The sequence below is a fragment of the Streptomyces sp. HUAS TT11 genome, assembly GCF_051553595.1.
Lineage (GTDB): Bacteria > Actinomycetota > Actinomycetes > Streptomycetales > Streptomycetaceae > Streptomyces.
On the sequence record NZ_CP196184.1, the window covers coordinates 2853329 to 2909783 of the forward strand.

Consider the following 56455-nt stretch of genomic DNA (forward strand, 5'->3'; position numbering starts at 1 on the left):
GCCTGCAGCGATCAGGAAGATCCAGCCGCCGTCGTACTCCAGCAGGGTCTGCTTCCAGACGCCCTTACCGCCTGCCACGAACCCGGCGACGGCGCGGCTGAGGGACTGCATCGAGCTCATCGCCGCGGCGTTGGTCTCGGCCTCGTCTCGGGGGATCTCGCTGGAGCGCTCCAGGAGCAGGCCGTCCGCGGAGACGAGGATCGCATGACGGGCACCACGGACGCTGATGACGTCGTCCAGCACCCAGGACAGGTCGGGCTTCACTGGTCTTGAGATCCTTCCGTGATGGTCGTGTCCCGCCCGCGGACGGTTCCGCGCGCGAAGGCAGTGAGGCGTGACGCGGTCACCTCACTGTGCTCCGGCACCGGCACCGGGTCCGGCTCGGCTGCCAGCGAGGGGACGGTCGGTACCGCTGCGACCGCGCGGCGGCGCTTGGGCAGACCGCCTGCTGTCGTCCCGACGATCGCCACCGGCGCCGTGACGGGGCCGCTGCGCGGCGACTCATCACTCGCAGTGGTGGGGCTGTTCTCGGCTTCAGGTGCGGGGACATCGTGGGTCAAGAGGCTCTCCGGAAGGAGGATGACCGCGCGGACGCCGCCGTACGGCGAGACGGAATCGACGGAGACTTTGAACCCGTACCGAGCAGCGAGCACACCTGCGACGGCGAAGCCGACGCGCGGCGGGCTGCCGAGGCTGGTGATCGACACAGTGCCTTGCGTGTTCAGCAGGGCGGAAGCGCGGTCCTTCTCCTCTGCGTTGATGCCCAGACCGGCGTCGTCGACGATCAGGCACACACCGGTCGGAACAGCCTGGATGTTGATCTCGACGGGCGTGCCGGGCGCCGAGTAGTTGGTCGCGTTGTCCAGGAGCTCGGCCAGAACGACTGCGACCGGCTCCACGGCGGTGCTTGCGATGGCCACGTTGACCTGGCTGTGGATCCTCACCCGGTCGAAGTGCTTGATGCGGCCCTGAGCGCTGCGTGCCACGTCCAGGACGGGGGCTGCACTCTCGCGCCGGCCGAGCCAGCCGCCGCACAGGGCTGCGATGCCCTGGGCCCGACGGCCGAACTGGCTGTTGGAGTGGTCGATCGTCATGAAGTCGGCGAGGATCTCGCTGTCGTTGCCGTACTTCACTCGGGCCAGATCGCTGATGACGCCCTGCTGCTCATCGGCGAGCACCTGCAGGCTGCGCATCCATGTACGGAGAGCGGCCTTCGTCTCCTCTTCGGCGTCGCTGCGGACCTGCGCCAGGACGCGATCGTGCTCGGTACGAACGGTGACGTTCTCGTTGTGGAGCCGATGGAGCTCCGCGTCGAGTCGGCTCTTGCTTGCGTGCAGTTCGGTGGTCTGCTGCCGCAGCGCCAGATTGGTTCTCCGGGCGAGCATCACTGCGAGAACCGCAGCGATCAGTACTCCTAGCAAGATCCACAGTAGTGGATCCCTCATCAATGAGGTCATCAGACTCTCTTCACGTCGCATCGCGGGGGTAGATGTGGGACCGCGCGGCAGTGGCCGAAGGCGCGGAGCTCACGCCGCGCTGCGGGCTCACTCGCGGACCAACGGCTACTCCTTCGCGGTGGGCAGAAACTATCCCCCGTGACACGTGCATGACGCGGCGTCAGCCTACTGAAAGCCAGATGATCTTAACAGCGCGGCTGGTGCCAATCCCCGCTTCGCTGTGCTGACTTGGCGTAGACGATGCGAGGCTTCGCCGGGGAGGGATGCTAACGGAAGCCCCACTGAGGGCCGAACGCCCCCCGGGACTACCGATGCCGCGCGATGAACAGACGTTGAGCTTGCATTTCAGGAAGACACACATCACCAAGCGGTCTCTCCCCGCGCATCCGACTCAGACGGTTCCCGGCCCACGGCTCCGGAGCCGGTGTGCCGGCCTTCTGCCGCTTGGCTCATGGGCCCGGCGGTCTTACGGAGGCTCCGCGGGCGCTTTGTGCCTCCCCTCCACCAGGGGCGACGGGCTGGTCGCCGGGGACAGGATGCGGGCTGCTCCTCCTGGTCCTCGGTGTGCTCGGTCTTCTGCGGGGCCGTCGCGTTGCGCGAGGCCGCGCGCAGGGCGGTGAACAGGCCGCGCAGGATGCGCCGTACCAGGACGAGGGACCCGGAACGCACGTCGGTCAGGTGCCGTCCGGACTGCCGGACGTCGAGGACCTCGCCGACGGTCGAGTGACCGGCTACCAGGAGCGGTGGAGGGAGGGCGGGGCGGCGTCGGGAGACCGGCGGACCGAACGCTTCGACGACGAGGAGTCGGCCCGAGTCTTCGGGGACGCCGTCGACGAGGCCGGGCAGAACTGGCCGCCGGGCTGGGTCGAAGGCCGGGGTTGCATCGAGCCGGACTCCACCGACGCCGACGGCCGAAGCCCCCGCACAGCGGGCTTCGGCCGTCGGTGGGACCGTGGTCTCAGAGGGCGAGGCCCGTGAGGACCAGGACGCGCTCGTAGGTGTAGTCGTCCATCGCGAACTTCACGCCCTCGCGTCCCACACCGGACTGCTTGACGCCGCCGTACGGCATCTGGTCCGCGCGGTAGGAAGGCACGTCGCCGATGACGACACCGCCCACCTCCAGCGCACGGTGCGCACGGAAGGCGCTCTGCAGGTCGTGGGTGAACACGCCTGCCTGGAGGCCGTACTTGGAGTCGTTGACGGCGGCGAAGGCCTCGGCCTCGCCGTCCACCTTCCGCACGGTGAGAACCGGTCCGAAGACCTCCTCGCAGGAGATGGTCGCCTCGGCCGGCACGTCGGTCAGCACGGTCGGCGCATAGGAGGCGCCGTCACGCTTGCCGCCCGCCAGGAGCGTGGCGCCGGCGGCGACGGCCTCGTCGACCCAGGTCTCCACACGCTTCGCCGCGTCCTCGCTCACCAGCGGGCCGACGTCCGTCGCATCGTCCGAGGGGTCGCCGGTGACCTGCGCCTCGACGGCCGCGACGATGCGCGGCAGCAGCCGCTCGTAGATCGCCGCGTCGGCGATCACACGCTGCACGGAGATGCAGGACTGGCCGCCCTGGTAGTTGGAGAAGGTGGCGATGCGGCTCGCGGCCCAGTCCAGGTCCGCGTCGCTCGCGTAGTCACCGAGGACGACGGCCGCGCCGTTGCCGCCGAGCTCCAGGGTGAGGTGCTTGCGCGGTACCGAGTCCATGATCGCGTAGCCGACCCGGTCGGAGCCCGTGAAGGAGATGACGGGCAGCCGCTCGTCCTGGACCAGGGCGGGCATGCGGTCGTTGCCGACCGGCAGGATCGACCAGGACCCGGCGGGCAGGTCGGTCTCGGCGAGCAGGTCACCGATGATCAGGCCGGACAGCGGGGTGGCGGGCGCCGGCTTGAGGATGATCGGGGCGCCCGCGGCGATGGCGGGGGCGATCTTGTGGGCGCACAGGTTCAGCGGGAAGTTGAACGGCGCGATGCCGAGGACGACACCCTTCGGGAAGCGGCGGGTCAGCGCCAGCCGGCCCTGGCCGCCGGCGTCGGTGTCCAGGCGCTGGGCCTCGCCGCCGTTGAAGCGACGGGCCTCCTCGGCCGCGAACCGGAACACGGAGACGGCACGGCCGACCTCACCGCGGGCCCACTTGACGGGCTTGCCGTTCTCGGCGGAGATCAGCTGCGCGATCTCTTCGGTGCGCTCGGCGAGGCGCTTGGACACATGGTCGAGGGCGGCGGCGCGGACGTGGGCCGGCGTGGCGGCGAACTCGTCCCGTACGGCGTACGCGGCGGCCACCGCCTCCTCGACCTGGGCCTCGGTGGGAGCGCTGACCTTGCCGACGAGCCGGCCGTCCCACGGTGAGGTGACGTCGAAGGTGGTCTCACCGGTGGCCCGGCGGCCGGCGAGCCAGAAGGCGTGGGTGGAGGTCATGATCGGGTCCCGGCCCTTCCGAGGTTGGTGGTGCGTGGAGTTCGTGGTCCACGGTAGGCCCGGGGCGGCGATGGGTCGTTTGTCCGGGGAGTAGCAGTACAGGGCGGGTGTTCTACGCCTTGTACAGGCGCGGACGAGCGGCGATCACTCCCCCGCCGCAGCCGTCGCCTTCAGTGCCAGCCACAGCTCCATGCGTACGTCCGGATCGTCGAGCGAACGCCCGAGGATCTCCTCGACCCGCCGCATCCGGTAGCGCAGCGTGTGGCGGTGGACGCCGAGGTCGGCCGCCGCCGCGTCCCACTGGCCGTGGCGGGACAGCCAGGCCCGCAACGAGGCGACCAGGTCGCCCCGCCCCGTGGCGTCGTGTTCGCGCAGGGCGCGCAGCAGTCCGTCAGCGAAGGCGCGCACCGCGTCGTCCGCGAGCAGCGGCAGTACCGAGCCGGCCGCCAGTTCCTCGTGCTCGACCAGCGACCGACCGCGGCGCCGGGCCACCGACAGCGCCTGTTCGGCCTGCTTGTACGCGGCGGCCGCGGCGATCGGACCCGCGGGCGCGGACAGACCCACCACCAGCTCGTCCTCGTCGGCTGTCGCCTGTTCCAGCGTCGCGGCCCGTGCGGCCTGCACCGCGAGCGCGTACTCCTGGCAGGCGGCGACGGCGGCTCCCCCGTCGGTGGCGAGCACCACCAGCCGCTCCCCCTCGGGAACGACGAGCACCGCCTCGCCGGAGCGCGCCGCGGCGGACTCGACGATCTCGGCAAGACCGTTCAGCGGATCGCCGTTCATGTCGGCGGCGGCGAGCACCGCGGCGGCCGGTGCCGTGGGCGCCGTGCGCGCATGACCGTCGGCGTGCGCACGGGCCGCCGACGCGGACGCCGACTCGGCGAGGATCAGCCGGAAGGGCGCGTCGAGGAGGTCGCCGTACAGGTCTCCGGCCACCGCGCGGGCGTGGTCCGGCTCCCCGGCCAGCAGCATGCGCAGCACGGCGGCCCCGATCCGCTGCTCTGCGGCGTGCAGAGACCGGGACCGCTCGGTGGTGAGGGTCAGCAGGGCGATCGCGGAGTGGACGGCGTACCGCTCGGCGGTGCCCGGCGCGGCGGCCGTGCCCACGGCGAGCGCGGCGCGCGGGCGCCGCCCGGTCCCCAGGGAGTGCAGCTCGACCCGGTCCTCACCGCTCGGCCCTCCCACCACGGAACTGGCCGGCGCGGGCCGCTCCCGCAGCCGCTCCACGTCGGCGGTGAGCCGTGCGGCCCGCCGCCCCGCCCACTCGGGTGCGGCCGCGACGACGGCACCCGAGGCGTCGTAGAGCGCGGCCCAGCCGTCGACCTGCCCGGCGAGCGCTGCGAGCAGCCCCTCGGGACCGTCGGTCAGGGCCTGCTTGGTCAGCTCCCGCTGCGCGGCGAAGCCCGCGGTCACGGCCCGGTACTGGTCGGCCGCTATGGCGGCGGAGACGGCCTTGCTGATGGCGAGGAAGGGGGTGCGCCGCGGCACCTCCAGCAGCGGCAGCCCCTCCTCCCGCGCCGCGTCCACCAGGGCCTTCGGGATGTCGTCGTAGTTCACCCCGACGGCGAATCCGAGCCCGACCACTCCCGCGCCCACCAGCCGCCTCACATAGCGGCCCATGGCCTCGGGATCGTCGGCGTCCAGTTTCAGCGCCGTGATCAGCAGCAGTTCGCCGCCCTCCATGTAGGGCACGGGGTCGGCGAGTTCGCTGACGTGCGCCCAGCGGACGGGGACGTCCAGATGGTCCTCGCCCGCGCGCACGGTCAGCTTCAGCGCGGAGTGGTGGACGAGCGAGGCGAGCGTCGGGGGCATGAGGCCTTCAGGTCGGCGCGGACGGGGTTTCTTCACGGAATCCGCGATCCGTCACGGACTCTGTGATCTTTGTGATCCTTTGGCCGCCGCGTATGAACGGCCTATGCCGATTCTGCCTCACCGTACGGTCACCGTGGGCCCGGAAGCCCGGACATCCGACCGCCGTACTCAGCCCCGCAGGTCCACCAGCAGCGGAGGCGCGTGCTCACCCTTCACATTCGTCAGCGAGAGCACCGCGTGCCCGGGAGGGACCGCATGCGCCAGTTCGGAGGCGGACCACCGTTCGCGTTCGACCTGGCGGACGGTCACCGCGCGGGCGGTCGGCGCACGTCCGGTGATCACCCGGCGCAGCGCGTGCAGCGCCTTGCCCGCCGGGGTCTCGGCGATGATCTGCCGGTCGGTGACGTCCCGCGCCTCGATCCACTCCTTGCCCCACACCTCGGCGAAGTCCTGCCCGTCCCAGGGGGTGAGTCCGGACAGGGCCATCCGGCAGCCGGTGGCACCGAGGAGCGGGCCGCGCAGGGGCCGGGGCACGTCGTCGAGGGTGCGCAGGGTGAGCACGGTTCCGGCGTTCGCGGAGCGCAGCCGCTGGATACCCCGGACGGACTCGGGAGTCACCACGCCCGTCGCGTCGTCGAGCACCAGACATGCGAAGAGGGACCGGTCCTCGCGCGTCGCGACACTGGCCGTGAACTGGGCGAGCACCAGCCGCGCGAGGATGCGGGAGGCATCCGCGTGACCGCGCTCGGGCAGGTCGATCCGGACGCGCACCGGATGGTCCAGGGCCCGCAGCGAGAACGGCCGGGACTGCCCGGAGGTGTCGAAGAAGGGGGCGAAGGCGGGCCGGTCGAGCAGGGCGACCCGGTCGGCGAGGACACTTCCCACATCGCCCGGGTGTGCCGCCTGCCGCTCGCGCGCGTCGAGCTCCCGCAGCAGCGAGTCACGCCCGGTGTCCTGCAGGGCCTTGCGCAGCGCGGCGAGCGGACCGGACGCGCCGTCCAGGAGCTGCCGCAGTTCCGGCACGGACGGGAACCGGCCGTGCACGGCCCGGTACGGACCGAGGAGCTGGGCCAGCACGGTCGTGGAGCGGCGGCTGTCCCCGCCGGGATGGGGGTCGGCGAGATCGCCCACGAGCGCCTCGGCCAGCACCGCCGCCGCCTCGTCCGGGTCGGTGGTCCCGCCGTACAGGTCGAGGTCGTAGACGGATTCGGGATGGCCGATGCGGACGACGACGTCATAGGCGTCCGCGGGCCCCAGGCCCGCACCCGCCGCGCCGACGACGACCACGGCGGCCCGTCCGGCCAGCGCCTGCAGACACAGCGACTCCGCGAGGGGCCGGACCACCGAGCCGGTCTTGCCGGAACCCGCGGGCCCCACCGCGACCAGGGAGGTGCCCAGCAGATCGGGGCCGAGGGCGAGCCCGGACCCGCGGAAGGCGTAGGGGTTGCGGGGATCGTCGACGGTGGAACCGAGCCGTACCTGTCCGGTGATCAGATCGTGCACGGCGAGCCGGGCCGGCAGGTCGCGCTCCCCGGAGGGGTGCAGACAGGCGGCCGCGCCCTCCTTGAGGACCGCGCCGGTGAAGGCGGCGAGACTGTGCCGGCCGCTGTGCACGCCCTGCCAGGCGCGCGCGATACGGGCGTGGTCGACATCGCGCATACGTCCCGCGCGGGCGTCGGCGGCGAGCCGGTCGGCGGCGTCCTGCGCCCCCGCGGCGCGCAGCTGGTTCCACTGCGCGGGGTCCTCCTCGGGCGCCGGGGGCCGCTCGTTCACGGGCGGCTCGGCGGCGCGCCACGCGGGCGGCCCGAACCGCCGCCAGACCTCACCCCAGCGGCCCAGCTTGCCGACGGTGATCATGATCGCGAGGGCGATGAGCGTGTAGTAGCCGTACCAGAGGAAGGCGTTCCCGACGCGGTCGCCGCTGTGGCGCCAGGAGCCGGGGGTGAACAGCTCGAGGGGGACGACCCACCAGCCGCCGAGGTAGCCGTTCCACAGCAGCGACCAGATCAGCCAGCCCACCAGGAAGGCGATGAGTGCTCCGCCGAGCAGCTGCCGGGTCGGCGTCCGCTCGGGCTCCTGTGCGGGCCGCGGCCGGTGGCCGAAGCGCCACACGCCGGGCGCCGCCTGCGGCCGTGGCGCCCGCACCCAGGCCAGGAACGCGGGACCGTCCGGGGGCGGTGGTGTCCCGGGGGCGTGCGCCGGCCGGGGCGGCACCTGGGGCGGTCCCGCCGGACGCGGCACGGAACCGGCCCGCGCGACCCGTGCGTCCTGCGTCCCGTCGCTGTCCATCGTCCTGCCCCCTGACCAGCCGCTCCGTGCACCGTCCGCGAGTCAATCTAGCGCCCCCGCCAAGGGAGTTCGCCGCATATGCGGCCGGGACCGCGGGGGCGCGCCCCCGCACGCTATGTCCACCACGGACAAGCGGAGGCGGCCAAGGCGCCCACATGGAGCATGCCCACCTTCCGTTGCCCGCCTTAGCCTGCGAGAAAAGAAGGTAAGCGTCCGAAAAGCACCCCCGCCCGGAACATCCGGCCCACCGCAGCGCGGGTGCGCCGAGTCCCCGGGCCGGTTCGCACGATCATCAGGGAGCCCCCATGACCGCACTTCCCCAGGAGCGTCGCGTCGTCACCGCCATCCCCGGCCCGAAGTCGCAGGAGCTGCAGGCCCGCCGTACCGCCGCGGTCGCGCAGGGCGTGGGCTCCGTGCTGCCGGTCTTCACCACGCGTGCGGGCGGCGGGATCATCGAGGACGTCGACGGCAACCGTCTGATCGACTTCGGCTCCGGCATCGCGGTGACGTCCGTGGGCGCCTCCGCCGAGGCCGTCGTACGCCGTGCCTCCGCGCAGCTGCAGGACTTCACCCACACCTGTTTCATGGTCACGCCGTACGAGGGCTACGTCGCCGTCGCCGAGGCGCTGGCCGAGCTCACCCCGGGTGACCACGCCAAGAAGTCCGCGCTGTTCAACTCGGGCGCCGAGGCCGTCGAGAACGCGGTCAAGATCGCCCGCGCCTACACCAAGCGTCAGGCGGTCGTCGTCTTCGACCACGGCTACCACGGCCGGACCAACCTGACGATGGCGCTGACGTCCAAGAACATGCCGTACAAGCACGGCTTCGGCCCGTTCGCGCCCGAGGTCTACCGCATGCCGCTGGCGTACGCGTACCGCTGGCCGACCGGTCCGGACAACTGCGGCCCCGAGGCCGCCGCGCAGGCCATCGACCAGATCACCAAGCAGGTCGGCGCGGACAACGTGGCCGCGATCATCATCGAGCCGGTGCTCGGCGAGGGCGGCTTCATCGAGCCCGCGAAGGGCTTCCTGCCCGCGCTGCGCAAGTTCGCCACGGACAACGGCATCGTCTTCGTCGCCGACGAGATCCAGTCCGGCTTCTGCCGCACCGGCCAGTGGTTCGCCTGCGAGGACGAGGGCATCGTCCCGGACCTGATCACCACCGCCAAGGGCATCGCGGGCGGTCTGCCGCTCGCCGCCGTCACCGGCCGCGCCGAGATCATGGACGCCGCGCACTCGGGCGGCCTCGGTGGCACCTACGGCGGCAACCCGGTCGCCTGCGCGGGTGCGCTCGGCGCGATCGAGACGATGAAGGAGTTCGACCTCAACGCCCGGGCGAAGGAGATCGAGGAGACCATGAAGGCCCGCCTCACGGCGATGGCCGAGAAGTTCGACATCATCGGCGACATCCGCGGCCGCGGTGCGATGATCGCGATCGAGCTGGTCAAGGACCGCGCCACCAAGGAGCCGAACCCGGAGGCCACCGGCGCACTGGCCAAGGCCTGCCACCAGGAGGGTCTGCTCGTCCTGACCTGCGGCACCTACGGCAACGTGCTGCGCTTCCTGCCCCCGCTCGTCATCGGCCAGGACCTGCTGAACGAGGGCCTCGACATCATCGAGCAGGCCTTCTCGCGCATCTGAACCCTGACCTCCTCCGCCGCCACCGGGGCGGCGGAGGTCAGAGGGTGTGAAGAACGTGTGCGAGGTGGATGGCAAGACGCCCTTCCGGCTGTCGGAGCCGTTTTCCCTGCCGTAGGTTCTACCCAGATGAGAGAAACACCCCACCCACAGGGGACTGTGGGTGACATCGGGCCGAGGCCTCCCCAGCTTCGACCTGGTCGTGCCCTCGCGCACACACCCGGAGCTTCCGGCTCTGGATCTCCTCACCGATCGGACGGCCGCACGCCCCAAACCCCCCGGGGCGGGCGGCACCCCGATCCGGACGGCCGCCTCGGAACCACCCCCGTCGCACCCGCGCAAGCAGGTCACGGGACGTAGACGGGAGAGCTGTCCACCCGAAGGGCCGGCACACACCCCCCCCTTGTGCCGGCCCTTCGGCGTGTCCGGACCCGGGCGCGGCGCCGGCCGGCCCCACGCGCACGTCGTCGCACGGATCGCCCGCCGAGGACCCCACTCCACCCGGCCGCCCGACGAGCCGGGCGCCGGACGGCGATTCCCCGCACACCCGGGCGGATCCACCGAAGCGTCCACGGTCGCTACATTCGGACATATGGACGAGGCGCCCAGACGCATCGACCCCACGACGGACCGGGTGTCCGCCGCACTCGTGCTGGGCTGCTCCCCGGAACAGATCGGCCCCTGCGCCCGCTGCCAGGGACTGACCTGCCGGTACGGCCGCAATGCCCAACCGGTGTGCCCCCAGTGCCGTGCCGTCGGCGTGAGGACCGGGACCGGGCCGGGGTGACGGCCCGGACGCACCGCCCCGGCGACAACCGGACGCTGTGCCGTCCGGCCCACGGCCGGCCTGTCGCCCGGGCGGGACCGTAGCGCAGAGGTCGCCGCGCCCGGTCTCCGACATCGCGAGGACGCCGGTTCGCATCCGGCCGGTTCCGCTCTCCTGCCGCCTGCCTGGCAGGAGGGCCCCGCGTTGGGCCGCGCGGCGGGTGTCGTCGTACCGCTCAGGGATGCCGCACCCGCCACGCGCGGGCACCCGCGGGTACTGCCGGCCGGACTGCCTGCGAAGCTGTACACCGTGTCGCCCATCCCGGAGCCGGACCTCGAGGAAGCGCCCGCGGTGCACGGTGGAATGCCACCGCTCCCGGGGCGGCCGGCTCGCGTTCTGGTCCCACTGGGCCTTCTCTTCCTCCTGCTCTCCTGGCAGGTCGCCGTCCGCGGGCCGCTGGTGCGGGTGGACGAACGGCTGGGCAGGGCCCTGGTCCGTCCGAGCCGGGTCTCCGAACTCCTCGCCGACCTGGGCAGCGCCACCATCGCCGTTCCGCTGCTGGTCATCGTGCTGACCTGGGTCGCCCAGCGGGGCCGGGACGCGGGTGCGCAGCGATGGTGGCTGCCGCCCGCCGCCGCGGCCGGACTGACGGCGGTCTATCCCGTGCTGATCCTCGCCTTGAAGACGCTGTTCGCCCGGCCGGGCCCACCGCTCATGGGCCCGGTCACGGGCTTCTATCCGTCGGGGCACACGGCCACCGCGATGATCGCCTACGGCGCGGCGGCCCTGGTCCTGTCGCCCTGGCTGCACACGCCCCAGGCCCGCCTCCAGCTCCTGGCCGTCTGGCTCACCCTGAACGCGGGCGTCGCCTTCGGGCTGGTCCGCAGCGGTTACCACTGGCCCCTGGACGTGCTGGGCAGTTGGATCCTGTGCGCGATGCTGCTGTACTCGCTGTGGCTCTGCCTCAGCCGAAGTAGCCGTCGAACGTCCGCTGGAACTCCCAGCTCCCGAACCGGTCCCAGTTGATCGACCACGTCATCAGGCCGCGCAGGCCGGGCCAGGTCCCGTGGGTGGTGTACGAACCGCAGTTCGCCTTCCTGGTCAGGCAGTCCAGGGTCTTCGTCACCTCCGACGGGGCCACATAGCCGTTGCCCGCGTTGGTCGACGCCGGCATGCCGATCGCCACCTGGTCGGGCCGCAGCGCCGGGAAGACGTTGTTCGGGTCGCCCGCCACCGGGAAGCCGGTGAGGAGCATGTCGGTCATCGCGATGTGGAAGTCCGCCCCGCCCATGGAGTGGTACTGGTTGTCGAGGCCCATGATCGGGCCGGAGTTGTAGTCCTGGACGTGCAGCAGCGTGAGATCGTCGCGCAGGGCGTAAATCACCGGGAGGTACGCCCCGCACCGGGGATCCTGACCGCCCCACTTGCCCGTGCCGTAGTACTGGTAGCCCATCTGGACGAAGAACGTCTCCGGGGCCATCGTCAGCACGAACGCGGAGCCGTATCTGGCCTTCAGCGTCTTCAGGGCCGAGATCAGGTTGACGATCACCGGGGTCGTCGGGTTCCTGAAGTCCGTGTCGTTCGCGTTCAGGGACAGCGAGTGGCCCTCGAAGTCGATGTCCAGGCCGTCGAGGCCGTAGGTGTCGATGATCTTCGAGACCGAGGAGACGAACGCGTCCCGGGCCGCCGTGGTCGTCAGCTGCACCTGGCCGTTCTGGCCGCCGATCGATATCAGCACCTTCTTGCCGGCCGCCTGCTTGGCCTTGACGGCCGCCTTGAAGTCGGCGTCGCTCTCCACGCCGGCGCACTCGGTGACCGGGCACCGGGTGAAGCGGATGTCGCCCGAGGTGACGGAGGTGGGTTCGCCGAAGGCGAGGTCGATGACGTCCCAGCTGTCGGGGACGTCCGCGAGGCGCGTGTACCCGGAGCCGTTGGCGAAGCTCGCGTGGAGGTAGCCGACCAGGGCGTGCGCCGGGAGGCCGACGGAGCCCCCCGATCCCGTGGCGGTCGTCGCGGTCACCGCCGCCGACTTCGCGGACTCCCCCGCGTCGTTCACGGCCGCCACCTGGAAGGCGTACGCCGTGGCGGGCGCCAGGCCGGTCACGGTGGCCGATGTGCCGGCGACCGTCTGGACCCTCGCGCCGTCCCGGTAGACGGCATAGCTCGTGGCGCCCGTGACCGCCGACCAGGACAGGGCGACGCTCGACGAGGTGACGGTGCCGGTCCTCAGCCCGGACGGCGCGGCGGGCGGCTGGCCCGCGACCGCGCCCGGTCCGACCAGCGAGATGTCGTCGGCGTAGTAGGCGCCCGTGCCGTACCAGCCGTGCGTGTAGATCGTGACCTTGGTGGTGGTGGGGCCGGTGCGGAAGGTCGTCGTGAGCTGCTGCCAGTCCGTCGCCGACTGGGTCCAGGTGGACACGTCGGTGGTGCCGGTGCCGCTCGCGCCCAGGTAGACGTAGCTGCCGCGGACCTGGCCGGCGAGCGTGTACTGCGCGTTCGGTTGCACCGTCACCGTCTGGCTGCACTGGGCGTTGTCGCTGCCGGCCGGGGTCGCCCGCAGGGCCGCGGTGCCGCTGTGCACCGGGGAGCCGACGGTGGTGCCGGCGGTACAGCTCCAGCCGTCGAGGCCGGACTCGAAGCCGCCGTTGCGCGCGAGGTCCACGTCCGCCGCGCGGGCGGCCGGAGCGAGGGCCGCCAGGCCGGGCAGGGCCAGCGCCGTCGCCGTGCACACGGCCAGCAGCCGTCGCCGGACGAGGGGTCTGATGCGATCCACAAGTGCCTCCGGGCATGGGGGAATTGGAGGGTGGAGCGCGCCCAACTTGGTCCAGACCAATTCGGTTGTCAAGACCTCCGCCGGTAGCGGACCGCGGGCGGGGGGCCTGCCGGGAATTCCCGGCAGGCCCCCCGCCCGCGGTCCGGGTCAGCTGTCGAAGCCCAGGCCCAGCCGGTCCATCGTCTTCAGCCAGAGGTTGCGCCGACCGTCGTGCGCGTCGGCACGGGCCAGGGACCACTTGGTCAGTGCGATGCCGGTCCAGGCGAAGGGCTCCGGCGGGAACGGCAGGGGCTTCTTGCGGACCATCTCCAGCTCGGTCCGCTCCGTGCGCTCCCCCGCCAGCAGGTCGAGCATCACCTCGGCACCGAAGCGGGTGGCCCCGACACCGAGGCCCGTGTAGCCGGCCGCGTACGCCACCCTCTCCCGGTACGCCGTCCCGAAGAACGCCGAGAAGCGCGAGCAGGTGTCGATCGCGCCGCCCCACGCATGCGTGAAACGGACGCCCTCCAACTGCGGGAAGCAGCCGAAGAAGTGCTCGGCGAGCTTCGCGTACGTCTCCGGGCGGTCGTCGTACTCGGCCCGCACCCGGCCGCCGTACGAGTAGATCGCGTCGTAGCCGCCCCACAGGATGCGGTTGTCGGCGGAGAGCCGGAAGTAGTGGAACTGGTTGGCCGAGTCGCCGAGGCCCTGGCGCTTGCTCCAGCCGATGGACGCCAGCCGGTCGGGGCTCAGCGGCTCCGTCATCAGCGCGTAGTCGTAGACCGGCACGGTGTAGGAGCGGACCCGCCTGACCAGGTTCGGGAAGATGTTGGTGCCGAGTGCGACGCGGCGGGCGCGCACCCGGCCGTAGGGGGTGCGCACGGCCATGCCGGCCCCGTACGGCTTCAGGGTGAGCGCGGGCGTGCGCTCGTAGACCCGGACGCCCAGCCGGAGGCAGGCCCGCTTGAGCCCCCAGGCCAGCTTGGCCGGGTGGACCAACGCGACGCCCCGGCGGTCGTACAGACCGGCGACGAAGGTCGGCGAGTCGACCTGCTCCCGCACCGCCTCCCCGTCCAGGAACTCGGTGTCCTCGGCAAGCCCCCGGCGCACCGTCTCCTCGTACCAGTCGCGGAGTTCGAAGGCCTGGTACGTCTCGGTCGCCACATCGATCTCGCCGGTGCGCTCGAAGTCGCAGTCCAGAGAGTGGCGGGCGACCGCCTTCTCGATCTCGTCGAGATTGCGGGCGCCCAGCTCCTGCAGCTTGTGGATCTCGTCGGGCCAGCGGGCGACGCCGTTGGCCAGGCCGTGTGTGAGGGAGGCGGCGCAGAAGCCGCCGTTGCGGCCCGAGGCGGCCCAGCCCGCCTCGCGCCCCTCGAGCAGTACGACGTCCCGCTGCGGATCGCGCTCCTTGGCGATGAGCGCGGTCCACAGCCCGCTGTAGCCGCCGCCGACGACCAGCAGATCGCAGGTCTCGGCGCCGGTCAGGGCGGGTTCGGGGTGGGGCCTGCCCGGGTCCTCCAGCCAGTACGGGACCGGCTGGGCTTCGGAAAGAGATGTGGTCCAACGGGTCATGGCGCTCGGGGCCATGATGTCAACTCCCTACAGATGCGTTACGCCTTCTGGCGGTTCCGGCGGTTGCCCACGGCCATGGAGAGGAGGACGAACAGAACGGCGAGGACGAACATGGTCGTGCCGATGACATTGATCTGGACGGGCGTACCGCGCTGCGCAGAGCCCCAGACGAACATGGGGAAGGTGACGGTCGAGCCCGCGTTGAAGTTGGTGATGATGAAGTCGTCGAAGGAGAGCGCGAAGGCGAGCAGCGCGCCCGCGGCGATGCCGGGTGCCGCGATCGGCAGGGTGACCCGCAGGAAGGTCTGCAGCGGGCCCGCGTACAGGTCCTGCGCGGCCTGTTCCAGCCTCGGGTCCATCGACATGACACGTGCCTTGACCGCGGTCACGACGAAGCTGAGGCAGAACATGATGTGGGCGATGAGGATCGTCCAGAATCCCAGCTGGGCGCCCATGTTGAGGAACAGGGTCAGCAGCGAGGCCGCCATGACCACCTCGGGCATCGCCATCGGCAGGAAGATCAGCGAGTTCACCGCACCGCGGGCCCGGAAGCGGTAGCGGACCAGCGCGAAGGCGATCATCGTGCCGAGGACCGTGGCCCCGATCGTGGCCCAGACGGCGATCTGAAGGCTGACCGACAGCGAGCCGCACATGTCGGCGACACCGCACGGGTCCTTCCACGCGTCCAGCGAGAACTGCTGCCATTCGTAGTTGAAGCGCCCCTTCGGCTTGTTGAAGGAGAACACCGTCACGACGATGTTCGGCAGCAGGAGGTATCCGAGTGTCAGCAGTCCGGCGAGGACGACGAGATGGCGCTTGAACCAGTTGACGAATCCCATTTAGACCAGATCCTCCGTGCCGGACCTGCGGATGTAGACCGTGACCATGGCGAGGATCGCGGCCATGAGGATGAACGAGAGCGCCGCCGCCGTCGGATAGTCGAGGATCCGCAGGAACTGTGTCTGGATGACGTTGCCGACCATGCGGGTGTCGGTGGAACCCAGCAGGTCGGCGTTGACGTAGTCGCCCGCGGCCGGGATGAAGGTCAGCAGCGTGCCGGAGACCACGCCCGGCATCGACAGCGGGAAGGTGACCTTCCGGAAGGTCGTGAACGGGGTGGCGTACAGGTCCCCGGCCGCTTCGTGGAGGCGTCCGTCGATGCGCTCCAGCGAGGTGTACAGCGGCAGGATCATGAACGGCAGGAAGTTGTACGTCAGACCGCAGACCACCGCGAGCGGGGTGGCGAGGACGCGGTCCCCCGCGGTCCAGCCGAGCCAGTTGGTGACGTCCAGCACGTGCAGCGTGTTGAGGGCGCCGACGACCGGGCCGTTGTCCGCGAGGATCGTCTTCCAGGCGAGCGTACGGATCAGGAAGCTCGTGAAGAACGGCGCGATGACCAGGATCATCACCAGGTTCCGCCAGCGGCCGGCGCGGAACGCGATGAGGTACGCGAGCGGGTAGCCGAGGACCAGGCACAGCAGCGTCGCTGCGGCCGCGTAGAGGACCGAGCGCAGGAACTGCGGCCAGTACGTCGACAGCGAGTCCCAGTAGGTCGCGAAGTGCCAGGTGACCTTGTAGCCCTGCTCCAGAGAACCGGTCTGCACGGACGTGGAGCCCTGGTAGAGCATCGGCAGCGCGAAGAAGACCAGCAGCCACAGGATGCCGGGCAGCAGCAGCCAGTACGGCGTGAAGCGGCCCCGCCTGCGCGGGGGCTTCGCCGCGGACGTGGTGGGCGCCGGTGGCGCGGGCGCCTCGGTGACGGCGGCCATCAGGCGGCCACCCCTTCCTCGGGCTGTACCGTCTCGACACCCGCGTCGATGTCCTGGGCGGCGTCCAGTCCGAAGGTGTGCGCGGGATTCCAGTGCAGGACGACCTCGGCGCCGGGCACCAGCCGCGGGTCGCGGTCGATGTTCTGGGCGTAGACCTCGAACTCCGGGCAGACCGGGCTGTCGACGACGTATTGCGTGGACACCCCGATGAAGCTCGAGTCGGCGATGCGTCCGGAGATGCGGTTGCGGCCCTCGGGGACGTCGCCGGCGTCGTCGGCATGGGTGAGGGATATCTTCTCCGGCCGTACGCCGACCAGTACCTTTCCGCCCGCCGTCGCCGGCGCGGAACATCGTGCCTCGGGCAGGGTGAGCTTGTCTCCGCCCGCCTTCAGGATGATCCGGTCGCCGCTCCTGGAGTCCACCTCGGCCTCGATCAGGTTGGAGGTGCCGAGGAAGTTGGCGACAAAGGTGGTCTGCGGGTTCTCGTACAGATCGGTGGGCGAGCCGAGCTGTTCCACGCGGCCCGCGTTCATCACGGCGACGGTGTCGGCCATCGTCATGGCCTCCTCCTGGTCGTGCGTGACATGGATGAAGGTGATGCCCACCTCGGTCTGGATGCGCTTGAGCTCCAGCTGCATCTGGCGCCGCAGCTTCAGGTCGAGGGCACCGAGCGGCTCGTCGAGGAGCAGCACCTTCGGGTGGTTGATCAGTGCGCGGGCCACTGCGACGCGCTGCTGCTGGCCACCGGAGAGCTGGTGCGGCTTCTTGCGCGCCTGCTCGCCCAGCTGCACCAGGTCCAGCATGTCCTCGACCTGCTTCTTCACCGACTTGATGCCGCGGCGACGCAGACCGAAGGCCACGTTCTCGAAGATGTCGAGGTGCGGGAAGAGGGCGTAGGACTGGAAGACGGTGTTCACCGGCCGCTTGTACGGGGGCAGCCGGGTGACGTCCTGGTCGCCCAGGTGGACCGTCCCGGAGGAAGGCTCCTCCAGACCGGCGATCATGCGCAGGGTGGTGGTCTTGCCGCAGCCGGACGCGCCGAGCAGGGCGAAGAAGGACCCCTGCGGCACGGTCAGGTCGAGCGGGTGCACGGCGGTGAAGGAGCCGTAGGTCTTGCCGATCCCGGAGAGGCGGACATCGCCGCTGTTGTCCGTCGTCATCTTCGTCACGCCCCTGTCAGCTTTGCGAACTTCTCTTCGTAGGCCGTCTCTTCCTTCTGCGTCAGCGAGCGGAAGGCGTGGGACTTCGCGGCCATGGCCTTGTCCGGAAGGATCAGCGGATTGTTCGCCGCGTCCTTGTCGATCTTCTCGAGGTAGGGCTTCACACCGTCGACGGGGCTGACGTAGTTGACGTAGCCGGCGAGTGCGGCGGCCTGGTCGGGCTCGTAGTAGAAGTCGATGAGCCGTTCCGCGTTCGCCTTGTGACGGGCCTTGTTCGGGACCAGCATGTTGTCCGTCGAGGTCATGTAGCCGCTGTCCGGAATGATGTAGGCGACGTCCGGGCTGTCCGCCTGGAGCTGGACGATGTCACCGCCCCAGGCCACACAGGCGGCCAGATCGCCCTTGGTGAGGTCGGACGTGTAGTCGTTGCCGGTGAAGCGGCGGATCTGCCCGTTGTCGACGGCCTTCTGAAGGCGGGCGATGACCGCGTCGAAGTCGTCGTCGGTGAACTTCGCCGGGTCCTTGCCCATGTCGAGGAGGGTCATGCCGATGCTGTCGCGCATCTCCGACAGGAAGCCCACCCGGCCCTTGAGCTTGGGGTTGTCGAGAAGGTCGGAGACCGACTTCACCTCGATGCCGTCGAGCGCCTTCTTGTTGTACGCGATGACGGTCGATATGCCCTGCCAGGGGTAGGAGTAGGCACGCCCGGGGTCCCAGTCGGGGCTGCGGAACTGCCCCGAGAGGTTGGCGAAGGCGTGCGGGAGGTTCGCTGCGTCCAGCTTCTGCACCCAGCCCAGCCGGATCACCCGGGCGGCCAGCCAGTCGGTGAGGACGATCAGGTCCCGGCCGGTGTCCTGGCCCGCGGCGAGCTGCGGCTTGATCTTGCCGAAGAACTCGTTGTTGTCGTTGATGTCCTCGGTGTACTTGACCGTGATGCCGGTCCTCTTGCCGAACGCCTCGAGCGTCGGGTGGTGCTTCCCGCTGTCGTCGACGTCGATGTACTCGGGCCAGTTGGAGAAGTTGACCACCTTCTCCTCGGCGGAGTGGTCCTCGGCCGAGGTGCCGCCCTGTGTCTTGCCGGCCGCGGGAATCCCGCAGGCGCTCAGCGCCCCGAGGCCGCCCACCGCGAGCGCGCCGCCGGCGGAGGCGCGCAGCAGCGAACGTCGGGTGAGGGAGGCCCTGCCGTTGCGGAAGCTGCGCCGCATGGCGGCCACTTGGGCCGGGGTCAGGCGGTCGGGCTCGTTCTGCTCCATGCGCGTGGTGCCCTTTCGGGAGGTGTACGGCCGGGGGGTCGGGCGGCCGTTTCTGCTATCGGTCCCCGAAGATCGTGCGGTGCCAGTCCTTCCTGGCGGCCGCGGTGTTGTCGAACATGACATGCTTGATCTGGGTGTACTCCTCGAACGAGTACGAGGACATGTCTTTGCCGAAGCCGGAGGCCTTGTAGCCGCCGTGCGGCATCTCGCTGATGATCGGGATGTGGTCGTTGACCCACACACAACCCGCCTTGATCTCGCGGGTCGCCCGGTTCGCCCGATAGACGTCACGGCTCCAGGCGGAGGCGGCAAGGCCGTACGGAGTGTCGTTCGCGAGCCGGATCCCCTCGTCGTCGCCGTCGAAGGGCAGGACGACGAGCACGGGACCGAAGATCTCGCACTGGACGATCTCGCTGTCCTGCCGGGCGCCGGCGATGAGGGTGGGCCGGTAGTAGGCGCCGCCCTCGAGCTCCCCGCCGGGCGCCGCGCCACCGGTCACCACACGCGCGTACGCACGTGCCCGGTCGACGAAGCCTGCGACACGGTCCCGCTGCGCGTGCGAGATCAGTGGGCCGAGGTCGGTGCCGGGGGCGAAGGGGTCGCCGAGCCTGACGGTCTCCATGAGGGCGGCGGCCTCCCGGACGAACTCCTCGTAGAGAGGACGCTGCACATACGCGCGCGTGGCGGCCGTGCAGTCCTGGCCGGTGTTGATGAGCGCGCCCGCGACCGCGCCGTGGACCGCGGCCTCCAGGTCGGCGTCGTCGAAGACCACGAACGGCGCCTTGCCGCCGAGTTCCAGGTGGAGGCGTTTGACCGTGGAGGTGGCGATCTCGGCGACGCGCCTGCCGACGGCCGTGGAACCGGTGAAGGAGGTCATGGCCACGTCGGGGTGGCCGACGAGGTGCTCGCCCGCCTCCTTGCCGGTACCGGTGACGATGTTGACGACACCGTCCGGGATTCCCGCCTCGGTGGCGGCCTCGGCGAAGAGCAGCGAGGTGAGCGGGGTGAGTTCGGCGGGCTTCAGCACGACGGTGTTGCCCGCGGCGATCGCCGGGAGGATCTTCCAGGCGGCCATCTGGAGGGGATAGTTCCAGGGGGCGATGGAACCGACGACACCGATGGGCTCGCGGCGCACATAGGAGGTGTGGTCGCCGGAGTACTCACCCGCGGACTGCCCCTGGAGATGCCGGGCGGCACCCGCGAAGAAGGACGCGTTGTCGATCGTGCCCGGCACGTCGAACTCCCGCGTCAGCTTCAGGGGTTTGCCGCACTGGAGGGACTCGTAGCGGGCGAACTCCTCGGCGCGCTCGGCGAGGACGGCGGCGAAACGGTGCAGCGCCTCGGAACGCTCACCGGGGGTGGCCGTGGACCAGCCGGGAAAGGCCGCGCGGGCGGCGGCCACCGCACGGTCGACGTCCTCGGCGCCGGCCAGCTCGTACGCGTGGACCGCGGCACCCGTCGACGGGTCGACGACCGCGTGACTGCGCCCCGAGGTGCCCTTGGCCGGCCGGCCCGCGATGTACTGCGCACCGTTCGAGAACCGTTCGCCCACCTCGTCCCGGGAGGGGGTGTCGGTGTGGCCGGCGTTGCCCACGTTGTGCATGTCGCTCTCCTTCGCCCCCACCGGCGTCCACCGCGGGGACCGGCGTAGCTCCGGCTCGATTTGAGTGCCGATCCTGACAGAGGGAGTGGACTCCAACAAGTGATTCCGTTGTTGCCTTTTGGTTACGCGACGGAATCTGTCGACCAGCTGTCTACTCCTCCTGGAAAAGGAAGGACGGATTGTCAGTGGTGCGTGCCACACTCGCGTGCATGGGGAGCATCGATTCCCGGGAATCCCTGGTGGGGGCGGTCCGGGCCGGGGCGAGGGTGAAGTATCTGCACTTCTGGGGGCATCGGCCGCGCCGGGACGGACAGATAGGAGCGAGCTGTCTCAGCCAGTGGTGGCCGTCTCCGTTCACCGTGGACGGCGTCGAGTACGCGACGGCGGAGCACTGGATGATGGCGTCGAAGGCGAGGCTGTTCGGCGACGCGGGGGCCGAGCGCGAGGTGCTTCAGGCGTCGAGCCCGGCGCTGGCCAAGAAGGTGGGGCGGCTGGTGCGCGGCTTCGACGACGTCACATGGGCGCGCGAGCGGTTCGGGATCGTGGTCGAGGGCAGCGTCCACAAGTTCGCCGCGCACGAAGAACTGCGGGCCTACCTGATGGCCACCGGTGACCGGGTGCTCGTCGAGGCGAGCCCGGTGGACCGGGTCTGGGGCATAGGGATCGCGGCGGACGACGAGCGGGCGGCCGACCCGGAGCGCTGGCGGGGACCGAACCTGCTGGGGTTCGCACTGATGGCGGCGCGGGAGCGGCTGGCCGCCGCCTAGCGTTCCCGACGGCACCCCACCGCCCGTCCCCGCCGGCGGCACTTCCGTGCCCGGCCGCTGCGGACAAGCACAGGGACATGGGGTGCCGCCGTGTCACGTACCGGGACCCGCTCGCCGGGCTACGGCAGCCGAGGGACCACGAGCGACGTCGAGTAGCCGTCGTCCGTGCTCGTCCACGGGTCGTCGTCGCTGTCCGGGGCCAGGAAGATGGCGATGGTCAGGACGAGGCCGATGACGAAACCGACCGCGCCGCAGATGATGCCGGCCAGCGCCATGCCGCCGTTCGTGGCCTCGCCTCGGTTCGACTTGCGGCGGCCGACGATTCCGAAGATCACGGCCAGCGCGCCCACGAACATGGCCACCGGCCCGAGACAGAACGCGACGGCGGAGATGATCCCGAGCACCAGCGAGGCGGTGCCCATTCCATTGCTCGGCGCGAGCGGCATCCCGGGCCAGCCGTAGCCGGGGCCATGGCTCTGGTGGCCGTACGGTCCGCCGTAGCTCGGATATGCGGGGTACTGGGGATAGGCGTACGCCGTCGGCTGCCCGGGCCCTTCGGGTCCGATGGGCGGTGGCGGCACGGGCTGACCGGGGACGGGCGGCGCGTAGGGGTTGCCCGCGACAGCCGGGGAGGGCGGCGCGTAGGGGTTGCCCGCGGCAGCCGGGGAGGGCGGCGCGAACGGGTTGCCGGCCGGGGCCGCGGCGGTGGGGCCCGGCGGGGCGAAGGGTTGGCCCCAGGGACCCTGGGCCGGAGCGCCGTGCGTCCCGGGGCCGGGCAGGGCGGCGACCGTGGGCTGGTCGTGCGGGAACGGAGCGCCGCCGGGAATCCGGTCCTTCGGGCCGACGGGAGCTCCCGGGACCGGCGAGCCGGGACCCGTGCGGGGCGCGTCGTCGGCGGGCGGCGCCCAGGGATCGAACGCGGGGAGCGGACCGGCGGCCGGCTTGTCGAGCACTGCTCCGGGCCCGTGGCCCGCGGGCGCACCCGGTATCTCGGGGCCCTCGGCCCCCGGCGCCCGTTCCGTACCGTCGCCCGGCGCGGCCCCCGGGCCCACGGCGCCGTTCTGCGGCGTTCCCGGCGCGTGCGCGTCCTCGGACATGCCTGCGTCCCCCCTCCGTCGTACCTGCCGTCATGCTACGGCCCGGACGGGACCCCCGTGACCCTCGTCCTACGATGATCCCTGAACCACCGATCAGCCGATCACCCGCGTCCCGCCCGAACAGGGCGCCGGGCGCCGCTCCCGGGGAGGACCCCTTGACCGACCACCGTGACGCCCCCGCCGTGCGCGATCTGCACGCCTTCATCGCCGGACTGCCCAAGGCCGAACTGCACGTGCACCACGTGGGCTCCGCCTCCCCGCGCATCGTCTCGGAACTGGCCGCACGTCACCCCGACTCCAAGGTGCCCACCGACCCCGAGGCCCTTGTCGACTACTTCACGTTCACGGACTTCGCCCACTTCATCGAGGTCTATCTGTCCGTGGTCGACCTCATCCGGACCCCCGAGGACGTACGCCTGCTGACCTATGAGGTCGCGCGCGACATGGCCCGGCAGCAGGTGCGCTACGCCGAGCTGACGATCACCCCCTTCTCGTCCACCCGCCGCGGCATCGACGAGCGGGCGTTCATGGACGCGATCGAGGACGCCCGCAAGGCCGCCGAGGCCGAGTTCGGGACCGTACTGCGCTGGTGCTTCGACATCCCCGGCGAGGCCGGCCTCGAATCCGCCGAGGAGACCGCCCGGCTCGCCACCGACGACCGGCTGCGCCCCGAGGGGCTCGTCTCCTTCGGACTCGGCGGCCCCGAAATCGGGGTGCCGCGACCGCAGTTCAAGCCGTACTTCGACCGGGCGACAGCGGCGGGCCTGCGTTCCGTGCCGCACGCGGGCGAGACGACCGGTCCCGAGACGGTCTGGGACGCCCTGAACGAGCTGCGCGCCGAGCGCATCGGTCACGGCACGAGTTCCGCCCGGGACCCGAAGCTGCTCGCGCACCTCGCCGAGCACCGCATCCCGTTGGAGGTCTGCCCGACCTCCAACATCGCGACGCGCGCCGTCCGCACGCTCGACGAGCACCCCATCAAGGAGTTCGTGCGCGCCGGTGTGATCGTCACCGTCAACTCGGACGACCCGCCGATGTTCGGCACCGATCTCAACAACGAGTACGCGGTCGCCGCACGACTGCTGGACCTCGACGAACGGGGTCTGGCCTCTCTCGCCAGGAACGGGGTCGAGGCGTCCTTCCTCGACGACGCGGGCAAGGCGAAACTGGTCGCCGAGATCGACGCCTACACCGCGACGTGGCTCGCTCCCTGACCAGCACAATGGGCCCATGCGCACCGTGACTGCCGTCGCCCATCGCGGCGACCCCTACCTCCACCGCGAGAACACGCTCGCCTCGCTGCGTTCCGCGCTCCGCCGGGGCGCGGACGCCGTCGAGGTCGATGTACGGCTCACCCGGGACGGTGTCCCCGTGCTCCTGCACGACGGGACGCTGAAGCGCCTGTGGGAGCAGGACCGGCCGCTCGCCTCGCTCTCGTCCGACGAGGTGCAGGGGCTGACGGCCGGCGGTGTGCCGACGCTGGCGGACGCGCTGAGGGCGTCCGACGGGGGCCGGGTCATGATCGACCTGCCGGGCGAGCCCTCGGTCCGCGCCGTGCGCCGGGTCGTGGACGTCGTGCGGCAGTGCGGTGCGTCGGAGCGCGTCTACTACTGCGCCGGGGCGCAGACCATGCTGGCCGTCCGGGCCGCCGACCCCTCGGCGGAGATCGCCCTGACCTGGACGAGCCTCGCGCCGCCCCGGCCCGCGCTGCTCGATGCGGTGCGCCCGCGCTGGCTCAACTACCGGTTCAGCCTGGTCGACCGCGACCTCGCGGCACGTGTGCACCGGGGCGGCCATCTGCTGTCGGTGTGGACCCCGGACACGCGCCGCTCCATGCGGCGCCTGCTCGACCTGGGCGTGGACTCGATCACCACCAACCGCCTCGACGCGCTGCACGCGCTGCGCGGGCGCTGAGGCGGGCGGCGGGCCTTCGGCCGCCGGGGTCACACGACCGCGGGGGCCGGCCGTGTGACCCCGGCCGTCAGTTCCTCCAGCCGCTTGATCTTCTTCCGGACGACATACAGCGGGACGATCCCGATCACCCCGAACGACATGTCGATCACCGTCCACCAGAACGGGATCCCGCGGATCGGACCGCAGATCAGGGCGAGCGGGATGATGCCCGCGCAGGCGATCATCCCGAACTCGACGACCCAGATGTTGCGGACGGGGTCGCGGTAGGGCCCGTAGAAGGCCACCGCGATCACCAGGTGCGCGAACGCCAGCCAGTCCGTGCCGTAGAGGACGAAGGGCTGTTCGGCGTCGGTGGCGTCGAGACCGCGGCGCACCCGCTCGATCCGGTCCATGAGGGCGGGCAGATGCTCCGGCGCGGACAGGGACCGCAGCAGGTCCTCGGTCCAGCGCAGTTCGTGGACCAGGGGAAAGGCCGTGGCACCGCTGAGTACCAGGCAGACGACGAAGAAGACCGGCCACGCGCGGATGCCCCTCGACAGGGCCGCTCTGTCGCTCATGTCATGCGCGTGCCCCTCGAATTGAACATGTTCAAAAGTGGTGGGGTGCCGACGTCGCCGCCCGCGTGCGGGGGTTGGGACACGAGGACGTCCTAAGCGGCCACGGCGGCTCGTTCACGGGCGGTACGCACGGCCTGGGACAGTCCGGCGATGTCGTACGCGCCGTAGTGCCTGCGCCCGTTGACGAAGAACGTGGGCGTGCCCGCTACGCCGCCGAGATCCGCCGAATCGACGTCCTCGGCCACGCGCACGGCGCCCGCATGGGCGCGCATGTCCCGCTCGAAGCGCCGCAGATCGAGTCCCAGATCCACGGCATGACCCAGCAGGTCGTCGAAGGTCAGGGCACCCTGATGGCTGATCAGCAGATCGTGCATGTCCCAGAAGCGGCCCTGCAGCGCAGCCACCTCCGCGGCCTCCGCGGCGAGTTGGGCGTGCGGATGGACGTCGGTCAGCGGCAGATGGCGCCATACGTACCGCACGTCCCCGAAGTCCCCGAGGAGTTCCCGCACGACCGGCTCCGCCTGCCCGCAGAAGGGGCACTCGTAGTCGCCGTACTCCACCACCGTCACGGGGGCGTCGCGCGGTCCGCGCACATGGTCGCGGCCGGCGCCGACGGGCACCCCCAGATCGACGAGGGTCTCGGCCTTTCCGAACAGCGCCCGCAGCTGCCTGGGGCGCGACAGCATCCCGATCACGCCGGTGGCGAGCCGGCCGGCCACGAAGGAGCCGACCACGGCCGCCAGGATGCCGATCTTGGCCTCCTCCAGCCGGGCGCCGCTGAAGGCGAGCGTGGCGATGAGCAGGGAGACCGTGAAGCCGACTCCGGCCATGGTCCCGCCCGCGGCGACGGTTCCCCAGCCGACCGGGACCCGGAGCCGTCCGCGGCTCACCGCCTGGGCCAGGGCCGACGCCCCGACGATGCCGATCGGTTTGCCGAGGACGTACGCCAGCAGGATGCCCAGGGTCACCGGTGAGGTGAACGCCCGTCCCAACTGCTCGCCGCCGATCGGGATGCCGACGTTGGCCAGGGCGAAGAGGGGAACGATCACATAGCCGGCCCAGGGGTGGTACATGCGTTGCAGGCGCTCGTTCGGCGAGAGGGCCGTGGCGATGCCGACACGTACGGTGCGTTCGAGTTCGGGCGTCGGCTGCTCGCGGAACAACCGGAACAGGTTGCTGACGTGCTCCAGATCGGCTCGCGCCGCCGGATACGCGTAGGTGATCAGGCCCATGGCGAGCCCGATGACAACCGGGTCCACCCCCGATTCGAGCAGGGCGACCCACGCCACCAGTGCGAGCAGCGCGTACACGACGCCCCGGCGGACCCCGAGCCATCGGACCAGCAGGACGACGGCGAAGACACCGGTGGCCACGAACAGCGCCGGCACGTCGATGCGATCGCTGTAGGCGACGGCGATGACGGCGAGGGCCAGCAGGTCGTCGACCACGGTGATCGTGAGAACGAAGACCCGCAGTCCCGGTGGCATACGGCGTCCGACGACGGCCAGCACACCGAGTGCGAAAGCGGTGTCGGTGGACATCGCCGCGCCCCAGCCCTGCGTCGTCCCATGGCCCGCGTTGATCGCCAGGTAGATGCCGATCGGCACGAGCATGCCGCCGACGCCCGCGGCGAGCGACAGGGCCAGACGTGAGCGGTCGCGCAGTTCGCCCATGTCGAACTCGCGGCGCGCCTCCAGACCGACGACGAAGAAGAACAGCGCCATCAGTCCGCTGTTCACCCACTCGCGCAGCGGGAGCGACACACCGTACGAACCGATCCGTACGGACAGGTGGCTGTGCCAGAACGCCTCGTAGCCCGACGGCGCCGCGTTTGCCCACAGGAGCGCGACGACCGCCGCCGCCACCAGGACGGCCGCGCTGCCGGTCTCCGTCTGCAGGAAGTCGCGCAGCGGCGAGTGCGAGTTCTTGCCGCAGGCGGTCTGCCCCGTGTAGTCGTCGGCTTCGTTGGACATGCTCAGGTGCTCACTCGGCGATCGCCAGGTCGTTCGAACGCATCCGCCGCCTCCGGTTCCGGCAGACCGGACAACCAGGGCAACCCGCCCTGACGAGATCTGCTGTCACTCCCAACACCCGAAACCCGACCTTGCATTCCGCGGGGACGAAGGGGGTCCGTGCGCGCCGGACCGGCCGGGACCCGCCGTCACCCGTCCATGGTCAGCACCATGCGGAACCGTGCCGCGCCGGACAGCATGCGCGCGAAGGCGTCGTTGACCTCCTCCAGCGGCATCGTCTCGACCATGGGCCGGACGCCGGTTCGGGCGCTGAAGGCCATGGTCTCCTCGACCTCCCGCGCCGTGCCCGACGGATGCCCGCTCACCACCCGGCTGGTGCCGATCAGCTGCACCGGCGCGACCTTGAGCGACTGGTCCGTCACCCCGATGGCGACCAGCTGACCGCGCGGGGCGAGTCCGTCGATCGTCGCCGACATGGCGTCCGCGCTCGCCGCCGTGCCGAGGACCACCTTCGCTCCGCCCAGTTCCTTCAGCATCCTGGCCGGGTCCGAGGCGGAGCTGTCGATGTAGTGGTCCGCGCCCAGTTGCCGGGCCAGCGGCTCCTTGTCCCGGCCTCGGGCGATCGCCACGGTCTCGAAACCCATCCTGGCGGCGTACTGGACGCCGAGGTGTCCGAGGCCGCCGATGCCGAGGACCGCGACCAGGTCACCGGCGCGGGCCACGCTCGTGCGCAGCCCCATGAAGGAGGTCACACCCGCGCACCCGAGCGGTGCGGCGTCGACCGCGGACAGACCCTCCGGGACCCGGGCCAGGGCCTCGACGGGTGCGACCATGTGGCTGGCGTATCCGCCGTCGTACGCCAGCCCCGGCACCTTGAGGTTCTCGCAGCTGATGAAGTCGCCCTGGCGGCAGGGCCGGCAGTGGCCGCACTGACCCCCGAACCACCCCACCTCGACCCGGGTGCCCACCGCCCAGCCGACGACCCCCTCGCCCACCGAGTCGATCCGGCCGGCCACCTCGTGCCCGGTCACGAGCGGGAACCGCACGCCCGGGGAGGGTGTCTGCACGAAAACCGAGTCGGTGTGGCAGACACCGGACGCCTCCACGGCGATCCGCACATGTCCCGGCCCCGGCTCGGGCAGCTCCCGTTCGACGATCTCGAAACTCCCCCTGGGCTCGGCCACCTGGGCGACGCGCATCACGGACATGGCTCTTCCGCTCCTTGCTGTTGTCGGCACACCGGACATTCAGCTAGGAATCATCCCTTTCCCGGACCCGGCGGGGCGCCAGGACGCGCGGCACCCGGCACCGTCCGGTGCACGGGCCGGTGGACCGGCCCGCGGGCCGTCCGGCCGCCCGTACCGCTCAGCTCTCGCGCCAGCCGAGCTTGATGAGCAGGTTCTTCGCCTCTTCCGCGACGTCCGCCTCGGCGACCACGTCGTAGCGGGCGGCGACGATCTGGCTGCGGGACGCGAAGTCGCGGCGGCCCCCGGTGAACGCGTGGCCGGCGAAGCCGAAGAGCGCACCGAAGATCGCGCCGTAGAACAGGCCGCTGATCATCAGCACCAGGACGTGATGGTTGCCCGCGGCGAACAGTGACAGCAGCAGGCCGATGAGCAGCCCGAACCAGGCGCCCGAGCCCGCGCCTGCCAAGGCGGCCCGCCCGCGGGTGAGCCGGCCGAGCACCGTCTCCACCATCCGCAGGTCCGAGCCGATGATCGCGGTGCGCTCCACCGGGAACTTGCTGTCGGAGAGGAAGTCGACCGCACGCTGTGCGCCCTCGTAGGTCGGATACGAGCCGACCACCGGCCGGTCGAGCGGCGCCGTGGGCGGATGCCGGGTCATCACGCTGCTCCCTTCCTCACCACCCCCGTCAAGCAGCCTGCTGCGCGGCCCCGCCCCCCGCAAGGCGGGCACGACGGCGGGGAGGAGGGCGGGCGCGGCCCCGGCGGCTCCCCGCCGGCGGGAGCGTCAGCGGGAGGAGGGCGACGGCTCCCCCCGCACCGGGCTGGACGCCCCCCGCCGTTCCCGGGTGGGCGCTACCGAACCGCCCGGGACGTCGCTTCCCACGGCCGAGGACCGCACGGTCGGACGGCGGCCGACACGCTCGGGCGGCGCCGACGGCACGGGCGACGCGGACGGGGTGGGCACCACCGAGGGGGTGGGTGACCCCGCGTGCCCACTCGCGGGCGGCGGCGCGAGCGGCACCGCCGGGGATGCCGGCGCCCCGGGGCTCGCCAGATGAAGGGGCAGCGCGACGAGAACGGCGACCGCGCAGGACGCTCCGATCCCGGCCGCGGCACGCAGCAGTCTGCGGCGGGCCGCGGTGCGGCGGATGGCCTCGTACCGGCCGGGAGGCACGCCGAGATGCTCGGCGGGCGGCCGCAGGATCACCGTCAGAGGGTCGTCGGACCCGAACTCCGGGCCGTCGTCAAAGCGTGTGGTCAAGGCTTCTCCTCAGGTGGACGCGGAGCAGTTCTCGGGCCGCGTGGAGATCGGCCTTGACGGTTCCTTCCTTGCGCCCGGTCAGCGCGGACACCTCCCGGATCGGCATGTCGGCGTAGTAGTGCAGCAGGATCGGCACCCGGAATCGTTCGGGCAGCGACTGTACGAGCAGACGCACCGACGGGTCGGCCTGCTCGGCGTGCGGGCGGACGGCGGCCTCGGACGTGGCGCGGCGCACGGCTCTGCGCTCGCGCTCCAGTTTGCGCCAGTGGTCCCGGACGATGTTGGCCGCGGTGACGTAGAGGAAGCCGCGGGGCTCCTCCACGGTCGTCCAGCGGGCCCAGAGCCGGGTGAACGCCTCCGAGGCGATCTCGTGGGCCGTCTCGTCGTCGTCGACGAGACGGCGGCACCAGCCGGCGAGGCGCGGGTAGAGGACGGCGAACAGCTCGGACGCCGCCTTGTCACGGGACCGTTTCAACGCTCTCCATGGTCGTGGGGCACTCGTGGGGAAGGATGCCGGGCCGACGGCGTACGTTCCATGGGCCCGGCATCCGAGCAGGACCGGGTCAGGGGGCAGCGGAGCTCAGCGTGGCGAACACGATGACGTTGTCGAGATAGCCGTCACCGCTTCGGGGTCCGCCGCACGTGATCAGCCGCAGCTCCGGACGGTTCACATCCCCGTAGACGTCCTGTGCGGGGAAGTCGGCCTTGGCGACCGTCCGCACGGCGCCGACGGTGAACACCGCGGCCGTGCCGTTCTCCAGACGCACCTCGATCCGGTCGCCCCGGTGCAACCGTGCGAGGTGCCGGAACACCCCGTCCCCGTAGGCACCGACGGTGACGTGCCCGAGGAGGACCGACGGGCCGACCTGGCCCGGCGTCGGCGACTGCCGGTACCAGCCCGCCCGGTCGTCCGCCTGGATCGGGGGCACCTGCACGCTTCCGTCCGGCGCAAGCCCCAGCTGCATGACCGGGGTGTCGACGCCGATGGCCGGGATCCGGAGCCCGACCGGGATCGAGCGGCCGAGGGGGTGTACGGCCCTTGCGGCAGCCTGCGAGGGCGGCGGCTGACTCACGGCCGGTGCGGCCGCTGCCCGGTGGTTCGGGTGGCCGGCGCACCCCATGAGGACGCAGGCCAGTGCAGCCGTGGCGAAGGCGCGCCTGGAGAGCGGTGTCATGCCCCGGTCGCCCGGCGGCGACGCACGACGAAGACCGCCGCTCCGCCCGCGACGAGGACCGCGGCGGCGCCCCCGCCGATCAGCCCGCCCTCGGACCCGGACGGCGAGGACACCGCCGTCACTCCGGTGTCGGGCGCCCCCTTCGGCACGACGGAGACCTGGCCGCGACCGTTGGCCCGTGTCGGCGCCGCGCTCGGGACCGCCCTCGGGGCCGAGGACCGGGTGGCCGGGACGGGGCTCGGGGCGGCCGCGCCCGGGCGGGTGCTGGGGACCGGGCTCGGCCCGTCGGCGAACGCGGGCACGGTGCCGGCCAGCACGACGGTGCTCCCGAGTACCAGCGCGCTGAGGACAGTTCGGCGCATCGAATCGCTCTCTTTCGTCGGCCCGCCCCGTACGCGGCGGGCTGAGTTACGGATCGAGCGGAGAGACGAGGCAGCCAGGGAGCGGGTTGTAAAGAGACGGCAAAGCCGCCGGGCCGCCGTGCGGCGGCCCGGTTCGCGGCATACGACGAGGGGACGGCGGCTCCGTCCGAGTGGAACAGCGGCCCGCCCGGCCCGCTCCGCCGGCCCGTCGGGGCGGCGGAGCGGCGTGAGCCCCGGCGGGGTGTCGTCGCCTACTTGACCAGGAGCGCGGGCCGGGTGGACAGATGCAGCAGCTGCTCCAAGGGGCCGCGGCGGAAGTGGCGGGCCCATACGGTCGCCACCAGCGCGGCGGACACGATGAAGCCGAGCAGCACCGGCAGCGCGGCCATGGTCTCGTCCTCCACCAGGGGCACGTACCAGACATGGGTGAGGAACCACAGGGCGACGATGTGCAGGACGTAGACCGTCAGGGCCATCCTGCCGACCGATGCGACGGGCGTGGCCATGCGCGTGAGCCGCGGCAGCCTGGCGGCGACGGTCAGACACGCGGCCACCACCATGACGACGACGCCGGTGTTGCCGACGATGGAGAACGTCGTCTCGCTGTGCGGTGCGGCCACCAGCAACCACGCGAGCGGGGTTCGACCCTCGGGATCGCCGACCGTGTCGGACCACCACGCGGCCGACGCCGAACCGCCGTCCGTGGCGGCCGCGACGGCCGTCATGGCGTGCGGGACCAGATGCAGGGCCAGCCAGGACCCCCCGTAGCCGATCAGGGCGAGCCCCCCGCCGGTCAGGGCCATCCGGGACCGGATACCGGGGCGGGTGAGGTCGAGCCGGGCCAGCGCCATGCCCGCGACCAGGAACGGCACCCAGGTGAGCACCGGATACGACCCGGTGAACAACAGCTCGACGATGCCGTCCGTGCCGGTGACCCGGGCCAGCGGGTCATGGTCGATGACGGACTGCGCCCAGCTCCCGTTGTCGATCGAGGCGTTTATCGCGTGCAGCACCAGGGGCATGACCACCGCACCCGTGGCGGCGATGAACGCGAGCGCCCCCGCACGCAGCCGGTACAGCGGGAGAACGACCAGGAACAGCAGCGCGTAGAAGCTGAGTATCACGTCGATCGAGGTGCCCAGGGCCGTCAGCGCATAGCCGACCACCCCGAGGACGACGGTGCGGATCACGATCCTGGCCATCGCCTGCCGGCCGGAGCGGCCGGTACGGGGCTGCGGACGGCCCATGACGATGATCAGCGAGAAACCCGCGAGCACCGCGAAGAGGGCGGAGGACCGCCCGCGCGCCAGCTCCAGGAGGAAGCCCACCGGGCCGCCCACCGACACATCGGGGCCGACGTGGGCGGCGTACATGCCGAAGACCGCGAGCCCACGGGCCAGGTCGATACCGATCAGCCGCCCGGTCGACGGCGTGGCGGCGGACGCGCGGGTACGGTCCGCCTCGAGCGGGCGCGGCACCACCGGGGGCGCGGGCGCCAATACGTTCTGCGTCATGTCCTCAGCATTCGCCGCCCTCTCGCCCCAGCCAGCCCGGCGGCTTTCCGAAGGCACCCCGCCGACCGGCCGAAGCTTCCCCCGCCAACCGGCTGGAATCCGGCCGCGGGGCCGACGGCACCCGCTTCCCCCGCCACGGACGGCCCTGACGGGGTACGCATCCAAGAGAGGGGACGCGAGGAGCGGAGCGCACGTGATCCGGGTACTGGTGGTCGACGACGAGGCCCTCATCCGCACGGGCTTCACGCACATTCTCGACGCGGCGGACGACATCCAGGTCGTTGCAGCGGTCCCCGGCGGCGAGGCCGTCCGAGCCGTCCACGAGCTGCGCCCCGACCTCGTGCTGCTGGACATCCGGATGCCGGACGTGGACGGGCTCACGATTCTGGCCGAGGTCCGCCGCATGCAGGACCCGCCCGTGGTGGCCATGCTCACCACGTTCGACACCGACGAATACGTGGCGGCCGCACTCCGCTCGGGGGCCGCCGGATTCCTGCTCAAGGACACCGACCCCGAGCAGCTTCCGCACCTCGTGCGCACGCTGGCCCGGGGCGGGACCGTGCTGTCGTCCAAGGTCACCCGCGCCATGGTCGACGCCTATCTCGACAGGGGTGCGCCCGAGCCCTCCGCCGTCCGCCTCGTCGCCCGGTTGTCCGAGCGCGAGCGAGCCGTCCTTGTACTCATGGCCGAGGGTCTGGCCAACACCGACATCGGCGAGCGGCTGCACCTGAGCACCGGCACGGTCAAAGGGCACGTCAGCGCGGTACTGAGCAAACTGCAGGTCGGCAGCCGGGTCCAGGCGGTGCTGATCGCCGAGCGCGCGGGGCTGCTCACGCCGCCGCAGGACGAGAGCACCCCATGAACCCCGGCCGCCTGCCCGCGCCCGTCGTGGACGGCCTCCTGGTCGGAGCCGCCCTGGTCGACACATGGGTCAACGTCGACCTCACGGACCCGGCGGAGACGGCCTGCGCGCTGCTCGCCGCCTTCGCCCTCGCGCTGCGTCGCCGTCTGCCCCTGACGACCTTCGTGCTCACCCTCCCCACCACTCTGGTCACCGACGCGGTGTTCGCCACCATCGCCGCGCTGTACACGCTCTCCTCGCTCAGCCGGCGCCTGTGGCTGCCGGCGGTCTGCGCCCTGGCCTTCGCGGCGGCCGACTTCCTGCCCTGGCCGTGGTCGGCGGTGCGGCCCGCGGAACTCGCCCGGACGCCCAGTCTGATCCAGCTCATCTACACCCTGGCCACCGCGGCCGCTCCCGTCTTCCTGGGCCAGCTCGTGCAGGCCCACCGGGAACTGTCCCTGCGGCTCGCGGAGATCTCCGAGGCCCGTGAGCACGAACGGCTCCTGACCGACCAGAGCGTCCTGTCGGAGGAACGGGCCCAGCTGGCCCGGGAGATGCACGACGTGGTCTCGCACCAGGTCAGCCTTATCGCCGTGCAGGCCGGGGCGCTCCAGGTGGGCAGCCGGGACAACGAGACCAGGGCGGCGGCGGCCACGATCCGGCAGCTCAGCGTGCAGACCCTGGACGAGCTGCGGCACATGGTCAGCGTGCTGCGCGCCTCCGGCGGCCGGCGTACCGAGCTCACGCCCCAGCCCTCCCTCGCCGATCTGCGCCGGCTGGTCGCGGGCAGCGGCATCGAGGCGGAACTGGAGACGGACCTGCCCGACGACCTCCCGCCCACCGTCCAGCGCGCCGTGTACCGCACGGTCCAGGAGGCCCTGACCAACGTCCGCAAGCACGCCCCCGGCGCGAGGGCGACCGTACGGATCCATCACCGCGACGGAGCCCTCCACACCGTCGTCACGAACACCGCACCCACCCGGCCGGCACTCGCCCTGCCCAGCGCCCACCACGGCCTCGTCGGCCTGCGCCAACGCGCCGAACTCCTCGGCGGCACGGTCGAGGCGGGGCCGACGGCCGACGGCGGCTACCGGCTGCATCTGAAGCTGCCGGCCGAGGGCCGGCCGGACCACGAGTAGGCGGCGCGGCTCGGCACCACCGGGCGGACGCGACGCTCTACAGCCCCACGATCGTGTTCCACCGCTTGGCGAACTCCACCCGCTCCGAGGACGTGATGTCCCGTGCGATCACCAGGCGCCTGCGCATGGCCGGCGAGTGCGCCGGGGAGCGCGCCGCCGCCGAGGGCGCGCAGCAGGCGACGGCGGGTCGGGGCGGGCTTCTTCGGTGTCCGGTGCATCCGGGCAGCATGCCGCCGCCGCGCTCGGCCCGACAATCGACGCCCCGTCGGGCCGCTCCCCCGTGAATCCGGCATCTTGTCGATCGGGGCGGAACGCCGCCCCGGGCGTGCCGCCCACCGCACAACGCGCGGCCCCGGGCGGGAGTTGTCCCGCCCGGGGCCGCGCGCTTGTGTGGGTCGCTCACACGTCCAGCGACGTCATCACGTGCTTGATCCGGGTGTAGTCGTCGAAGCCGTACGCCGAGAGGTCCTTGCCGTAGCCGGACTTCTTGAAGCCGCCGTGCGGCATCTCCGCGACCAGCGGGATGTGCGTGTTGATCCACACGCAGCCGAAGTCGAGGGCCTTGGACAGACGCATCGCACGCGCGTGGTCCTTCGTCCACACCGAGGAGGCGAGGGCGTACTCGACACCGTTCGCGTACTCGAGGGCCTGCTGCTCGTCCGTGAAGGACTGGACGGTGATGACCGGGCCGAAGACCTCGTTCTGGATGATCTCGTCGTCCTGGAGGAGGCCCGCGACGACGGTCGGCGCGTAGAAGTAGCCCTTGTCGCCGACCTGGTGACCGCCGGCCACCACCTTGGCGTGTGCGGGCAGGCGCTCGATGAAGCCCGCGACCTGCTTGAGCTGGTTCGGGTTGTTGAGCGGACCGTAGAGCACGTCCTCGTCGTCCGGCTGACCGGTCCTGGTCTCCGACGCGGCCTTGGCGAGCGCGGCCACGAACTCGTCGTGGATGGACTCCTGGACGAGGACGCGGGTGGCGGCCGTGCAGTCCTGGCCGGCGTTGAAGAAGCCCGCCACCGAGATGTCCTCGACGGCCTTGGCGATGTCGGTGTCCTCGAAGACGACGACCGGCGCCTTGCCGCCCAGTTCCAGGTGGACGCGCTTGAGGTCCTTCGACGCGGACTCGGCGACCGACATGCCCGCGCGGACGGAGCCGGTGATGGACGCCATCGCCGGGGTGGGGTGCTCGACCATCATCCGGCCGGTGTCACGGTCGCCGCAGATGACGTTGAAGACGCCCTTGGGCAGGACCGAGCCGATGATGTCGGCGATCAGGACCGTGGACGCCGGGGTGGTGTCGGACGGCTTGAGGACGACCGTGTTGCCCGCCGCGATCGCCGGGGCGAACTTCCACACCGCCATCATCATCGGGTAGTTCCACGGCGCGACCTGGGCGCAGACGCCGACCGGTTCGCGACGGACGAACGAGGTCAGTCCGTCCATGTACTCGCCGGCCGAGCGGCCCTCGAGCATCCGGGCCGCGCCCGCGAAGAAGCGGATCTGGTCGACCATCGGCGGGATCTCCTCCGAGCGGGTCAGCCCGATCGGCTTGCCCGTGTTCTCGACCTCGGCGGCGATCAAGTCCTCGGCACGCTCCTCGAACGCGTCGGCGATCTTCAGGAGGGCTTTCTGGCGCTCGGCGGGCGTGGTGTCCCGCCAGGCCGGGAATGCCGCGGCGGCTGCGGCCATCGCGGCGTCGACGTCGGCCTGCCCGGACAGCGGGGCGGTCGCGTACGCCTCACCGGTCGCGGGGTTGACCACCTCGGTGGTCCGACCGTCGGCGGCGTCACGGAATTCGCCGTCGATGTAATTGCGCAGACGACGCAGCTCGGTGCTCACTGCCGGCCCTCCAAGTTCGGTGTCCAATCGCTGAGACACCCACCCTAATCCGTGGCCCCACGTTTTCAACAGTCCCGATCCCGCCATCGCTGCGAAATCCGCAGGCTTCCCTCACATAGACAACGAATTTCATCGATCCAGCCTTGCGAAACTGTCGAGACGTCGTGCACAGTGAGGTCGTGGCCAGTCGAAGCGCAGACCAGAGGGACTCCCGCGAGTTCAGGAACGGCAACGCCCAGCCGGACGCCGTGTCCCTCGCGATCATCGAGCAGCTCCAGGAGGACGGCCGTCGGCCGTACGCAGCGATCGGCAAGGCGGTCGGCCTCTCCGAGGCGGCCGTGCGCCAGCGCGTCCAGAAGCTGCTCGACCAAGGCGTGATGCAGATCGTCGCCGTCACGGACCCGCTCACCGTGGGCTTCCGCCGGCAGGCGATGGTCGGGATCAACGTCGAGGGCGACGTGGAGTCCGTCGCGGACGTGCTGACCGCTATGTCGGAATGCGAGTACGTGGTGATGACCGCAGGCTCGTTCGACCTGATGGTGGAGGTCGTCTGCGAGGACGACGACCACCTGCTGGATGTCATCAACAAACGCATCCGGGCCCTGCCCGGAGTGCGCTCCACCGAGAGCTTCGTCTACCTCAAGCTCAAGAAGCAGACCTACATGTGGGGAACCCGATAGCCGTGAGCACAAAGGACCTCAGCAAGACCGCGTACGACCACCTGTGGATGCACTTCACCCGCATGTCCTCGTACGAGAACGCGCCCGTCCCCACCATCGTCCGGGGCGAGGGCACCTACATCTACGACGACAAGGGCAAGCGTTACCTCGACGGTCTCGCCGGTCTGTTCGTGGTCCAGGCGGGCCACGGCCGCACCGAGTTGGCGGAGACGGCGTTCAAGCAGGCTCAGGAACTGGCGTTCTTCCCCGTGTGGTCGTACGCCCACCCGAAGGCCGTGGAGCTGGCGGAACGTCTCGCCGACCAGGCGCCCGGGGACCTGAACAAGGTCTTCTTCACCACCGGCGGCGGCGAGGCGGTCGAGACCGCCTGGAAGCTTGCCAAGCAGTACTTCAAGCTGGTCGGCAAGCCCACCAAGTACAAGGTCATCTCGCGAGCGGTCGCCTACCACGGCACCCCGCAGGGCGCCCTGTCCATCACCGGCCTGCCGGGCCTGAAGGCCCCCTTCGAGCCGCTGGTCCCCGGCGCGCACAAGGTGCCGAACACCAACATCTACCGCGCCCCGATATTCGGTGACGACCCCGAGGCCTTCGGCCGCTGGGCTGCCGACCAGATCGAGCAGCAGATCCTCTTCGAGGGCCCGGACACGGTCGCCGCGGTCTTCCTGGAGCCCGTGCAGAACGCCGGTGGCTGCTTCCCGCCGCCGCCCGGATACTTCCAGCGCGTCCGCGAGATCTGCGACCAGTACGACGTGCTGCTCGTGTCGGACGAGGTCATCTGCGCCTTCGGCCGCCTGGGCACGACGTTCGCCTGCGACAAGTTCGGCTACGTCCCGGACATGATCACCTGCGCCAAGGGCATGACCTCGGGCTACTCCCCGATCGGCGCGTGCATCGTCTCCGACCGCCTGGCCGAGCCGTTCTACAAGGGCGACAACACCTTCCTGCACGGCTACACCTTCGGCGGCCACCCGGTCTCCGCGGCCGTGGGCCTGGCCAACCTCGACCTGTTCGAGCGCGAGAAGCTCAACCAGCACGTGCTCGACAACGAAGCCGCCTTCCTGACGACCCTGCAGAAGCTGCACGACCTGCCGATCGTCGGAGACGTCCGCGGCAACGGCTTCTTCTACGGCATCGAACTCGTCAAGGACAAGGCGACCAAGGAGTCCTTCAACGAGGAGGAGACCGAGCGCGTCCTGTACGGCTTCCTGTCCAAGGCCCTGTTCGAGAACGGTCTGTACTGCCGGGCCGACGACCGCGGCGACCCGGTCGTGCAGCTCGCCCCGCCGCTGATCTCCGACCAGCGGACGTTCGACGAGATCGAGCAGATCCTGCGCGCGACGCTGACGGAGGCCTGGACCAAGCTCTGAGCCACCCGAGGCGCAGATCATCCTTCTGGATGATCAAAAACCGGCCCCGTGCCGCCCGTTGGAGTGAGAAACGGCGGTACGGGGCCGTCGCTGTCCACGGCTTCCGGCGCAGTCTGCCTAGCGTGCCATGTGACCGATCGCTTCTGCCTTCGTTCCCCCGAACGGGTCCCCCGGACGGGGATCGGCACGGGACTACGGATCTGAACCGAGGTGTACGCGATGGTGACCCCGCCGGACAACGACGTGCTCTGGGCACGCGCCCTGCACTTCCAGCACAACGGCTCACCCGCGCTCTGCGGTGTCTCGCTGGGTGTACGCGAGGGTGAGATCTTCGCCGTCACCGGGCCTCGCGGCAGCGGCAAGACGACCCTCCTGCAGTGTCTGGCCGGGTTACTGCCCGTCCAGCGCGGCGAGGTCTGGTTCAACAGCACACCGGTGCACACCATGGGCGCGATCACCCGAGAGCGGCTGCGCCGGGACCGGTTCGGCTGGATCGATCCTGCACCTCTGCTCCTGCCCGAACTGAACGCCTGGGAGAACGCCGCCCTGCCGCTGATGCTGCGCGGCACGAGCCGGCGCCGGGCCAAGACCAGCGCCCTCGAGTGGCTGGAACGCCTCGACGTGGGCGACCACGCCCGCAAGCGCCCGCACGAGCTCCCCCAGGCCGACCGGCAGCGGATCGCCGTCGCCCGGGCGCTCGCCGCGTGCCCGACCGTCCTCTTCGCGGACGAGCCGGCCGCCTCGCTGCACCGCGCCGACGCCGGCCAGGTGCTGCGCACACTCACCTCGGCGGCCCGCTCGCACGGCATCACCGTCGTACTGGCGACGCAACCGGCGGACGCCGCTGCCGTCGCCGACCGCACGATGTCCCTGCTGGACGGACGGCGCGTCAGGACCGTCCATCTGCCACCCGTCCCCGAGGAAGGCCGAGCGCCGTGCTCGCTCTCCGTCTAGCGCGTGGGGCCCACCCCCTGGTCCAGTTCCGTCGGCTCCTGGTCGCGGCGGCCTCGGCGGGCACGGGCTTCCTGCTGCTGTGCACGCTGGGATACGCGCTGGCGCATCCGGAGGCGTCGGCCGGTTCGGTGGTGCGGCTGGCCTGGTGCGCCGTGCCGACGGCCGCCACGGTGTACCTCGCGATCACCGTCGCCCGTACGGACCCGGGGACCCGCCCCCGGTCGGGTCTCGCGACGATCGGTCTCGGCCCGGCGCGGCTGATGGCCCTCTCGGCGGTGACCACGGCCCTGTCGACCGTGCTCGGCTCGCTGCTCGCGCTGCTGGCCTTCCTGCACCTGCGCGGTGATCTGCCCGTGCTGCAGCCGGACCGTACGGCCGCCGGGTTCCTCGCCGCGGACCAGTCCCTGCCGCTGCCCGCCGTGCTGACCCTCCTCGTTCTGGTGCCGCTCGCCGCGTCCCTGGGCAGCGCCCTGGCCCTGCGCCCGAGGGACGGACGGGCGCGTCGGCCCGGGCAGACCGGTGCCGACGCCCGGACCGCCGCCGAGTCCGGGGACATGCCGGACGACCGGACCCCGGACTCCGCCGACGAGGTGTCCGTGCCGGAACTGCCGCTCGCTCCCCGGCCCGCCCCGGGTGGCCTCCCCTGGGGTGTGGCCACGCTCGCCGCGGGCCTCGCCGTGGAGACGCATGCGAGCGGGGGCGGTCAGGAACAGGGTCTGCATCTGCCCGGCGGTCTCGCGGGCGGACCCGCCGGGGTGCTGGCGGGCTGGGCGCTGACCGCGCTGGGGCTGGCGCTGGCCGGGCCCGCGCTCGCCCATCTGTGCGGTTCGCTGCTGCAGTCGGCGAGTCCGGGGCCCGTGCGCCTGCTCGCCGGCCGCGGTCTGCAGCAGGAGGCGCGGCGGATCGGCCGTCCGCTCGGCGTGGTCTGCGCGGTGGCGTCGGCGGCCTACGCGGCGGCGGCGCTCCACGGCGGTGCGGGGCCGTCCCTGGGACCGCTCACCGTGCTCGGCGCCGTGCTCGTGGCGGGCTGCACGCTCGCGACGCTGGCGACGGCGGCGGTCGAGGCACGGCAGGCCCGCGCCGACACGATCGCCGCGCTCGTACGGCTGGGCGCGCCGGCCACCGTGCTGCGCACCGCGGCACTGCTGCGCGCGGGGGCGCTGGTGGTGGTGTTCGTGCCGGTGACATGGGTGGTCGCGGAGCTGGCGGCGATGCCGCTGGCCCGTTGAAAAAGCCGGGCGCGGGTCCACCGGGGAGCCGGTGCGCAATCAGCCGGGCCGGCGGCGATGAGTTTCACGCCGGTTCGCGGTCCATCACCGCGTAGGACCCGCACACCACTGGGAGAGAGCGCTCATGTACCAGCAAATGATCTTCGTGAACCTGCCCGTCGCCGACGTCGAGGCGTCGAAGAAGTTCTTCACTGAGCTGGGCTACACGATCAATCCGCAGTTCACGACGGACGACTGCGCCTGCGTCGTCATCAGCGACACCGTCATCGCGATGCTGCTGAGCAAGCAGCGCTACGCCGACTTCACGCAGAAGGAGATCGCGGACGCCACGAAGACCAGCGAGGTGCTGCTCTGTCTGAGCGCCGAAAGCCGGGCGAAGGTCGACGAGCTGGTCGACCGGGCGCTCGCGGCGGGCGGCTCCGGCACCCGTGAGGCGGTCGACCACGGCTCTATGTACGGCCGCGCGTTCGACGACCTGGACGGCCACACCTGGGAGGTCATGTGGATGGACCCGGCGGCCGTGCAGGGCTGAGCGGGCGTCGCCGAACGGGGCGCGACTGCGCGGGGCTTGAGGGCGTGTCGGCGGGGTTCAAACGCCGGATTGGTTAACGAGAGTGTAAAGGCGACGGTCATGCCGGACATCGGCGTTGACAGCACTTACCCGCCCCTTATAGACCTGTGAGTCTCTTGGGATTGCTGTTGTTGCAGCAACAGCCCCTCGAACCCCCCGCAGTTGCGCATCCCGCGAAGGGCAATCGTGTCCATATCCTCCCGCACCGCTCGAACGGTGCGCATCCTCGGCGTCGCTTCCGCCACCGCCGCGCTCGCTCTCGGCGCCGCCGGCAACGCGCTCGCCTGCAACATCCGTGACTTCTCGGCCGTCGCGTCCTGCGACGACAACGGGAAGGGCCTCATCACCGTCAAGGACATCGACTCCTCGGGCAAGACCGCGACCATCACGGTCTACCTGGAGTCGAACGGCGCGGACGCCAAGCAGATCGGTGAGAAGACCGTCAACGGCTCCAAGGAGGGCGCGACCATCACGTTCTCCGAGGACTGGGCGGCCGACTCCCAGTACCGCGTGCACGTGAAGGTCAACGGCCTCGTCGACGAGGACATCAAGCCGATCCTGACCACGCCGGGCAAGGCGTGCCAGACGGCCGAGACGACGCCGCCGGCGTCCGACACCCCGACCCCGTCGGCGCCCGCCTCTCCGTCCGATTCCGCCGCCCCTTCGGCGTCGGCGTCGGACAGCGCGGCTCCGGTTCCGGCCGGGGACAACTCTCCCTCGCCCGCGGCCGGTACCTCGAACCTGGCTGAGACCGGTGCCAGCTCCAGCACGCCCATGATCGCCGGTATCGCCGGTGGTCTGGTCGTCATCGGCGGTGGCGCGGTGTTCTTCGGCATGCGCCGTCGCAGCGCGTCGAAGGTCGGCTGACGCCTCCACGAGGCATGTACGCACAAAGGCCCGTCCCCTGCCGGGGGCGGGCCTTTGTACGTGCCCGGACGTGCGGTCCCCCGCTAGTCGCCGCAAGGCCCCCCGAGGACGACGACTTCGGCCGCGTCGAAGACGACACCGACCTCGTCCCCGGGCTCCGGTGCGATGCGCAGCGGGCATGCCGCCTCCAACTCCGGGGCCCGCTCGGGCCGGAGGCGCACCGCGACATGGGTTCCGCGGAAGGTGCGCGCGGCCACGGTGCAGCGCAGTCCGTCGGGGGCGTCGACGAGCCGTACCCCGGCGGGCCGGACGAGCAGCGTGCCCGGCCCCTGCGGTGAGCCCTCCGGGACGGGCAGCTTGCCCCACGGCGTGTCCGCGGCCCGGCCGGTGACGGTCGCCGCCACCACGTTGTCGAACCCGAGGAAGCGCGCGACGAACTCGTCCGCGGGCCGCTGCCACACCTCGAGCGGACTGCCGGACTGGGCGATCCGCCCGTCGCGCATCACGACGACCCGGTCGGCGAGTGCGAACGCCTCGCCCTGGTCATGGGTGACGGCGAGCACCGTCGTGCCCAAGCGCCCGAAGAGCTCCCGCAGTTCCACCACGAGGCGTTCGCGCAGCGACCGGTCGAGCTGTCCCAGCGGTTCGTCCAGCATCAGCAGCCGGGGCCGGGGCGCGAGGGCCCGGGCGAGCGCGACCCGCTGCTGCTCCCCTCCGGAGAGCGAGGCGACGGCCCTGCGCGCGGCCCCGGGCAGCCCGACGAGGTCGAGCAACTCCGCCACCCTGGCCTCCTGCTCGCCGCGCGGGGCGCCGTGCATACGAAGTCCGAAGGCGACGTTCCCGCCCACGTCCCGCTGGGGGAAGAGCTGATGGTCCTGGAACATCAGGCCGACTCCACGCCGGTGCACCGGCGTTCCGTCCAGATCACGGCCCTCGAGGAACACCCGCCCGGTGTCCAGGGGTTGCAGCCCGGCCACGGTCCGCAGCAGTGTCGACTTGCCGCCGCCGCTCGGTCCGAGAACGCAGACGATCTCGCGCTCGGCGACCTCGAGGCCGACCCGGTCGAGTGCGGCGCGCCCCGCGAATCGCACGGTCGCCTCCTCAAGCCTGAGCATCGTCAGAACTCCCCCGTCCGATCCGTCCGCAGCCTCTCCAGGACCAGCAGCGCCACCGCGCACACCACCATCAGAATCGTCGAAAGGGCCATGGCCTGGCCGTAGTTGAGATCACCGGGCCGTCCCAGCAGCCGGGCCACGGCGACGGGGAGCGTCGGGTTGTCGGGCCGCGCGATGAACACCGTCGCCCCGAACTCGCCCAAGGACACGGCGAACGCGAACCCGGCCGCGACCAGCAGCGCCCGCCGCACGATCGGCAGGTCGATCTCCCGCCACACCCGCCACGGCGACGCCCCGAGCACGGCGGCGGCCTCCCGCAGCCGATCGTCCACCGCCCGCAGGACGGGCAGCATCGTGCGTACGACGAAGGGGGCGCCCACCAGCGCCTGTGCGAGCGGCACCAGGATCCAGGAACCGCGCAGATCCAGCGGCGGCTTGTCGAGCGTGATCAGGAAACCGAAGCCCACGGTCACGGCGGACACGCCCAGCGGCAGCATGAGCAGCGCGTCGAACGCCCGCACGAGACGGCCCGCGTCCCGACGGGCCAGGGCCGCGGCGGCGAGCGAGCCGATCAGCACGGCGATCGCCGTGGCCACGGCGGCGTATCGGAGCGAGTTGCCGACGGCGTCGATCGGCGGGACCAGGAAGGTGCCGCCGTCGTCGCGTGCCAGCGCCCTGTAGTACGCGAACCGGGGCGCGTCGAGGGACCGTTGCACCAGGACGGCGAGCGGCAGCACGAGCAGGACGGCCACCGTGGCGAGAACCGCGCCGAGCAGCGTCCACTGCGCCGCCCCGCGCGGCCTGCGCGCCGTGAGGGAGGCGTCGACCAGCCGCAGCGCGCTCTCCCGGCGGCGCACGGTCCGGGCGTGCAGGACGAGGATCGCTCCCACCGCCGCGAACTGGAGCAGCGTGAGCACCGCGGCCGTGGACAGGTCGAAGATCTCCGAGGTCTGCCGGTAGATCTCCACCTCCAGCGTGGAGAAGGTGGGGCCGCCGAGGATCTGCACCACGCCGAACGAGGTGAAGGTGAACAGGAACACCATCAGGGCGGCGGCCGCCACGGCCGGGCCCAGCGCGGGCAGCGTCACCCTCCGCAAGGCCGCGAGCCGGGAGGCGCCGAGCATTCGGGCCGCCTCCTCCTGGCGCGGATCGAGCTGCGCCCACAGACCGCCCACCGTGCGTACGACGACCGCGTAGTTGAAGAAGACATGGGCCAGCAGGATGGCCCATACGGTCGTGTCGAGCCGTAGACCCCACAGGTCGTCGAGGAGCCCGCCGCGCCCGACGAGCGCCAGGAAGGCGGTGCCGACGACGACGGTCGGCAGCACGAACGGAACCGTGACGACGGCCCGCAGCACGTCCTTGCCGGGGAAGTCCAGGCGCGCGAAGACATAGGCGCCGGGGAGCGCGACCAGCAGTGTGAGGGCGGTGGAGGCGAGCGCCTGCCAGGTCGTGAACCACAGCACATGCCGGATGTCGGGCTGGGCGAGCACATCGGCGAGACGCCCGAACCGCCAGGCCCCTTCGACATGCAGGCCGCGCGCGACGATCGCGGCGACGGGGTAGGCGAAGAAGACCGCGAAGAACGCGACGGGCAGGGCCATGAGCCCGAGCCGCGCCGCGCTCCCGCGGGCTCCCGGGGCCGTCTCGGCGGCCTCGCTCACTTCAGTACGAGCGACGTCCACGACTTGACCCACTGGTCACGGTTGGCGGCGATCCGGTCCGGGGCCATGGTCTCGGGGTCCTGGGCCGCAGGACCGTACTCGGTGAACTCGGCCGGCACCTTCGCGCCCTGGACCACCGGGTACACGAACATGTTGAGCGGCATGTCCTCCTGGAACGTCCTGCCGATCAGAAAGTCGACGAACGCCTTGGCGCCCTTGGTGTTGCGGGCGTTGCTCAGCACGCCCGCGAACTCGATCTGGCGGAAGCAGGTGCCGGTCGCGACGCCGGTCGGCGCGGTCTTGGGCCGCGGCTGGGCGTAGACGACCTCGGCGGGCGGCGAGGACGCGTACGACACGACGAGCGGCCGGTCGCCGCCCGCCTTCCTGCCACCTGCCGAACCGGAGAACTCCTGGTCGTACGCCTGCTCCCAGCCGTCGACCACCTTGACGCCGTTGGCCTCGAGCTTCTTCCAGTAGTCCGGCCAGCCGGTGGCGCCGTACTCGGCGGCGGTGCCCAGCAGGAAGCCGAGGCCGGGCGAGGACGTGGAGGCGTTCTCGGTGACGAGGAGGTTCTTGTACGCGGGCTTCGTCAGGTCGTCGAAGGAGGCCGGCGGGGCCAGCTTGTGGTCGGCGAAGTACTTCTTGTCGTAGTTGACACAGATGTCGCCGTAGTCGATCGGGGTCACCCGGTGCTTGTCCTTGTCGAGCCGGAACCCGGCTCCCACCTGGTCGAGCCCCTTGGCCTCGTACGGCTGGAACAGCCCGTTGTCGAGCGCCCGCGACAGCAGGGTGTTGTCGACGCCGAAGAAGACGTCGCCCTGCGGATTGTCCTTGGTGAGGATCGCCTTGTTGACGGCCTGCCCGGCGTCGCCGTCCTTGAGGACCTTGACCTTGTATCCGGACTCCCGTTCGAAGGCCGCAATGACGCTCTTGGAGGCGGCCCACGAGTCGTGGCTGACGAGGGTCACGGTCCTGGAGTCGCCGCCGCTCCCGCTGTCGGAGCCGGACGACCCGCACGCGGACAGCGTGACCATGCCCAGCCCGACGACCGCGGCCGCGAACCGCTTACCGGTGATGCTCACTGAATTTTCCTCCTGGGGGTGTCCAGGAAGAGACGCGGCCCTGCCCGGGACCTTTCGGATCCGGGCAGGGCGCAACAGCTCGAGTGAAGACCGAACTTCCTACCCAGAATGACCTGGGCGAGGTTCAGAGGGTCTGCGGGCTCTCCCGCACTCTCAGCGCTGTGGCGCTCCCCTGTCGGAATATGAAGATGTACTGACCGGGGCCAGACTACCGCCCTAACGCTCGCCGGCCGCCAGCTGCCCGCAGGCTCCGTCGATCTCCTGGCCGCGGGTGTCCCGGACGGTCACGGGCACTCCGTGCGCGGCGATCGCCTCGACGAAGGCCTTCTCGTCCTCCGGACGTGACGCGGTCCACTTGGAGCCGGGTGTCGGGTTCAGCGGGATCAGGTTCACATGGACGGGCTTGCCCTTGAGCAGCCGGCCGAGGCGGTCGCCCCGCCATGCCTGGTCGTTGATGTCCCGGATCAGGGCGTACTCGATGGACAGCCGGCGACCGGACTTCTCGACGTAGTCGAAGCCGGCGTCGAGGACCTCGCGCACCTTCCACCGGGTGTTGACGGGCACGAGGGTGTCGCGCAGTTCGTCGTCCGGCGCGTGCAGGGAGATGGCGAGCCGGCACTTGAAGCCCTCGTCGGCGAAGCGGTGGATCGCCGGCACCAGTCCGACGGTCGACACGGTGATACCGCGCTGCGAGAGCCCGAGCCCGTCCGGGGCGGGGTCGGTGAGCGCGCGGATGGCGCCGACGACGCGCTTGTAGTTGGCGAGGGGCTCGCCCATGCCCATGAAGACGATGTTGGACAGCCTCGTCGGCCCGCCGGGGATCTCCCCGTCGCGCAGCGCCCGCATGCCGTCCACGATCTGGTGCACGATCTCCGCGGTGGACAGGTTGCGGTCCAGCCCTGCCTGGCCCGTCGCGCAGAACGGGCAGTTCATGCCGCAGCCCGCCTGGGAGCTGATGCACATGGTGACGCGGTCGGGATAGCGCATGAGCACGGACTCGACGAGGGTCCCGTCGAACAGCCGCCACAGCGTCTTGCGGGTCGTGTCGTCGTCGGTCGACAGATGCCGTACGACGGTCATCAGCTCGGGAAGCAGCGCCTCCTGCAACCCTGACCGGGAGGAGGCGGGGATGTCCGTCCAGTGGTCGGGGTCGTGCGTGTACCGGCCGAAGTAGTGCTGCGAGAGCTGTTTGGCGCGGAACGGCTTCTCACCGATCGCGGCGACCGCCTCCTTGCGCTCGGCGGGCGTGAGGTCGGCAAGGTGCCGCGGCGGCGTCTTGGCTCCGCGCGGCGCGGCGAAAGTGAGTTCTCCGGGCTTCGGCATAACCCTTCCAGTGTCGCAGATCAACTCCACCGGCCCAGGCCGGAGCGGGGTGGGGGCGATCACCCACGGGTGCCGTCTGTCAGCTTTGGTCGACCTCGCACGACCCAGGCACGGCCCAGGAGACTGCTCGCTCGTCGAGGACGTGATCGAGATCGCGCGACCTTCTGATCCGTAGCTCTCTGTGGATCGGTCAACAGCGGCCATAGCGGTCGCTCCGAGAGCTCTGGGAGACGTTGCTGGGTGCAGGCGGTTGCTGGGGTTGCCGTACTCCTTTGCTGTACCGGGCTCGGCAGCTACCCCGCTCGGTGGTTCACCCGCGTCCGTGTACGGCCGTCGCCTTGGAACTCGACTCGCCCTGGTACCCATGCAGACGGGGCAGTACGTGGGTGAATGAGACCAGAAGTGAGATCGTGCCCGATGCCGGCCGACGAAGGCGGCACGCCAGTGGCTCAGCGATCTGGGCGTGTGGAGCGCTGCCGCCGGGCGCCTGGAGCCCTGTCGCCGGCAGCTCAGTGGGCGGCGCGGGCGCGAGCCGCGGTGAATACAGGGTTCAGGACTCCAGCGCGCAGACGGCTGACGAGGGGAACAGCGACGCGTCCGAGGATGCGGCCGACGAGGTAGGCGACAGGCAGCGCGAGCACGGCCGCACCGAGCACGTCATGGGGGTAGTGGTCACCGAGGTAGACGCGGGTGAAGCCTTCGAAGAGGGCGAAGACGGCAGCGACGGCGGACAGACGGCGGTCGACCAGCCATAGGGCGGCGACGGTGGCGAAGGCGGTGGTGCTGTGGCCGCTGGGGAAGGCATAGTCGGTGCGAGCCGGGCAGGCGTCGACGAAGTAGTCGTGGGGCATCGAGTAGCAGGGCCGCACCTCCGCCACCATTTTCTTCGCGGCTTCGGCGACGACGAAGGCGGCTACGACGGCAACGGGTGCGGCCAGGGCAAGGGTCATGGCGTGGGTGTCGCGACGGCGGGCGTTCCACCAGCCCACCACCATGAGGACCGCGAAGACTCCCAGGCCTGCGTTGGTCCACAGGTCGAGCGGCGCATTGAGCCACTTCGTGTGGCGGGCGAGGCCGGTGACGGTGGTGAACAGCGAACCGTCGACGCCGGAGCCGTCGAATGCGAGGGGCATCATCGGGTGGAATCTCCCAATTGCTCAGGTCCAATAGGCCGGGCCCGTGCAACACCCCGCTCGCGAAGATCTACGTGCGTGTAGAAGCTCGGATGTTGATGGCGCGCCCTCCGGTGGCCGCCGCCGGGCGTGCTGTGCGCGGGTTCGAACAGGCTTGGCGATGAACTTCTACGTGATGTAGAACGTCTACGTGACTGTAGACGACAGCTGGGGAGGTAGCCAACTGATGAACAGAGGACGGCCTCCAGGCGACCGCCGAGCGGTCGGCGCACTGGAGTCGGAGATGCTCACCCTGCTTCAGTCCACGCAGCAAGCGCTGACCCCCGGTGAGGTCCTTCAGCGCATCGGCGACAGCCTGTCGTACAGCACGGTGGTTACAGTGCTGTCCCGCATGTTCGCCAGGGGACTGCTGATCCGCAGCAAGCAGGGCCGGGCATCTGGGCGGGGAGCAACCGGACAGACGACATCCGGGCCGGGCATCGGATCGGCCGCGGCCTTGGCCGGATGGCATCAGCTCATCGGGGCATGCAGGGTTCACCCATCACCGTGACGAGGTCGCGACGCCGGCCGCACCAGTGACCGCACCACGACACGCGATCCCATAGCCACCACCTCACCGGACGCAACCGAGGTGCCCGCGGTGCGCGGGTGACAGTTCCAGCGAGCGGAGCTACTGGCCGCACAGAACGACTCCTCGACCAAGGGCACGGGAGGGGCACGCCTCCATCAGCAGGTGTGGCGCCAAGGGCGCACACAGGGTGATGATCTCCTTGATCGGCTGCACGACCTCCGTCTGGCACATCGCGGTCAGGCGTCGGCTATGCGCAGTTCACGTCCTGCCGCGCCGTCCGACGCGAAGAGCAGGAGACGTTCCCCTTCCTCCGCGAGTTCGGCGCGCCGACGCTTGCTCACCGGGTGGAAGAGCTGGACGTCGAGAGTCGTCGCCCCGCGCGCACCGTCGATCCGCCACGCTCCGGCGACGAACCCGTCGACCAGAATCGTCCCGGGAATCACGGCATTCTTCGTCGCGATGGCCTTGCGGTGCTCGTCGCTGATGATCCGGGTGCGGTCCGCGTGGGAGAGGATCGCGTTGTCGTACGGGGCAAGGTAGCGCACCGGCGCGAGCGTGTCGGGGTCCGGACGCGGTGCGCCGGGCAGATCCCACAGCTCTCGGCCGTCCTCATCACGGAAGGAGACCAACTGCGGGCGCAGGCGCTCGGTCACTGCGCGCAGCCGGGTGAGCCCCGACCACGCCTGGATGTCCTTGACGGTGGCAGGGCCGAACGCCGCCAGATAGCGCAGGACCAAGGCGTCGACGTCGGGCTCCGGGTCCAGCGGGGCGCCGAGCCAGTCCTCCGCCGTGGCGTACGTCGTCTGTCCGCTCTGCCCCCAGACTCCGCGGGGCGGGATCTGGATGACCGGCAGCAGACTGCGTACGACGTTACCGAGCGCGGAGGCGGGGTGGTCGGGCCAGGTCCTCTGCAAGGAGGCGCTCAGGTCGCCGACGGTCAGAGGAGACTGTTCCAGGAGCTCCCGGCCGGCCGCCGCGACCTCGGCCGGATCCAGCCCGTTCAGGTCCTTGCCGAAGGTGGTGATCAGGCTTCGTTCCATGAACGGCTGCAGACAGGGTCGAAGCCTGCGGCAGTCGGCGGAGGTGACCAGATGGACGGTGCCCCGCATCAGTGCGATGCGCACGGCCCGCCGTTCGGTGAGCAGGCCGGCCAGTTCCGCGGGGCGGAATTCCTCCAGCCGGGTCCACAGGCCGTAGTACGGCGGAATGGGTGCCTGTGCCTGTAGACCCACGAGGTGCTCGAGCGCCTTCTCCGCCGGCATCGTTCGTCGTGTCAGCAGCAACTGGCGTGCCAGGAAGGCACGGTTGAGAGCCCGCCGCTCGAGTACGTCGGCGGGCTGGGACGAAGTGGTGGCCATCTGACCTCTCAGTATCGGCGATCACGGATTCGCGAATTCCCCGGCGTGTGCGGCAGGGAGCACAGTGCGTCGAAGAGGAGCCCGAGAGCTGCGGCTTTGATGCGCGACCGTCGGCCGTGCTCGACAAGATCGAGCAGGACAGGGGTGGCCGCGTAGGCGGCCGGGAACACCATGCCGGCATGGCTGCAGACGAAGCCGCCACCGGCGAGGAGGGATGCCGCGTCACCTGTCTCGTTGGCAGTGGTGGAAACCGCCAGCCGCCGCAACGCGTCGGCTACGCGCTCCGGATCATCGGACGGGTGGGCCGTCGGGTTCGGTATCGCGGACCAGTTCACGGCATCGACGGCGTCGAGGGACACACTCGCATTCTGCCGGATTGCGGTACGGCCGGGGGATGCGCAGCCGAGATGGCCGGCTCCCCCATACCCTGGATCGCGCCCCTCCCCGAGCCTGGGAAGCTCGGGTCTTCCGGCGGCGGAACTCCTTCTGAGCTGTGGTGGATCTGGACCCGGTCCCGCAGGGTTGCCGACTCGCTCTCCGCTGTTTCCCGTGGTTCTCTTCGAGATCTGGCACGCGTCTGGCACGTCCGCGCAGTGGCTCGCCCGCTGCCGGCCATGAGCGCGACTTCTCCTCGTCTCTACGATGCAGGCCATGGGGATTACTGATTCCGCACCGCTCATACGCGCTTGTTGGCTCTCGTGGCTCGCGGTTGAGTCCACCGATCAGGCGGAAGTGGTGAAGGTCCTCGGCTTGACGGATGTACGGGAGACCACCTGGGTCGATGGTGTGGAACTCATCGACGAGGTGGCGCACGACGAGGAGGAGCCGTTCTCCACCGTCGTCGTTACTCCACCCCTGCAGGGGTGGACTCTGGCCGTCGGACCGTACTTCGGCCTGCCCTCTCCACAGCAGACGGAGCACATCACCGACCTGTGTCGAGAGCTGAGCGCCCACTTCGGCAAAGCCCAACTCTTCTTCCACAGTGAGCAGAACGACGGGGAAGCGTGGCTGATCGCCGAAGGTGGGCGGATCCTCCGGCGTTGGATCAGCGAGTACCCGGCGCTTGCCCTGGGCGAACCGTTCGGCGTCGAGCGGCGGCTCCTCGACGCCTATGGCATCACGGGCAGGCCCGAGGATCTCGACCCCACCGGTGACCTGGCCGGCGACTGGGCAGCGACCTGGGGGGGGATTGCTGGGCTACGACGGTTGCAGACGAATGCGGCATCAACCCCACCACAGCCACCACGGTTACGGGCAGGCTGCTGGTCGCAGCCGCTCCGTCCTTCGACCAGCCACATCGTCCATCTCGAGGAGGTTGCCGCTGACACCGCTTCGGGAGTTCGGGTCCGAGCCCGCTCCGGGTGTTGCCGTCGACCGGGCGGAGACGGTGATGTACACCCCGAGGAGGGCGCGGTGGTCCTCGACCGGGGTGCACCGGCGGGTGCGGGGGTCGCGCCGTCCCGGTCGCTTGCTGCGCCGACCGGGACGGCGGTACACGTCAGCGCTGCGCCGTTCGGTGGCGTACGGCCCGCAGAGCCGCCTGGCCGAACAGGGCGGCGAGTGCCAGGACGAGCACGCTGGAGGCGATCTGGTAGCCCCAGTAGTCGCCCGGATCGAGGGAGTTGATCAGGTAGGAGTCCTCCGGCAGAGCATCGTAGAACTGCAGGCCGAGCAGGCCGCCGGGGTGCAGGCCGTGGACCTTGGAGAACAGCGGGAAGTCGAGCAGCAGCACCGCCCGGGAGCGGACCAGCACCGCGGCCGCCAGCCAGGCGAGCGCGGGCCCCGCGACCAGGGCGAGCCAGGTGCGGCGCAGCAGGGTGCCGGCCAGGGCGCCGGCCGCGACGCCGAGCACGACGTAGGCGACGGTGACGGGACCGATGGTGTAGTACGCGTTCTGCCGGTCGGCGCCGTAGGTGAGCAGGTCGAGACGGAGGGCGTGCACGGCGCTGATCCGGTACGCCACCACCGCGGGCACGGTCATCGCCGCGCTGACCACCGCCAACGTCGACCAGCGGGCGGTGAACCAGCGTCGGGGGGCGATCGACTGGGTCAGGGCGAGGACCACACGCCGGCTCTCCCACTCGCGGGCGGTGAGCACACCGGTCAGCAGCGCTGCGAGCAACGCGGGCTGGAAGGCGACGCTGGTGCCGTCGTTCAGCAGTTTCGCCGTCTTGTTGTGGGCGTCGTCGACGTAGCGCCCGAAGTGGTAGGCGCGGCTGCCGACGTGGTCGCGCAGCGCCACGGCGTCCGCCCAGCCGTCGTAGTGGTAGATGAGCACGGCCGCGGCGCGCCCGGTCACCAGCAGCAGGATCAGCAGGGGGATCCAGTACTGCCGCACGGCGATCCGCACCAGCGGCAGACGGCCCCCGGGCCGGGGCGACTTCGACACGGACGTTCCGGAGGCGATGGAGGCGGTGGCGCTCATGCGGCGGTTTCCTTGGTGTGCAGGCGGGACGGCGGGGTCGGGGAGAGGACCAGTCCGGGGGCCTCGGGCGCGGCGAGGTGGGCCAGGACCAGTTCCTCCAGGGAGGGCTGCCTGACCTCCCAGTCGTCTCCCGGAACTCCGGCGGGGCGGATCAGCGCGCTGGTGCCGCGGCCGGCCTGGCGGGCTTCGACGACCGTGTGCCCGGCCAGCCGGTCGGCGCCGCCGGGCAGGGTGACCACGGCGTGGGCGGCGACCAGTTCCTCGATGCCGCCGCACAGCCGGGTGGCGCCCCCGTCGAGCAGCAGCAGGTGATCGCAGGCGTCGGACAGCTCGGAGATGATGTGCGAGGACATCACCACCGTGGTGCCGGTGTCGGCGACATGGGCCATGAGCAGACCCATCAGCTCCTGACGGGCCAGCACGTCCAGATCCGCCATCGGCTCGTCGAGCAGCAGCAGGTCGGCGCGCTTGCCCAGAGCGAGGGCCAGCGCGATGCGGGTACGCTCGCCGCCGGACAGTTCGCCGATCCGGTCGTCCTTGTGGAACCGTTCCGGATCCGCGACCCGCGTCGCCAGCTCCGCGTCCCAGTTGCCGACGTTCAGGCGCGCGCCCAGCCGCAGCGTCTCGGCGACGGTGAACCGGTGGAACAGCGGGCGGTGCTGGGCGAGATAGGCGACACGGGGGTGCCCGGCCCACACCGGGCCGCCGAACACCTCCAGGGATCCGCGGCCGGTGCGCTGCACGCCGGCCGCCAGCTCCAGCAAGGTGGACTTGCCCGCGCCGTTGGGGCCGACGAGGGCACAGACCACCCCGGCGGGTATGTGGAAGGTGCAGCTGTCGAGTACGTCCGGACCCCTGCGCCGGTATCTCTTGCTGACGCCGTCGGCGACGAGCGCCGCGTCAGGACGGGGGGGATACGACATCGGGTTCCTTCGATGGATAGAGGTCTTCGAGCACGTCGGTGAAGAGGGCGGCGAGGTCGTCGCGTTCCAGCCCCGCTGCACGGGCCCGGGTGGCAACGTCGGCGAGTTCGGCACGCCAGGGTGAGTCGGCGGAGGATACGCCGAGCGTGCCGGTCACGAACGTCCCGTGCCTGCGCCGGGTCTCGACCAGGCCCTGGGATTCCAGCTCGCGATACGCCTTGAGCACGGTGTTGGGATTGAGCGCGGTTGCCTCGACGACCGCACGCGCCGTGGGCAGCCGGTCACCCGGCTGAAGCAGACCCAGCCGCAGGGCCTGTTGCACCTGCTGGACGATCTGCACGTAGCTGGGAACCCCGCTCCGCCGGTCGATCCGAAAGGAGAACGCCACCGACGCACCCCCATTCCACCAATGAACTAGTGGAATAGTGCATTGGAGTGAGTCCCCACGTCAAGCCCCGCCCGCGCCCCCCTCCCCGGAAGCCTGTCCATGACACTCCGAGTCGATCATCGGGAGCCGCCTGGGAGAAGGCCCGTCGGGGCAATGAGGTCCGTCCACGATTCAGACGGAGCCCTCGGACTCACGGTGCGCCCCCGAGGATCACCCCCGTCCGCCGACGACCAGCCGGTGCGGTCCTGCCGTGACGAGTTCGCCGATCACCGGGGCTCCCGGCACCTCGCCGGCGACCAGAAGGCCGCCGGAGGTCTGGGCGTCCGCGAGCAGGAGCCGGGTCAGCTCGTCGGTGCGGCCGAAGTCCGTGTGCGGGGCGACCCATGCGAGGTTGCGGCGGGTGCCGCCGCTGATGTGCCCGGCCCGGGCGGCGTCCCAGGCGCCGTCGAGGAAGGGCACCGCGGCAGGGTCGACGACGGCGGTCACCCCCGAGGCGCGCGCCAGTTTGTACAGGTGGCCCAGCAGGCCGAATCCGGTGACGTCGGTGGCGCAGACCGCGCCCGCGGCCAGCGCGGCCCGCGAGGCGTCGAGGTTGAGCGCCGCCATCGTCTCCACCGCCTGCGGGAAGACCTCGCCGGTCGTCTTGTGCCGGTTGTTGAGCACCCCCAGTCCCAGCGGCTTGGTCAGCGACAACGGCGTTCCCGGCCGCCCGGCGTCGTTGCGCAGCAGTCGCGCGGGGTCGGCGGTGCCGGTCACGGCCATGCCGTACTTGGGTTCCGGGTCGTCGACGCTGTGACCGCCCGCCACAGCGCACCCGGCCGCCGTGGCGACGTCCAGCCCGCCCCGCAGCACCTCGCGCGCCAGGTCGAACGGCAGCAGGTCGCGCGGCCAGCACAGCAGGTTGACCGCCACGAGCGGTGTGCCGCCCATCGCGTAGACGTCGGAGAGGGCGTTGGCTGCGGCAATGCGGCCCCAGTCGTACGGATCGTCCACCACCGGGGTGAAGAAGTCCGCAGTGGTGACGACGGCGGGCGCACCCGGGCCGCCCGGCATCCGGACGACGGCCGCGTCGTCGCCGGTGTCGAGGCCCACGAGCAGATCGCCCGCCCGTCCGACGCCCCCTCCGGCGGGCGTCAGCCCGGCCACGATCTCCTCCAGCTCCCCCGGAGGGATCTTGCAGGCGCAGCCGCCACCGTGCGCGTACTGCGTGAGGCGCACGGTCTCCTGCCGGACGCCGGTCTCGCTACCCGTCATGGCCGTCCTGGTCCTTTCACCTGGGAGGTCGCGCCGTGTGGCGCGTTGACACGCCCTGGGGGCGCGGGTTCGATGGGCGTGGCCGGGGCGAGCCCGCGACGACGGCCTGCGGGGAGACGTAAAGGTGCCTGGTGGCCCTCCCGGTCTTCAAAACCGAGGTGTCCGAGCAACTCGGGCAGGCGGGTTCGATTCCCGTCCGTCTCCGCCGTCCCGTCCGCGTCACCCGTCGCCCGAGCCGCCCATCGCGCGGCAACGGCGCAGCGCGCCGTCCACGCGGACGGTGCGACCGTGCTCGTCCAGGTACTCCAGCAGCGGGATCACGACCCGGCGCGTGGTGTCCAGCGCGCGGCGCGCCTGACTCGCGGTGAACGGCTGCGCCAGCCGCGCCAGCACGGCCGCGGCCCGTGTGTCCGCCCCCGGCAGCAGCACGATGCCCTCACCGATCCGCAGCAGTTCGCCCGCCGCCTCGGCGGCCGCCAGCAGCTTGGGCGTCAGACCGAGTTCGCGCAGCCGTTCGGCCTCCGGTGCCCGGAACGGCGCACGGGCGAGATCGGCGCGGACCGCCTCGACGGCGGCCTCGGCCCGGGCAGGCAGCGCGGGACGGGCACGGCTGCCGTAGAGGCGGCCGTCGCTGTGGCGCAGCCCCGGCGACCGCTCCAGCAGCGCCTCGACGAGCGCGCGTTCGGGCAGGCCGAGCGCCTGCCGTGCCGCCTCCAGCGGCATGCCGGGCTCGAGCGGGTTGCGGGCGGCGTGGTCCTCGACGACGCGAGCGAGCCGCTCGCGCAGCTCCTGCCAGTGCGCGGGGTCCACCAGCCATTCCCCGGCAACGGGATCGGCCGCCGGCGGCACCCCCATGGCGAGGAGCTCGGAGCGGCGGACCAGACCGCGGCGGCGCAGCTCCCCCGCCTCGTCGGCGGCCCCCTGCGCCGCCCGCAGCTCCCGGTCGCGGGCGGCCGCCGCGCCGCGCCGTGTCAGGCGCGGTGGACGGACGTCGAGCACGGTGATCCCCGCCGGAACGCGGTGCCGTCCGGGGTCGCGCAGCAGCGCGGCGTCGCCGACCCGCAGCGGCAGCGGCACGGCCGCCCGCAGCCGCGCGGTGTCCTCACCGAGCGGACGGACCGTCACCGGCACCGCGGCGGAACCCACGTGCAGGGTCAGTTCACGCGGCAGCTCGCGGGCCGGGTCGCCCCGCAGCCGTACGTCCAGGGTGTCGGTCGTCAGCCAGCGGTCCGAAGTGAGCAGTGCGTCCCCGCGGTGCAGGCCCCCGGCGCCGGGCCCGGTCACATTGACCGCCACCCGGGCGACCGCGCCGGCCTCCTCCCGCGGCTCCTTCAGGGACTCCAGGCCGCGCACCCGCAGCACCGCGCCGTCGCGGGCGAGTCGGAGCCGGTCGCCGACGCGCACGGTGCCCGCGCCGAGGGTGCCGGTGACGACGGTGCCGCGGCCCCGCA

51 protein-coding genes, 2 tRNA genes and 1 pseudogene (2 of these 54 cut by a window edge) are annotated in these 56455 nt (G+C 71.2%); 19 read left to right on the plus strand and 35 right to left on the minus strand.

The window, feature by feature from the left end:
* Together ACSHXN_RS12715 and ACSHXN_RS12720 are read right to left on the minus strand one after the other, a co-directional pair.
* A protein-coding gene (locus ACSHXN_RS12715; RefSeq protein WP_355140792.1) for a roadblock/LC7 domain-containing protein crosses the window boundary here: on the minus strand, positions 1-264 show its 5' portion. 138 nt of this gene lie to the left of the window's left edge; 264 of the gene's 402 nt are visible here — the first part of the coding sequence; its start codon is at positions 262-264; its stop codon lies beyond the left edge, outside the window.
* Positions 261-1457 (minus strand): ATP-binding protein, encoded by a 1197-nt coding sequence (locus tag ACSHXN_RS12720; protein ID WP_355140793.1) that lies wholly within the window; start codon positions 1455-1457, stop codon positions 261-263. Before ACSHXN_RS12720 ends, ACSHXN_RS12715 begins: the two co-directional genes overlap by 4 nt.
* Positions 1458-2021: 564 nt before the next feature.
* Here ACSHXN_RS12720 and ACSHXN_RS12725 point away from each other — a divergent pair.
* Positions 2022-2435: a hypothetical protein gene (locus tag ACSHXN_RS12725; RefSeq protein ID WP_356296404.1), complete on the plus strand. Its 414-nt coding sequence runs from the start codon at positions 2022-2024 to the stop codon at positions 2433-2435.
* Here ACSHXN_RS12725 and ACSHXN_RS12730 read toward each other — a convergent pair.
* The 3 genes from ACSHXN_RS12730 to ACSHXN_RS12740 all read right to left on the minus strand — a co-directional run bounded on the left by ACSHXN_RS12730 (position 2416) and on the right by ACSHXN_RS12740 (position 7962).
* A complete protein-coding gene (locus tag ACSHXN_RS12730; protein WP_438303124.1) occupies positions 2416-3861 on the minus strand; it encodes an aldehyde dehydrogenase family protein in 1446 nt (481 codons plus the stop codon). The genes ACSHXN_RS12725 and ACSHXN_RS12730 overlap by 20 nt on opposite strands.
* Positions 3862-4005: 144 nt before the next feature.
* Positions 4006-5673 (minus strand): PucR family transcriptional regulator, encoded by a 1668-nt coding sequence (locus tag ACSHXN_RS12735; protein WP_355140796.1) that lies wholly within the window; start codon positions 5671-5673, stop codon positions 4006-4008.
* Positions 5674-5841: 168 nt separating this feature from the next.
* A complete protein-coding gene (locus ACSHXN_RS12740) occupies positions 5842-7962 on the minus strand; it encodes an ATP-binding protein (RefSeq protein WP_355140797.1) in 2121 nt (706 codons plus the stop codon).
* A gap of 305 nt (positions 7963-8267) precedes the next feature.
* Here ACSHXN_RS12740 and gabT point away from each other — a divergent pair, with 305 nt between their 5' ends.
* The 5 genes and pseudogenes from gabT (at position 8268) to ACSHXN_RS12765 (ending at position 11391) form a co-directional block, all read left to right on the plus strand.
* Positions 8268-9602, plus strand: a complete 1335-nt coding sequence (gene gabT, locus ACSHXN_RS12745; protein WP_355140798.1) for a 4-aminobutyrate--2-oxoglutarate transaminase — start codon at positions 8268-8270, stop codon at positions 9600-9602.
* 156 nt (positions 9603-9758) lie between these two features.
* Positions 9759-9941 (plus strand): annotated as a pseudogene (locus tag ACSHXN_RS12750) (phosphatase PAP2 family protein); the annotation flags it as partial.
* A 250-nt stretch (positions 9942-10191) separates the two neighbouring features.
* Entirely contained in the window at positions 10192-10386 is a 195-nt protein-coding gene (locus ACSHXN_RS12755; RefSeq protein WP_438303125.1) for a hypothetical protein, read from the plus strand.
* A gap of 73 nt (positions 10387-10459) precedes the next feature.
* Positions 10460-10534: transfer RNA gene (locus ACSHXN_RS12760), tRNA-Arg, on the plus strand.
* A 140-nt stretch (positions 10535-10674) separates the two neighbouring features.
* Complete coding sequence (locus ACSHXN_RS12765) at positions 10675-11391, plus strand: phosphatase PAP2 family protein (RefSeq protein WP_356113557.1); 717 nt, start codon at positions 10675-10677, stop codon at positions 11389-11391.
* Here ACSHXN_RS12765 and ACSHXN_RS12770 read toward each other — a convergent pair.
* From ACSHXN_RS12770 to ACSHXN_RS12800, 7 genes are all read right to left on the minus strand, one after another.
* A complete protein-coding gene (locus ACSHXN_RS12770; RefSeq protein WP_355140801.1) occupies positions 11330-13138 on the minus strand; it encodes a chitinase in 1809 nt (602 codons plus the stop codon). The genes ACSHXN_RS12765 and ACSHXN_RS12770 overlap by 62 nt on opposite strands.
* 147 nt (positions 13139-13285) lie before the next feature.
* Entirely contained in the window at positions 13286-14704 is a 1419-nt protein-coding gene (locus tag ACSHXN_RS12775; protein WP_355131893.1) for an NAD(P)/FAD-dependent oxidoreductase, read from the minus strand.
* Between the two features lie 23 nt (positions 14705-14727).
* Complete coding sequence (locus tag ACSHXN_RS12780) at positions 14728-15528, minus strand: ABC transporter permease (protein WP_355131892.1); 801 nt, start codon at positions 15526-15528, stop codon at positions 14728-14730.
* The gene (locus ACSHXN_RS12785; RefSeq protein ID WP_355131891.1) at positions 15529-16458 is read right to left on the minus strand and encodes an ABC transporter permease; all 930 of its coding nucleotides are present in this window, start codon (positions 16456-16458) and stop codon (positions 15529-15531) included.
* Positions 16458-17618, minus strand: a complete 1161-nt coding sequence (locus tag ACSHXN_RS12790; protein ID WP_355131906.1) for an ABC transporter ATP-binding protein — start codon at positions 17616-17618, stop codon at positions 16458-16460. The genes ACSHXN_RS12785 and ACSHXN_RS12790 overlap by 1 nt, the downstream gene beginning before the upstream one ends.
* 5 nt (positions 17619-17623) lie before the next feature.
* Positions 17624-18871: a polyamine ABC transporter substrate-binding protein gene (locus tag ACSHXN_RS12795; protein WP_355131890.1), complete on the minus strand. Its 1248-nt coding sequence runs from the start codon at positions 18869-18871 to the stop codon at positions 17624-17626.
* 55 nt (positions 18872-18926) lie between these two features.
* Positions 18927-20474: a gamma-aminobutyraldehyde dehydrogenase gene (locus tag ACSHXN_RS12800; protein WP_438303127.1), complete on the minus strand. Its 1548-nt coding sequence runs from the start codon at positions 20472-20474 to the stop codon at positions 18927-18929.
* Positions 20475-20683: 209 nt separating this feature from the next.
* On the opposite strand from ACSHXN_RS12800, the gene ACSHXN_RS12805 reads away from it, so the two are divergent.
* Entirely contained in the window at positions 20684-21241 is a 558-nt protein-coding gene (locus ACSHXN_RS12805) for an NADAR family protein (protein WP_355131888.1), read from the plus strand.
* A 119-nt stretch (positions 21242-21360) separates the two neighbouring features.
* On the opposite strand, the gene ACSHXN_RS12810 is transcribed toward ACSHXN_RS12805, so the two are convergent.
* On the minus strand, positions 21361-22338 hold the full coding sequence (locus ACSHXN_RS12810; protein ID WP_438303128.1) for a DUF4190 domain-containing protein: 978 nt from the start codon (positions 22336-22338) through the stop codon (positions 21361-21363).
* Positions 22339-22493: 155 nt separating this feature from the next.
* On the opposite strand from ACSHXN_RS12810, the gene ACSHXN_RS12815 reads away from it, so the two are divergent.
* Positions 22494-23552, plus strand: a complete 1059-nt coding sequence (locus ACSHXN_RS12815) for an adenosine deaminase (RefSeq protein ID WP_438303129.1) — start codon at positions 22494-22496, stop codon at positions 23550-23552.
* A 16-nt stretch (positions 23553-23568) separates the two neighbouring features.
* Positions 23569-24252 (plus strand): glycerophosphodiester phosphodiesterase, encoded by a 684-nt coding sequence (locus tag ACSHXN_RS12820; protein WP_355131886.1) that lies wholly within the window; start codon positions 23569-23571, stop codon positions 24250-24252.
* Positions 24253-24281: 29 nt separating this feature from the next.
* Here the strand turns inward: ACSHXN_RS12820 and ACSHXN_RS12825 are convergent, their stop codons facing one another.
* From ACSHXN_RS12825 to ACSHXN_RS12865, 9 genes are all read right to left on the minus strand, one after another.
* Positions 24282-24809: a hypothetical protein gene (locus tag ACSHXN_RS12825; protein ID WP_356294975.1), complete on the minus strand. Its 528-nt coding sequence runs from the start codon at positions 24807-24809 to the stop codon at positions 24282-24284.
* A 92-nt stretch (positions 24810-24901) separates the two neighbouring features.
* The gene (nhaA, locus tag ACSHXN_RS12830) at positions 24902-26782 is read right to left on the minus strand and encodes a Na+/H+ antiporter NhaA (protein WP_438303131.1); all 1881 of its coding nucleotides are present in this window, start codon (positions 26780-26782) and stop codon (positions 24902-24904) included.
* Between the two features lie 188 nt (positions 26783-26970).
* Entirely contained in the window at positions 26971-27990 is a 1020-nt protein-coding gene (locus ACSHXN_RS12835) for an alcohol dehydrogenase (protein ID WP_355131884.1), read from the minus strand.
* Positions 27991-28147: 157 nt separating this feature from the next.
* Positions 28148-28627 (minus strand): general stress protein, encoded by a 480-nt coding sequence (locus ACSHXN_RS12840; RefSeq protein WP_355131883.1) that lies wholly within the window; start codon positions 28625-28627, stop codon positions 28148-28150.
* 126 nt (positions 28628-28753) lie between these two features.
* A complete protein-coding gene (locus ACSHXN_RS12845) occupies positions 28754-29230 on the minus strand; it encodes a hypothetical protein (RefSeq protein WP_355131882.1) in 477 nt (158 codons plus the stop codon).
* Positions 29214-29705: an RNA polymerase sigma factor gene (locus ACSHXN_RS12850; RefSeq protein WP_355131881.1), complete on the minus strand. Its 492-nt coding sequence runs from the start codon at positions 29703-29705 to the stop codon at positions 29214-29216. The genes ACSHXN_RS12845 and ACSHXN_RS12850 overlap by 17 nt, the downstream gene beginning before the upstream one ends.
* An 88-nt stretch (positions 29706-29793) precedes the next feature.
* A complete protein-coding gene (locus ACSHXN_RS12855) occupies positions 29794-30405 on the minus strand; it encodes a class F sortase (RefSeq protein WP_355131880.1) in 612 nt (203 codons plus the stop codon).
* Positions 30402-30767 (minus strand): sortase-dependent protein, encoded by a 366-nt coding sequence (locus ACSHXN_RS12860; protein ID WP_355131879.1) that lies wholly within the window; start codon positions 30765-30767, stop codon positions 30402-30404. Before ACSHXN_RS12860 ends, ACSHXN_RS12855 begins: the two co-directional genes overlap by 4 nt.
* 251 nt (positions 30768-31018) lie before the next feature.
* The gene (locus ACSHXN_RS12865; protein ID WP_438303133.1) at positions 31019-32281 is read right to left on the minus strand and encodes a DUF418 domain-containing protein; all 1263 of its coding nucleotides are present in this window, start codon (positions 32279-32281) and stop codon (positions 31019-31021) included.
* Positions 32282-32474: 193 nt separating this feature from the next.
* Between ACSHXN_RS12865 and ACSHXN_RS12870 the strand changes: the two genes are divergently transcribed.
* Positions 32475-33143 carry a response regulator transcription factor gene (locus tag ACSHXN_RS12870; RefSeq protein WP_355131877.1) on the plus strand — a complete coding sequence of 223 codons (669 nt, stop codon included), beginning with the start codon at positions 32475-32477 and terminating at the stop codon, positions 33141-33143.
* Positions 33140-34261: a sensor histidine kinase gene (locus tag ACSHXN_RS12875; protein WP_355131876.1), complete on the plus strand. Its 1122-nt coding sequence runs from the start codon at positions 33140-33142 to the stop codon at positions 34259-34261. Before ACSHXN_RS12870 ends, ACSHXN_RS12875 begins: the two co-directional genes overlap by 4 nt.
* A 399-nt stretch (positions 34262-34660) precedes the next feature.
* Here ACSHXN_RS12875 and ACSHXN_RS12880 read toward each other — a convergent pair whose 3' ends face one another.
* Positions 34661-36100 carry a gamma-aminobutyraldehyde dehydrogenase gene (locus ACSHXN_RS12880; RefSeq protein ID WP_355798608.1) on the minus strand — a complete coding sequence of 480 codons (1440 nt, stop codon included), beginning with the start codon at positions 36098-36100 and terminating at the stop codon, positions 34661-34663.
* A 164-nt stretch (positions 36101-36264) separates the two neighbouring features.
* Here ACSHXN_RS12880 and ACSHXN_RS12885 point away from each other — a divergent pair, with 164 nt between their 5' ends.
* The 6 genes from ACSHXN_RS12885 (at position 36265) to ACSHXN_RS12910 (ending at position 41768) form a co-directional block, all read left to right on the plus strand.
* On the plus strand, positions 36265-36780 hold the full coding sequence (locus ACSHXN_RS12885; protein WP_331264961.1) for an Lrp/AsnC family transcriptional regulator: 516 nt from the start codon (positions 36265-36267) through the stop codon (positions 36778-36780).
* Positions 36781-36782: 2 nt separating this feature from the next.
* The gene (locus tag ACSHXN_RS12890) at positions 36783-38147 is read left to right on the plus strand and encodes an aspartate aminotransferase family protein (protein WP_059129046.1); all 1365 of its coding nucleotides are present in this window, start codon (positions 36783-36785) and stop codon (positions 38145-38147) included.
* Positions 38148-38366: 219 nt separating this feature from the next.
* The gene (locus tag ACSHXN_RS12895; protein ID WP_355131874.1) at positions 38367-39101 is read left to right on the plus strand and encodes an ABC transporter ATP-binding protein; all 735 of its coding nucleotides are present in this window, start codon (positions 38367-38369) and stop codon (positions 39099-39101) included.
* On the plus strand, positions 39083-40330 hold the full coding sequence (locus ACSHXN_RS12900) for a hypothetical protein (RefSeq protein ID WP_355131873.1): 1248 nt from the start codon (positions 39083-39085) through the stop codon (positions 40328-40330). Before ACSHXN_RS12895 ends, ACSHXN_RS12900 begins: the two co-directional genes overlap by 19 nt.
* Positions 40331-40454: 124 nt before the next feature.
* Positions 40455-40862, plus strand: coding sequence for a VOC family protein (locus ACSHXN_RS12905; RefSeq protein WP_355798611.1), 408 nt, complete (start codon positions 40455-40457; stop codon positions 40860-40862).
* 225 nt (positions 40863-41087) lie between these two features.
* Positions 41088-41768 (plus strand): LAETG motif-containing sortase-dependent surface protein, encoded by a 681-nt coding sequence (locus tag ACSHXN_RS12910; protein ID WP_356113580.1) that lies wholly within the window; start codon positions 41088-41090, stop codon positions 41766-41768.
* Positions 41769-41851: 83 nt separating this feature from the next.
* Here the strand turns inward: ACSHXN_RS12910 and ACSHXN_RS12915 are convergent, their stop codons facing one another.
* From ACSHXN_RS12915 to ACSHXN_RS12935, 5 genes are all read right to left on the minus strand, one after another.
* Positions 41852-42883, minus strand: a complete 1032-nt coding sequence (locus ACSHXN_RS12915; protein WP_356294955.1) for an ABC transporter ATP-binding protein — start codon at positions 42881-42883, stop codon at positions 41852-41854.
* A 2-nt stretch (positions 42884-42885) separates the two neighbouring features.
* Positions 42886-44568 carry an ABC transporter permease gene (locus ACSHXN_RS12920; RefSeq protein ID WP_356294953.1) on the minus strand — a complete coding sequence of 561 codons (1683 nt, stop codon included), beginning with the start codon at positions 44566-44568 and terminating at the stop codon, positions 42886-42888.
* The gene (locus ACSHXN_RS12925) at positions 44544-45581 is read right to left on the minus strand and encodes a thiamine ABC transporter substrate-binding protein (protein ID WP_438306455.1); all 1038 of its coding nucleotides are present in this window, start codon (positions 45579-45581) and stop codon (positions 44544-44546) included. The genes ACSHXN_RS12920 and ACSHXN_RS12925 overlap by 25 nt, the downstream gene beginning before the upstream one ends.
* Before the next feature lie 264 nt (positions 45582-45845).
* Positions 45846-46952 (minus strand): 23S rRNA (adenine(2503)-C(2))-methyltransferase RlmN, encoded by a 1107-nt coding sequence (rlmN, locus tag ACSHXN_RS12930; RefSeq protein WP_355131868.1) that lies wholly within the window; start codon positions 46950-46952, stop codon positions 45846-45848.
* Between the two features lie 509 nt (positions 46953-47461).
* Positions 47462-48088 carry a phosphatase PAP2 family protein gene (locus ACSHXN_RS12935; RefSeq protein WP_355131867.1) on the minus strand — a complete coding sequence of 209 codons (627 nt, stop codon included), beginning with the start codon at positions 48086-48088 and terminating at the stop codon, positions 47462-47464.
* Positions 48089-48311: 223 nt separating this feature from the next.
* On the opposite strand from ACSHXN_RS12935, the gene ACSHXN_RS12940 reads away from it, so the two are divergent.
* The gene (locus ACSHXN_RS12940) at positions 48312-48635 is read left to right on the plus strand and encodes a BlaI/MecI/CopY family transcriptional regulator (protein WP_359454288.1); all 324 of its coding nucleotides are present in this window, start codon (positions 48312-48314) and stop codon (positions 48633-48635) included.
* 257 nt (positions 48636-48892) lie between these two features.
* Here the strand turns inward: ACSHXN_RS12940 and ACSHXN_RS12945 are convergent, their stop codons facing one another.
* From ACSHXN_RS12945 to selD, 6 genes are all read right to left on the minus strand, one after another.
* A complete protein-coding gene (locus ACSHXN_RS12945) occupies positions 48893-50014 on the minus strand; it encodes a winged helix DNA-binding domain-containing protein (RefSeq protein WP_355131865.1) in 1122 nt (373 codons plus the stop codon).
* Positions 50015-50022: 8 nt separating this feature from the next.
* A complete protein-coding gene (locus tag ACSHXN_RS12950; RefSeq protein WP_438303139.1) occupies positions 50023-50373 on the minus strand; it encodes a hypothetical protein in 351 nt (116 codons plus the stop codon).
* 1139 nt (positions 50374-51512) lie between these two features.
* On the minus strand, positions 51513-52439 hold the full coding sequence (locus ACSHXN_RS12955) for a hypothetical protein (protein WP_355131862.1): 927 nt from the start codon (positions 52437-52439) through the stop codon (positions 51513-51515).
* The gene (locus tag ACSHXN_RS12960; RefSeq protein WP_356113592.1) at positions 52436-53362 is read right to left on the minus strand and encodes an ABC transporter ATP-binding protein; all 927 of its coding nucleotides are present in this window, start codon (positions 53360-53362) and stop codon (positions 52436-52438) included. Before ACSHXN_RS12960 ends, ACSHXN_RS12955 begins: the two co-directional genes overlap by 4 nt.
* A complete protein-coding gene (locus ACSHXN_RS12965) occupies positions 53340-53750 on the minus strand; it encodes a GntR family transcriptional regulator (RefSeq protein ID WP_355131860.1) in 411 nt (136 codons plus the stop codon). The genes ACSHXN_RS12960 and ACSHXN_RS12965 overlap by 23 nt, the downstream gene beginning before the upstream one ends.
* Before the next feature lie 210 nt (positions 53751-53960).
* Positions 53961-55004 carry a selenide, water dikinase SelD gene (gene selD / locus ACSHXN_RS12970; RefSeq protein WP_438303141.1) on the minus strand — a complete coding sequence of 348 codons (1044 nt, stop codon included), beginning with the start codon at positions 55002-55004 and terminating at the stop codon, positions 53961-53963.
* A 112-nt stretch (positions 55005-55116) separates the two neighbouring features.
* On the opposite strand from selD, the gene ACSHXN_RS12975 reads away from it, so the two are divergent.
* A tRNA-Sec gene (locus ACSHXN_RS12975) sits at positions 55117-55209 on the plus strand.
* Positions 55210-55223: 14 nt separating this feature from the next.
* Here the strand turns inward: ACSHXN_RS12975 and selB are convergent.
* On the minus strand, positions 55224-56455 hold the 3' portion of the coding sequence (selB, locus tag ACSHXN_RS12980; protein WP_438303143.1) for a selenocysteine-specific translation elongation factor. The gene runs 553 nt beyond the window's last position; only the last 1232 of its 1785 coding nucleotides appear in the window; its start codon lies off the right edge, out of view; it ends in the stop codon at positions 55224-55226.

Excerpts from the sequence above, each read along its gene's own strand:
- ACSHXN_RS12720 (WP_355140793.1), bottom strand. The coding sequence starts at position 1,457 with ATGACCTCATTGATGAGGGATCCACTACTGTGGATCTTGCTAGGAGTA.
- ACSHXN_RS12730 (WP_438303124.1), bottom strand. The coding sequence starts at position 3,861 with ATGACCTCCACCCACGCCTTCTGGCTCGCCGGCCGCCGGGCCACCGGT.
- ACSHXN_RS12735 (WP_355140796.1), bottom strand. The coding sequence starts at position 5,673 with ATGCCCCCGACGCTCGCCTCGCTCGTCCACCACTCCGCGCTGAAGCTG.
- ACSHXN_RS12740 (WP_355140797.1), bottom strand. The coding sequence starts at position 7,962 with ATGGACAGCGACGGGACGCAGGACGCACGGGTCGCGCGGGCCGGTTCC.
- gabT (WP_355140798.1), top strand. The coding sequence starts at position 8,268 with ATGACCGCACTTCCCCAGGAGCGTCGCGTCGTCACCGCCATCCCCGGC.
- ACSHXN_RS12755 (WP_438303125.1), top strand. The coding sequence starts at position 10,192 with ATGGACGAGGCGCCCAGACGCATCGACCCCACGACGGACCGGGTGTCC.
- ACSHXN_RS12775 (WP_355131893.1), bottom strand. The coding sequence starts at position 14,704 with ATGGCCCCGAGCGCCATGACCCGTTGGACCACATCTCTTTCCGAAGCC.
- ACSHXN_RS12780 (WP_355131892.1), bottom strand. The coding sequence starts at position 15,528 with ATGGGATTCGTCAACTGGTTCAAGCGCCATCTCGTCGTCCTCGCCGGA.
- ACSHXN_RS12785 (WP_355131891.1), bottom strand. The coding sequence starts at position 16,458 with ATGGCCGCCGTCACCGAGGCGCCCGCGCCACCGGCGCCCACCACGTCC.
- ACSHXN_RS12790 (WP_355131906.1), bottom strand. The coding sequence starts at position 17,618 with ATGACGACGGACAACAGCGGCGATGTCCGCCTCTCCGGGATCGGCAAG.
- ACSHXN_RS12795 (WP_355131890.1), bottom strand. The coding sequence starts at position 18,871 with ATGGAGCAGAACGAGCCCGACCGCCTGACCCCGGCCCAAGTGGCCGCC.
- ACSHXN_RS12800 (WP_438303127.1), bottom strand. The coding sequence starts at position 20,474 with ATGCACAACGTGGGCAACGCCGGCCACACCGACACCCCCTCCCGGGAC.
- ACSHXN_RS12805 (WP_355131888.1), top strand. The coding sequence starts at position 20,684 with ATGGGGAGCATCGATTCCCGGGAATCCCTGGTGGGGGCGGTCCGGGCC.
- ACSHXN_RS12810 (WP_438303128.1), bottom strand. The coding sequence starts at position 22,338 with ATGTCCGAGGACGCGCACGCGCCGGGAACGCCGCAGAACGGCGCCGTG.
- ACSHXN_RS12820 (WP_355131886.1), top strand. The coding sequence starts at position 23,569 with ATGCGCACCGTGACTGCCGTCGCCCATCGCGGCGACCCCTACCTCCAC.
- ACSHXN_RS12825 (WP_356294975.1), bottom strand. The coding sequence starts at position 24,809 with ATGAGCGACAGAGCGGCCCTGTCGAGGGGCATCCGCGCGTGGCCGGTC.
- nhaA (WP_438303131.1), bottom strand. The coding sequence starts at position 26,782 with ATGTCCAACGAAGCCGACGACTACACGGGGCAGACCGCCTGCGGCAAG.
- ACSHXN_RS12835 (WP_355131884.1), bottom strand. The coding sequence starts at position 27,990 with ATGTCCGTGATGCGCGTCGCCCAGGTGGCCGAGCCCAGGGGGAGTTTC.
- ACSHXN_RS12840 (WP_355131883.1), bottom strand. The coding sequence starts at position 28,627 with ATGACCCGGCATCCGCCCACGGCGCCGCTCGACCGGCCGGTGGTCGGC.
- ACSHXN_RS12855 (WP_355131880.1), bottom strand. The coding sequence starts at position 30,405 with ATGACACCGCTCTCCAGGCGCGCCTTCGCCACGGCTGCACTGGCCTGC.
- ACSHXN_RS12860 (WP_355131879.1), bottom strand. The coding sequence starts at position 30,767 with ATGCGCCGAACTGTCCTCAGCGCGCTGGTACTCGGGAGCACCGTCGTG.
- ACSHXN_RS12865 (WP_438303133.1), bottom strand. The coding sequence starts at position 32,281 with ATGACGCAGAACGTATTGGCGCCCGCGCCCCCGGTGGTGCCGCGCCCG.
- ACSHXN_RS12875 (WP_355131876.1), top strand. The coding sequence starts at position 33,140 with ATGAACCCCGGCCGCCTGCCCGCGCCCGTCGTGGACGGCCTCCTGGTC.
- ACSHXN_RS12895 (WP_355131874.1), top strand. The coding sequence starts at position 38,367 with ATGGTGACCCCGCCGGACAACGACGTGCTCTGGGCACGCGCCCTGCAC.
- ACSHXN_RS12905 (WP_355798611.1), top strand. The coding sequence starts at position 40,455 with ATGTACCAGCAAATGATCTTCGTGAACCTGCCCGTCGCCGACGTCGAG.
- ACSHXN_RS12915 (WP_356294955.1), bottom strand. The coding sequence starts at position 42,883 with ATGCTCAGGCTTGAGGAGGCGACCGTGCGATTCGCGGGGCGCGCCGCA.
- ACSHXN_RS12925 (WP_438306455.1), bottom strand. The coding sequence starts at position 45,581 with ATGGTCACGCTGTCCGCGTGCGGGTCGTCCGGCTCCGACAGCGGGAGC.
- rlmN (WP_355131868.1), bottom strand. The coding sequence starts at position 46,952 with ATGCCGAAGCCCGGAGAACTCACTTTCGCCGCGCCGCGCGGAGCCAAG.
- ACSHXN_RS12935 (WP_355131867.1), bottom strand. The coding sequence starts at position 48,088 with ATGATGCCCCTCGCATTCGACGGCTCCGGCGTCGACGGTTCGCTGTTC.
- ACSHXN_RS12940 (WP_359454288.1), top strand. The coding sequence starts at position 48,312 with ATGAACAGAGGACGGCCTCCAGGCGACCGCCGAGCGGTCGGCGCACTG.
- ACSHXN_RS12945 (WP_355131865.1), bottom strand. The coding sequence starts at position 50,014 with ATGGCCACCACTTCGTCCCAGCCCGCCGACGTACTCGAGCGGCGGGCT.
- ACSHXN_RS12955 (WP_355131862.1), bottom strand. The coding sequence starts at position 52,439 with ATGAGCGCCACCGCCTCCATCGCCTCCGGAACGTCCGTGTCGAAGTCG.
- ACSHXN_RS12960 (WP_356113592.1), bottom strand. The coding sequence starts at position 53,362 with ATGTCGTATCCCCCCCGTCCTGACGCGGCGCTCGTCGCCGACGGCGTC.
- selD (WP_438303141.1), bottom strand. The coding sequence starts at position 55,004 with ATGACGGGTAGCGAGACCGGCGTCCGGCAGGAGACCGTGCGCCTCACG.